This window comes from Novacetimonas cocois (genome assembly GCF_003311635.1).
Lineage (GTDB): Bacteria > Pseudomonadota > Alphaproteobacteria > Acetobacterales > Acetobacteraceae > Novacetimonas > Novacetimonas cocois.
The window spans coordinates 109385-164594 of sequence record NZ_QEXL01000007.1; the positions used below are offsets into that span (position 1 = coordinate 109385).

Consider the following 55210-nt stretch of genomic DNA (forward strand, 5'->3'; position numbering starts at 1 on the left):
CTCTATACCCCCGGGCTGAGCGCCTGGGAACAGGGCGCGCGCGGCCGGATGCGTCTGCTGTCAACCAGTTACGCGGAATATGAGCGCATCATCCGCACCCAGATGGCCGCGATGTTCGCCGAGGTCGGGTTCGACCCCGCGCGCGACATCGACGGCATCATCCTCAATCGCTGGGGCCATGCGCGGGTGATCCAGACGCCGGGATTCTATTACGGCCTCGACGGGCGGCCCCCGGGGCGCGAGGTCGTGGCAAGGGGCTTTGGCCGCATCGCCATCGCCCATGCCGAACTCAACGGCGCACAGAACTATACCGGCGCGTTCCAGCACGGAATCCGCGCCGGCCGGGAGGTCGCATCATGGCAGTAAATGACATTCCCCCCGTCACCCGGCGCCACGTGCTGCTGGCTGGCGGGGCGGCGGGGCTGCTGCTGCGCCCGTCCACTGGCCGGGGCGCATCCGCACCGCCTGCGTCCGCGGCGCGCCCGGTCCTGCTCCATATCGCGCCCGCCACGGTTGAACTGGCCCCGGGCATCACCCGGCGCGTGCTGGCCTATAACGGGCAGGTCCCCGGCCCGGTGCTGCGCCTGCCGGAGGGACAGACAGCGCGGATCCGCGTTACGAACGGCAGCGACGCGCCGGAACTGGTCCACTGGCACGGGGTGGATGTCGGCAGCATCCCCGATGGCGCGGCCGAGGAAGGATCGGCCACCATCGCGCCGGGCGGCACGCTGGATTACAGCTTCGTGCCCACGCATGCCGGCACGCGGTGGTATCATACGCACACCATGGCGATGATGGATTTTTCGCGTGCCCTGTATGGCGGGCAGTTCGGTTTCCTGATCGTCGAGCCCCGGCGCGATCCCGGCCGCCATGACCGCGAGGTGCTGCTGGCGGTCCATCACTGGGATGCCAGCCTGCCTGACGTGCCGAAATCGCCCGAATACTGCGCCATGCCGCGTTATCGTTACGCCACGTTCAACGGCCGGCTGATGCAGGCGGCCGAGCCGGTGCGCGTGCGGCAGGGCGAGCGCGTGCTGTTCCGCTTCCTCAATGCCAGCGCGACCGAGACCGTTTCCCTGACCCTGCCGGGCCATGTCTTCACCGTGGTCGCGCTGGATGGCAACCCGGTCGCCAGTCCCGCGCCGGTATCGGTCATCACCCTGGGCGTGGCCGAACGGGTGGACGCCATCGTCCACATGAACCGCCCGGGCCGCTGGGTGCTTGGCCCGACCGACCGCGCGTCCCTCGCCGCCGGTCTGGGGCGGGTGATCGAATATGCCGGCAGCAGCGGATCGCCCGTCTGGACCGCGCCCCCGGCATCCGACTGGGACTATGCCCTGTTCGGTGGCGCCGCCGCGCCCCCGGTGGAGGACCTGCGGCTGGATGGCGTCTTTCCGATGCTGTTCGAACGGCGGCTGGCGCCCGATGGCATGGAGGGCTGGACCATCAATGGCCGCCCCTTTGCCGAGCTGCCGCCGCTTCATGTCCGTGCCGGCGGGCGCTACCTGTTCCGCTGGACCAACCTCAGCGGCTGCGCGCATCCCCTCCACCTGCACCGGCATAACTTTACGGTCCTGCGCCGGGGCATGCGCCGGATTGGCCCGATCGAAAAGGATACGGTCCAGATCGGACGGTTCGACACGATCGACGCCCTGTTCACCGCCGACAATCCGGGGGATACGCTGTTCCACTGCCATCACCAGATGCACATGGATTATGGCTTCATGCAGATGATCCGCTACGTCTGAGCAATGGTCCGGGGCATGCCAGGCGATCAGGATTCCCCCGGGTCCGGGCCACCATACCGCGGGGGAAAAATACGGCCCGGATGGATGGCAGGCGCGCCAGGGGCCGCAGGGTCACTTTTCCTCGATCATTTCTGGTCCCGTCAGCAGATATGGCATTTTCAATGCATTGCGCACCGTATTGCGCACCGGGCGGTTCGCGCCGGGCATGCGTGCCGCCACACGGTCCGGGCGGGGGCATGCGCGTCCGGGCCGGGCCGCCCGGTACACCATTTGCGTTACCGGCGATCTTCCGTTCATAGTTCATAACAGTTTCAGAACGGGAGCGAGACATTGGGTGTGGCGACCACCGGTCCGGGGCGGGTCATGCTGGTGGCAGGGGCCTGTATCGGCAATTTCCTGGAATTCTACAGTTTCCTTGCCTACGCCTATTTCGCGCCGATGATCGGGGATGCCTTCTTTCCGGACAGCAGCGGCGGCCTGAACAGCCTGCTGCGCGCGATGCTGGTGTTTGCGGCCGGCTTTGTCGCCCGTCCGCTGGGGGCGGTCGCCATCGGGCGCTATGCCGCGCGGCACGGCCGCCAGCAGGCGATGATGCTGTCCTTCCTGCTGATGGCATCGGGGCTGGCGCTGCTGGCCGCCACGCCGCCCGCGCGGATGATCGGGGCGTGGGCGCCGCTGCTGATCCTGCTGGCCCGCATCGTGCAGGGCTTTTCCGAAGGGGGCGAGATCGGGCCGGTCACGGCGCTCCTGTTCGATGCCGCGCCACCTGGCCAGGGCGGGCTTTACGGTTCGCTGCAATATCTGACGCAGCTGCTCGGCTCGCTCGCGGCCGTGAGTGTGGGGCTGGTGCTGTCGCTGGCGCTGTCGCATGCGCAGCTTTACGCATGGGGCTGGCGCGTACCCTTTGCACTGGGCCTTGTGATCATCCCGGCGGGCTTTGCCCTGCGCCGGATCGCCACTGCCCTGCCACACGCATCCCCGGCCGCGGGCGCCGCGCGACCGCATGCGATGGCGGTCGCGCTGATCGCGCTGACGGTCGCAGGGGGCACCATTTCCACCTATCTGCGCCATTTCGGGGTCAGCTACGCCATCTCCGTGCTGCATCTGTCATCGCGCGTCGGCATGCTGGCGAACGTGGCTGGCATGCTGGCGGGGCTGGCGACGGTGCCTCTGGGATGGTGGGTCGGGCTGCGATCGCATCACCTGCGTGGCGTGATCGGCACGCTGATGGTGCTGACGGGCATCCTGAGCGTGCCGCTTTACCGCTTCGCCATCGCCCAGCCCGGCCTGCCCAGCCAGCTGCTGCTGAACTGCAGCCTGTTCGCCCTTTCGAGCCTGACGCTGGTGCCGCTGTGGCAGGCCATGCTGGAATCCCTGCCCTCCGCCAGCCGGGTGCTGCTGTTCGGCTTCGTCTATGCCACCACGGTGTCGCTGTTCGGCGGGTTTACGCCCTCGCTGGTCACGTGGCTGATCCAGCATACCGGCGATGCGATGATGGCGGGCTATCTGATGGCCCTCGCCTATGGCGTGCAGGCGGCGGCGTGGTACGGGCTCAGCCGTTTCGACTGCCGCCGCCATGCCTGACCCCCTGCCGGAGGCCGCCATGCACGCCAATACCGACCGCCTGTGGGATCTGGTGGAGGCCCACGCCCCGCAGGCCATCGCGCTGTCCGATGCCGTGTGGGCCGTCCCTGAACTGAATTTTGCCGAAACCAGATCCTGCGCCCTGCATGACCGGGCCCTGCGCGATGCCGGTTTCCATGTGACCCCCGGCATCGCCAGCCTGCCCACCGCCCTGCTGGGCGAGGCAGGGCGCGACGGGCCGACCATCGCCTTTCTGGGCGAATATGACGCGCTGCCGGGCCTGAGCCAGCAGGCGGGCGCGACGACGCACCGTCCCCTGCCGGGGGACGGGAACGGCCATGGCTGCGGGCATAACCTGCTGGGGGCGGCATCGCTGCTGGCGGCGACGGCGCTGAAGGCGTGGCTGGCCGAAACCGGCCTGCCGGGGCGGGTGCGCTATTACGGCTGCCCGGCGGAGGAAGGCGGGGCGGGCAAGGCCATCATGGTGCGCGCCGGTGTCTTCGCGGGGGCTGATGCCGCCATCACCTGGCATCCGGGTTCGTTCGCCATGGTGCTTCCCCCCGTCTCGCTGGCAAGCCTGCGGGTGGATTTCATCTTTGCCGGCCGGTCGGCCCATGCCGCCGCCGCCCCGCATCTGGGCCGTTCGGCGCTGGATGCGGCGGAACTCATGAATATCGGGGTCAATTACCTGCGTGAACACATGCCGCCAGCCGCGCGGGTCCATTATGCCTATCTGGATGCCGGTGGAAGTGCCCCCAACGTGGTGCCGGCACGCACGACGGTGGCCTATTCCCTCCGCGCGCCCAACCTGGCGGAGATGCACGCCCTGGCCGGGCGTGTGCGCCGGATTGCCGAGGGCGCTGCAATGATGACCGAAACCACGATGACCTGCGCGGTGGTCAGCAGCATGGCGAACCTGCTGGGCAACCGCCCGCTGGAGGAGGCGATGCAGGCCCAGTTCGAACGGCTGGGCCCGCCGCCCTTCACCACCGCCGACCGCGCCTTTGCCACCGCGATGCGCGCGACGCTGGATACCCAGCAGATCGCGACCGTCTTTCGCGCGCTGAACCTGCCTGTCAGGCCCGACATGGCCGTATGCGACACGGTCATCGCCCATGTGCCGGAGCGGGGCCGGGCGATGATGGGATCGACCGACGTGGGCGACGTCAGCTGGGTCGTGCCGACGGTGCAGGCGCTTGGCGCGACCAGCGCCGTCGGGACGCCGCTGCATTCGTGGCAGATGACGGCGCAGGGATGCTCGGCGCTGGCACATACCGGCATGGTCCATGTCGCCAAGGTCATGGCGGCGACCGGGGCGGAACTGATACGCAACGCGGCACTTCTGGAACGCGTGCGGGCGACGCATGCGCGCCAGATCGCACGGCATCCCCATATAAGCCCCATGCCATCCGGCCTTCCCTGACGGCGCGCCCCATGCCCACGCCCCGAAGCGGCAGCCATGCCCTGTCATTGCGACCGCCCGTTCCGACCTGTGACCGCCCTGCCCCAAACAGCCGGGACGCCTGCGGGAAATCCACAAGGACAAGCCTGCCTGCTGCGGTGGTGTGTCCGAATGGTGCCAGCCAGCACGCACCGGAAGGACGTGGATGCGGCGACGGCCGTGGCATGGAACAGGTCGCGCGGCCGGATATCGCGGCGCGATGGACAGGAAACTTGACAGGCTGATGGGCCGGGGATTGAGGATGTGTTCCAGCCATCACCATTCGGGACAGGAAGACCGCCATGAGCCCCCGCACCACGCCGCCGGCGACCGGGACCGCCCGGCTGGCATCCCCGCCATCGGCATCGCCGGCCCACGGCAATATCTCGGTCATGGCTGAAGGCACGGGGCCGGACATCATCCTGGTCCCCGGACTGGCGTCCTCACGCGATGTATGGGCCGGCCTTGCCGCCAGGTTGCGGGGGAATTACCGCCTTCACCTCGTTCAGGTGGCGGGGTTTGCCGGCATGCCCCCCGTGCCCGGTCCGGACCGTCAGGTGGCGGCCCCCACGGCGGAGGCGATTGCCGGGTATATCCGGCGCGAACATATCGCGGCCCCCATCGTCATCGGCCATTCGCTGGGGGGTGCGGTGGCGCTGATGCTGGGCGCGCGGCATCCCGACCTGGTTGGCGGGCTGGTGACTGTCGATGCGCTGCCATTGTACGGCCTGCTGTTCAATCCAGCGGCCACCAGCGAAACGGCCCGACCGCAGGCAGCCGGGTTCCGCGATGCCGTGCTGGCGGCATCCGACGCACAGGCACAGGCCATGCAGCAGGCGTCCATCGCCCGCCTTGCCCGGACCGAAAGCGTCCGGCCCGCACTGGTCGCGGCGGGGCTGGGGTCGGATCGCAGGACCGTGGCCGATGCCGCCTATGAACTGATGACCACCGACCTGCGTCCCGAACTGGGACGCATCACCGCGCCGGTAGCGGTCATCTATGCCTATGACCCTGCCTATGGCGTCGCGGCCCCGCATATCGATGCGATATTCCAAAATGCCTATGCCACGACCCGCAATGTCAGCTTCCGGCGCATCGATGACAGCTTTCACTTTGTCATGCTGGACCAGCCGGAGGCGTTCCTGCGCGCTGTCCTTGACTTTCTGGACCACGGGACGCTGCGGGAAACGTGAAAGGTTTAAACGTGAAAGGCTTTTGCAAAATGCTTCGGAAGACGCAGCCTTTCCCGATAAAAGGCGGCACCCGGAAACTTTCATCATTTTCAGGACTGCCACATGGAGGATGTCTTGCCTGACACTGTAAGGACCCTGACCGCGACGGACCCGTCGATCGGCGACCTCCTCACGCTGAACAACGACCATGAGACCGAGCTTTCGCGGCTGGATGCGGATCGTTTCAGGCATCTGCTGCAAACATCCTTCCTCGCCCGGCATATCGGCGGGGCGGCATTCGTGCTGGCGTTCGATCAGGACGCCGGTTACGACAGCCCCAACTTCCTGTGGTTTCGCGAACGTTTCGCCCGCTTCGTCTATGTTGACCGGATTGTCGTGTCACCGCACGCGCGCGGACGCGGTTACGCACGCAGGCTGTACATGGACCTGTTCGCCCATGCCGCGCGCGCCGGGCACAGCCATGTCGTGTGCGAGGTCAACCTCAACCCGCCCAACCCGGCATCCGACGCCTTCCACGCGGCACTGGGGTTCAGGGAGGTCGGATGCGGCGTCATCCACGGCGGGGCAAAGACTGTCCGCTACCTCTGCATGGAAATCGGCGGCCAGTGCATCATGTCCCGCACGGCTGAAAAGATCGCACACGAAACATAAGAAGTTTCTGGTGAAGCCTTTTGCAAAAAGCTTCGAAAGAATGCCGCCTTTTCAGATGAAAGACGACACCCGAAAACCTTTATCGCCTACTTTCACCCCTGCTGCCGCAGGCCGCCATCCGTCAGGTGCCGGACATCAGGTACCGGGCATCAGGTACCGGGCATCTGGGCAAGGGCATCGTTCGCATGGCGGCTGCTGTCGGCCGTCGTGTCCTCCGCCATGCGGATCGCGGCCTGCAGTTTCGGAACGGTGTCCTGGAACGTGTCGTTGCGTTCCATGATGTTGGCGATCGTCTGGCGGTTCGCCAGCGATTCCTTCCATGCCTCGACCGTCGCGCGTTCCCCGTCATCGTCGAGTTCCACGATCTGCATCAGCTGACGGACGACCTCGTCACGGCCCTCGATATCGGTGATGACGTATTTCCGGATGGTCTCGCGTCCCGCGACATCCTGCCATGTCCCCTGCATTCCCTCCACCTCCTGCTTCCATATCTGTACCGAATGGAACAGGGCCTGAAGGTCGTCATGCGCTTCGCGCGTCCGCCTGCGCAGAAGGTCCAGACTGTCGGGAAGGGTCCCTCTTGTGGTGGTCATGGCGTTTTTTCCCCTGTGGCAGGATTCAGGTCGCGGCGTTGAAGGCAAGCAGAAGCTGGACCTGTTCCGTCAGCTTGCTGTCCATCATGCGCGCGTACTGGGCATTTTCGTCCCCCACCCTCTGGCAGGTGCCGAACTGCGTCATGGCGCTGTCGCCGCGCGCGGTGGCATGGCTGGCGCGCACCATGCACCTTTCGGCCGCGTCCTGCGCCACCTTCGCCAGCGCATGCATCCGGTCCACCAGCGGCTGCGTCGCCTCGACCCGTTCGATCGCATGGGATGCCTCGTTCACCGCGCGTTCGCCAAGGGTGCAGGCCGTCCTGGCGGTATCAAGGGCGCGGCCGGCCTGCGCAACGCAGGCGCGGCAGTGGTTTTCATGCGCGATCGCCGCGTTCAGGCGGCCCTGTGCCGCAGACAGGTCCGCGTTCGCCCGCCCCAGGGCCGCGGCGGCGGCATTGCGTTCCCCACTGGCCCGCCCGACGGCCGCCGCATGCGCGGAACAGTCATAGCGGATATGGTTCCCCTCGGAATCGATGTAGTAGGAGCTTTCGCAGCTGCTCAGCCTTGACTGGGCGTCGGCAAGCTCGCTTTCCGCCCGGCTGAGGCTTGCCTCCGCGCTACGCACCCGGGCCTCGGCCGCCGTGACGTCGTTCTGTGCCGCGATCCGGACGGAGATGGCGCTGCTCAGGCGGTCCTCCCACAGGTCCAGCCGGTTCTGCGTCGCCTGACGCGCGTCGCGCGCGTTACCAAGCTGCACGCTGGCGCGGCCATGGGCGGCCTTTGCCCCGGAACGCTGGCGTTCCAGCGTGGTGGCGCAGGTCTCGACCTGCGTGCGTGCGACACGCGTCGCCTCGGCAACGCGCCGGGCCTCCCGCACGGCCTTTTCGGCCTCGTCACGCAGGCTCGCCTGCGTCCTGCCGAACGTCGCGATGGCGCCAAGCGTCCTCTGTTGCGGCAGGACGTGATTCTGCAGGATGGATTCCAGCAGAAGGACCAGGACGCGCGGATCACTCGATTCCATCGTGCTCAGGCCCCGCCCGGGGTATCAAGCTGCCGCAGGTATTCCAGGCGCTCCTTCAGCTTGTGCTGGATCAGGTTCATCATCGCGCTGCATTCCTGCATCTTTCGCATGCTGCCCCCGAACATGGTGGCGAACTGTTCCGCCCCGTTGCCGTGATACACCATCGAAAGCGCGCGCCAGCTGCGCTCCAGCTCGCCAAAGGACTGTTCCATCGCGCCATTGTTGCGCGACAGCGCGGTGATGTACCCCTCCAGCGCGGAGACGAGTTGCGTCGTGTCGGTCATCGTCCACTCTCCAGGAACTGGCGCAGGATATGGCGTTTCTGGTTGATGAACCCCAGATAGGCCGGCGCGTCGCCCTGGCTCCATTTCATCAGCGCGTCGCTCAGCTCTTCCCACGACCGGTTATAGGCCACGGCGCTGCGGTCATTGCCCCACACCGCCATCGCCTGTTCGTGCTGCCGCGTCAGGTCAACCAGCGAACGGGCCAGAACCTCGCTGAACTCAGCCAGTTTCTGTTCGAAATCGCCCATCTGCACATATGTATCGTCCAGGGATGACATGCCTATTCTCCAAACACCGTAACCACGGTTTCCTTGTCCGACCGGCCCAGCAGGATGGCGGTCGTATCCCTGTCCTTGCCGGGGCGGGTGCCGCCGCCCGCGCGCGACAGCGGCTGGATCAGCCGCAGCGCCGCACGCAGGTCGTCATCAACCCGTTCGACCAGCACCCAGCGGAGCAGCTGCGACAGGCCACCGCCCACCGTCTCGTTCACGACGACCTTGTACAGCCGCTGCAGCGAACTGGTGAAGATGATGGTGTGCTGCCCCATGTCCGGCCCCTGCTTGAGGCGCTCCATCAGCGGGAAGGTGCTGAAACGCGCCGTCTCCGGCGGTCCGACCAGCAGCGGGGACGCGCGTTCGGGATCGATGAGGATCAGGATGTCGGCCGTCCCCGGCGGCGCCACGGCACCGATAAGGCCGACCGCGTCGTCGGGGCTGGTCGAAACCGTGATGTTCGCGGGCTGCGGCAGCCCCGCCGCGGCAAGGCCGGCCGCAATCGCATCGCCGTAATCGAAATCGTCGGGCACCAGCTTCGCCGGGGCGAGGTTGAGGATGCGCACCGATCCCACCACGTCGGGCGACAGCGCGGCGAGCGAGGCGACGACCGTCGCCACCACGTCCATCTGCAGCCGCGCGGCCTTCATCTCCATCACGCACAGCAGGTTTTCACCCCCCTCGCGCACCAGCGGCACGCAGGCCTGTCCGTTCAGGGTGGAATCACGGCCCAGCATCAGCGGCACCGGCAGGAAGCGCGAATCGATGCCCAGTTCCTGCAGCCCCCCGGCGGAGGCCGGCCTGCCGCCCATTTCCAGCAGCTGCGTCAGCCTGATCGCGCCATGCGTGCGCAGGGCCTCACGCACCAGGAAGTTCTGCTTCAGCCCCGGACGGACCTGCCCGGTCAGCACCTGCGTCGTCGGCCATGCCGCGCGCTTTTCGGCGGGCCATTTCTGTTTCATCGCCTCGAACCGCGCGAACAGAGGCGCAAGGCGCACCGCCGCCTTTTCACGTTCCGACGGCGTCGTGCGCTGCGCCGGCGGACGCCCGTCCAGCACCCCGACCTTGCCCGCATGGTTGAAGCCGTCCGCGCCGCCGTGGTCGTTGATCAGGATCCGTCCCGATTCCTGCAGGCCGCGCAGGATCTGCCGGCCCTCGGTCCCGAATTCGAACATCGAATCAACCTCGTCGGCCGCCATCTGCAGCGACATGCGCAGGGTGATCATGCTCATGATATGCTGCGAACGCGACATGCCCGAAGGCACCATCTTCTGCGAGCTCAGCAGCACATGCACGCCCGCAGCGCGCCCCTTGCTGACGATTTCCTTGAGGTGGTTCGCAGCCTCGTCCTGGCTCTGCTCCTCATCGAACAGGGTCTGGTACTCGTCGATCACGATCAGGATGCGCGGCGCGGGACCGCGCGGCTGGCCCGCCGCGTGATACTGCTGCAGGTCGCTGAACTCCCCCTTGCCGTCGTCGCGGTCCAGGAACAGGTCGTACCGCCGGTCCATTTCCCCGCGCATGTTGCGCAGGAAGCCGATCATGGCCCCCGGCACCGCGTTCGAGGCGATGACCGCCGCATGCGGCAGCCTGGCATAGGCCTGGAATTCCACCCCGCCCTTGAGGTCGAGCAGGTGGAACTGCAGCTCTTCAGGCGGGTAGCGCATCGCAAGGCCCATGATGATGAGCGCCAGCACGTTGGACTTGCCCGACCCCGGTATGCCCGACAGCACGCCGGCCGTAATGGAGCGGGTGCTGCGCCCGCCGGTTTCCTGCCCGAACAGGACGCCAAGCCCGTCATCGCTGTCGGTAAGGGAGGTGCCGACGCATTCCTGCGACGTCTTCGTCCACCACCTGTCGGGAATGACCTTCAGCTCGGTATCGACCATGGCCTCGGCAAGGCGGCTGAGGATATGCCTGTGCAGGGCCCCGTCCGGCGGGCGGTCCACGCATCCGGCGTCGCATTCGCGCAGGTCGATCACGTGGGCGTCGTCCATGATGGCCTTCAGGTCGAACCCGTGCGGCTGCGGCTTGTCCATGTTGACATGCAAAAGCAGGTAACGCCCCGCAAGCGGCCCCGTGCGCGCAAGGTCCGTCAGCTGCGTCGTCATGGGGTTGTACTTGGCCGTATCGCCCATATCCAGCGCGCAGACGACCTCGTACCCGCCGGCATCCTTCTGGTCGCGGCGGTCCCATTTGTGGAAATCCTGCGCCCGCGTGCCATCAAGCATCGTGGCCGTCACCTTCGCCAGCCTGTCCATGACAAGGCCCAGCGTTTCCGCCGGGACGGCGTTGTTGGCCGGCAGGTGCGACGGCAGCAGCCCCTGCTGCGGAAAGGTGGTGCCCCCGCCATTGGGGTCCAGCAGGACAAAGCGCACGTCATTGCCCATCATGCACGCAAGGCGCAGCACCAGCGCGCGGATCAGCCCGACAGCGCTCTCCCTCGTCCTGTCGTCCGACAGGATTACCCATGACCTGCGCCCCCCGATCAGCGGAAGGTAGCGGATGGCGCCATACGGATCCGCATCGCGGCCCCAGCGCAGCAGGCAGCCGTCCTGATCCGCACGGGTCAGCCCGACATGTTCCCCCTGCTTGAGCCACTGCACCCACGCGGGCGCCCATTCGGCATGCAGCCCGGCGCAGTCATCCGAAAGGAACGAGGCGTTGAGGTGAAAGACCTCCGGCGCATAGAGCGCCCGGCGCACTGCGGTCCCCTCCGGCCCGACGCTGAGTTCGCACACCCCGGCCGACTGCTCGCGGCCGGGCCTGGCCCGTGTCGCGTACTCGGCGCGCCACGCGGCGTCGAGGGCCAGCGCGTCATCGATCGCGACGGGCCGCACCAGCGGGCGCGCGGGCCGGCCGGCGGATGGCGCGGCAGACGGCGCGGCCTCCTGCGCGGGGGCGTCGGGGGCGGGGGTCAGGCCCAGAAGGTCGTCGAGGTCCGATGCGGTTCCACTCATGAAACGGGTTCTCCGCCTTGGGATTGAAAGGATGTCATGGCAACGGGACAGCAGGTCATGCGCATCAGCCCGTCAACTTTTTCGCGGGAAGGGCATCAGGACGCCGCTGAACATCGCAATATCTTTCTTTGTGTCCAACGTGTCAGGCTGGAACGGCACGAAAAAGAACGGCAGCGTGCCACCATGGAAATACTGCTGGACATGGGGAAAGAAGATGCCGGTGGGATCGGCGCCATACAGCCGGTATGCTTCGTGAGGGAGCCAGTAATCCGGAGCCTGCTTGTACTGCTGGTACATGGTTACGGCGTCGCGGGCATCGAGGTCGCCAAAAGTGGTGTTATCGCCCCACGTGTTGTTGGCCGCCTCGCGCATGAGTTCATCGGCCTTCCTGGTGTTGCTGAACAGCGGGCCCAGAAGGCCCTTTTTCTGGCCGCCCAGGTACATCGCCTCCCCGAAATATCCCCAGTGCCCGGTCACTTTCTGCAGTTTCTGGAACAGGCCTAGCGCGTTGCGGTAATTGCGGGGCGCGCCGATCCCAAGGCAGTGGCAGTACGCCAGCCGCAATATGCCCCACGCATCGCCGCGACTGGCGGCCTGTTCGGCCCAGAAAAACGCTTTCCCCGCATTCGACAGCGGGTTCTCGCCATAGACATTATGGGCAAAGGACAGGAACTGCATCGCGCGTACATTCCCGTCACGCGCGAGCTTTTCCAGCCATTCCATGGCGCTGTCGCGCAATTTCCCGTCCATGTAATTTCCACAGGCATACCGCAGGAACATCAACGTATCGGTGCGGACGCCGCCGCCCGCCGCGACCGACTTCTCGGCATAGGTCGTGGCCAGCTGCGTCAGGATGGGACGCGCATGCAGCGGAAACCAGATGATATTATTTTGGGGAGTATCGTGCTTGATGCCCGCATAAAGATCCAGAATGCCGCCACGGCAGCTGATGCGGGAAAGGGCCGACAGGCAGACACTGACGATTTTTTCAGGCGTGAGGACGCCTGCATCCACCAGACGGGGCAGGCATTCGATGGCCTCGCGCATGTACTGATCGGCTGCCTTGTCCTTTTCCCCCGGCCAGACATTCTCGAACATCCATGCCTGCGCCTTCAGGCTTCCCGCGCGGGAGGCCGCCCCGTAGCGGGCGACGGTGGTGGCGTCGCGGGCATCGCCGCCTGCCAGCGCGATGGCCTCAAGTCCCGCGACATCATTGGCATCCGGCGTCCCGATCAGTTCCATGCCACGTTTTATGTCACGCGGCATCATTTCCCCACGCAGGAGCAGCTCGCCCAGAAGCTGGCGTGCGACCGGAGATCCCTCCTCGCACCGTGATCCCTTTGCAGCCCATAGTTCCAGTGTATAGCGCGCCGCGTTATGCACGACGGTGACCACCTGCGGGTCCAGCTTCGCGCGCCGCGCCCATTTCACGAAACGCAGGCTGAAATCGAGGTCCCTCTTATAATCCCCCGCCCACCGGCAATAGATCTCCACCTGCGTGCGCAGGCTGTCCTTGCGCTTCGCGTCGGTCGCCTGGAGGTAGAGCTGCCATGTCAGGGCGAACGCCTCTTCCTGCGCCGCGACGACGCGCGGAAGGTCGAAGTAAAAGTAATCGTGCCGGCGCATCGTCGCTTCCGGCAGGTACAGGCTCTGGCGCAGCGCCTCGGCCCGGGCGGGATCCGTCGCCCCCGAGCGCGGATCGAAAAGGATTTTGATCAGTTCCACGCGGGCGGGGATGTTGCCCTGTTCCGTGGCCTTTTCATACCATTCGGTGGCGGCGGGCAGGTTACGCTGCACGCCCGTCCCGTCACGCAGGCAGTCGGCATAGCGCAACATCGCGGAGGCACGTCCCAGCAGGGCGGCCTTCTCGTACATCTGCGCGGCCCCTGGCAGGTCGACCTCGTACGGGGTGATCCCCGACAGGCTCCCCCACCGTGGCCGGGGGGCGGAGGCCAGCACGCCACGCATTTCCAGCACATAGGCGTAATTGCGCCTGAAATCCTCCGCCGTCGTCCGGGCGACATTGCGAATCAGGTCGTCCCCGCCCCTGTCTATCTGGTCGTATATGGACAGCAGGCCTTCAAAAAACTCCTTATACTTCGACCTGCTTTCCGGGTTGTCCGTCCGCAGCATAGAGTCGACGCAGTAATCAGCCCTGCCCGTGGTGATGACCTTTGTCCGGCTTGCCTTTTCCAGCCATTCGCGCAGGTATTTGTACTCAGACTGCGCCCGTGGGCCGGGGTAACGCAGCACGTAATTGCCTACGGCGGCCATGGCGGCCGCATTCCCCTGCTCCGCCGCCGCTTTGTAACAGGACGCCGGGGCTTTGTTCTGTTCCGTCGGGAAGATCATCGCAATGTCGCCGAGCAGCTTGATCGCCGCACTCTGCAGGGCCAGGGGTGCATGAACCTCGTCGCGCGTGACCCCTTTTCCCTCCTTGATAAGGCTGTTTACGATCCTCTCGCTCTCGTTTTTGCGGGCCTCGTGCTCGGCGGCGCTCAGCAGGGGGCCGCGCGGCATCTGCGCCAGGTCCAGCCGCGCAAGGGCGTATTCGCACCACAGGTCGCCGCATGCCACACCTATGTCCAGCCACTTGCGGGTTGCGGCCAGGTCATTCACGAACTGCGCCACCATCGCGGCGATCTGCGCCAGGCGCCCCCGCAGGAAAGGCGGCGCGGCGGTCATCCGGGCGCCCGTGGCGTCCAGAACCTCGGGCATCGTCGTGGGCCATACGTTAGCGTTGAACCTGCGGGCTATCATGGCGGTCATGGCATAGGGATCGCGCTTGACGACCGCCGCCAGCAGCCAGTCCATCAGGTCCGGCTGCTCGTAATCGCCAAGCCTGGGCGTGGCATAGGCGCCATATTCGACCCTGAACAGCTCGGGATAGCCCATGAGGTCCGAAAGCAGGGCCGCAGCGCCGGGCACGCCCTTTCGCGCGCAGTTTTCGAGCCACGCGACGTCGGGGATGGTGGAACTGTCCGCGCGCGCCGCCGCGATGACGGCGGCGGTGGCGTCGTCATCATCGCAATTGACCATGTCGAAATACGACGACAGCAGCCCGTCGGTGGTCGCGGGCCGCCACAGGCGTTCGGGATCGAAGGGCAGTTCGTCCAGCCCGATTCCTTCCGCCTCGGCCGCCTTGGTGTAACAGATGACCGCCCGTTCATAGAACTGCGCCGTGGCGGGCCGCGCCTCCCCGCCCAGGGCGCACCAGTCGCCCAGCGCGACCAGCCCCTCGGCCGATCCCTGCTTGGCCGCGGCGGCGCACCACCTGTAAATCGCCCGGCGATAGGCGACGGGATCTGCGGGATCGACGCCCTGCGTGCGCGCCGAATGGATACGGGCCATCACCATGATGGAGGACAGGTCGCCCTCTTCCGCCTGCCTGCGCAGCTGTGTGGTATCCACTCGGCCCTATCCCCCGCGTACGATTTAATTTAACCGACCGGTTTATAGCAGGGTGACAAGTTATGCGTCGATACGATATCTGAAACAAATACAGGGCGGGCGGTTAAGGTCTCATGACAATGTTTCGTGGCGGCAAGAACGCGTCCTGTCGCGACGAAACGGAAACCCTGCGGATGACATTACCGACATGACGACTTCGGATTTTTCATTTAATTCATTTTCGACATCTGGTTATTCATTACTTGAGCGTATGTTTTCGACCGCCCGCCGCCCGCTTCTTTTCGGCGCGGGCGTCATGGCGTGCATCGCGCTGTCATCGCCCACCCGCGCGCAGGTGGTGGCGCCCGACACCCCGCGCGAAAGCCTGATGTACGAAGGCAGCCAGATCGCGCTGGAAACCGATGCGCAGGGCCATGATTACATGGCGGTCGTGGGCCATGACGCCAGGGCGCCGCTGGACATCCACGATACCTTTGTCCTGGAGGCCGCACAGCTGCAAAACGAGACCGTCATGATCCTGCGCGGGCGCGACAGCACGTGCGACCGCCGTTACGCGGTCGTCTCGCTGTGGGGTGGCAGGAACATGCGCGTCAACATGCTGGACGGTCCGTGCCAGCCGACATTATGGTTCGCTCCGATCTATACGGGGATGGTCATCTTTCATGCCCCCATCGGCAAGAGCCTGACCTACGTTTACCAGAACAACACGGTACGCTCCTACGTCGTGTCGCCGATGTTCCGGCGGATCAGGGAGCGCCCGACCATCCTGCCCGTCATCCGCGCGGATCAGTCCGCATCCATGACCCTGGACAACAACGACGCCAGGGCGAAGATAGACCAGAGGGCGCTTGACGACAGGCTGCTGGCCGAGGCCGCGGCGGCGAGGAAAGCCGCCGCGAGGTCAGCGTCGTCGTCCCCCGCCGCCCCTGTCGCCCCGGCCCGGCCGGCGCCGGTCCACATGAAGAAAATACAGGTCGGCAGCATGCATGCCGATGAAACCGACACGTCCAAGGACGTCAGCCTGGACCTGACAAAGTGAAGATCCCGTTCATCAACTTTTCCAACGCCACCAGCCCGCGTGCCTATGCCCCGGTCATGCTGGTCCTGACGGCGGGCTACCTCATCTTCGAACTCGGGTTCAATGCCCGGCTGCTCGACATTACGGGCGGCATCGCGACGCGGCACGACATTACCGCGATCGAACATTATGGCCGCCTGATTTCGGGGGTGGCGCTGACGATCGCGATATGGGGGCCGATCCTGCGCCTGTCCAACGAAACCTACCAGCGCGGGCGCTGGGTGCTGCTGCTGCTGATCTGCAGCGCCATGGCGCTGATGCCCGCGGCCTATTACGGGGAAAAGGCGCTGGTGGAAAAGATCGTCGATCATTCCACCGGGGAACAGCGGCGCAACGCGCTTTTGCTGCAGTACGTCAACCGCGACCTCATCAGCGGCCTTATCAAGGCGGAGGCGATCAGGCTTGACGACCATGCCCGCCATTCCCCGCCGGGCAAGGCGTTCCTGTCGATCCTGCCGCTGATGGGCATGTCGGTACAGCATGTCGACCAGAAGGTGCTCGACGACGTGAAGCAGGTGATGGCGCGGTCCGTGCGCCACGATACCGGCGGTTCGGACGGGTATGTCTATAACCACGGCTATGCCACCGTGCAGCAGGAAATACAGAAGGAATACAACGTCTATACCGACCTGTCCTATGCCTATGCCCGCAGCAGCCAGACGGGCCTCGCGCGGCTGACTTATGAAAGCGCGCTCATGCGGCTGACGCACCATCCGGGCCTCATCCCGCCGCAGCTCGACTTCCACACCTTTGCCCGGCAGCCGCCGATCGTCGCACAGCTGCGCGAGGCGCTGCATATCCCCGACGACATTGCCGTCAATGCCGACATGACGCCCGATGAATACACGACGCGCGTGCGCGACGTCATGGTGGAACGTGAGGTCAACAGGAAGATCCGGGAACTGGATTACGCCCCCGACACCTTCCTTGACGGGGCGGCGCATGCCCATATCGGCCGCGAGGCGATGGAGGCGGTGATCGCGCCGGCCCTCGCCCTTGTCTTTTCCGCCATGGGGGCGCTGGTGCATATGTACAAAAGCATGTTCTACCTGCTTTATACCGCGCGGATGCAGCCAAAGCCGGTCCACATCATCGTGGCGGGCGTGCTGTTCGTGTGCGTCACGATCATCTGGCTTTCGTCCAATGACGTCACCAGTTCCGCGCTGTTCCAGTATCTGGCCCGGCAGATGCGGGAATCCGGCGGGATCAGTGGCGGGCTGGCCTGTGGCGCGATCCGGTGGATGATCCAGGCGCAGACCTATTTCTATCCCGTCAGCGAAATGATCCGCAGCACCCTTGGCTTTACCTACGGCACGACGGACATGTGACGCTCATGCGCCTGCGGTCCTGATACCGACACAGGGAACGGCATCGCCAGTGACATGGCGGTGCCGTTTTTCATTGCGGGCGCCGATCCCTCACAAAGAGTTGGATTCCGGTTCCCCGCGCATGGGCCGAGACTGCATGCCCGTCACAGGACGCATGGCATCATGACGGGCGGGGCGCAGCCTTCGGACAGGTGGCCGCGCGTCGCGCGCCTGCGCCCTGCCGTTTCGTGCCCACCCGCGACATCGCGCCTCCGTCGAAAGGAAATTCCCATGCCCACACGACGTCTCCGGCTTTCCGGCCTGTTTTCCCTCGGCCTGCTTTCCCTTGCCTGCGGTTACGCGGCATTCGCCACCCCCGCCCGGGCGGCCGATACGGCATCGGGCACCCTGATGGGCACGGACGGCACGGCGCGGGGGTCGATCCATGTGACGGCAGCGCCCAAGGGGGTGCTGCTGCGTATCGAGGCCACCGGGCTGATCCCCGGATGGCATGGCGTGCATTTCCATGAAAAGGGCACCTGCGGCCCGCCGAAATTCACCGACGCGGGCGCGCATGTCCATGCTGCGACGCCGGTGGTCCACGGCCTGCTGAACGTCAATGCGAACGATGCGGGGGACCTGCCGAACATCTTCGTCGGACAGGACGGCAACGCGACGGTCGAACTGTATTCGACGCTGGTGACCCTTAACGGCACGGACGGCCATCCGGGGCTGCTCGATTCCGATGGGTCCGCCCTTGTCATCCACGCCAACCCCGACGATTACCGCACGCAGCCGATTGGCGGGGCGGGCGACCGCGTGGCCTGCGCCGTCATCCATTAGGATTGCCCGAAAACAGCCTGCCGACAGAAATGGCAAAGATTTCCGGGTGCTGACTTTTTAAAAATCGTTGTCCCTTCGAAGCTTTTTGCAAAAATCTTCACCAGGAACCCCTGTCATGATTGCAGGCTGTTTTCCGGGCGGTTTCCGAAACGATCCCTAAGCCATATTTTAATATGCCGCGCCCCGCCGTCCGTGACATGTTTTGTCATGATTTATCCGCCATGGAATGGAATCGCGGCATGACCCACAATTCGGCAAAAGCAGATCCCGCCCCGCTGGGGCTGATGGGGTTTGGCATGACGACCGTCCTGCTCAACCTGCATAACGCGCACCTTGTCCCGATGGGGGGCGCCATCCTTGCAATGGGGCTGGTGTTCGGGGGCGCGACGCAGTTTGTCGCCGGGCTGCTTGAATATGCCAACGGCAATACGTTCGGCATGACGGCATTCATGTCGTATGGCGCGTTCTGGCTGTCGCTTGTCATGCTGCTGTTCCTGCCGCACTGGGGGCTGGCGCCGGCGTCATCGCCCGCCCTGATGGGCAGTTACCTGCTGATGTGGGGTCTGTTCACCGCCATCATGACGGTCGGTACACTGCGGGCATCGCGTATGCACCAGGTGGTGTTCGCCAGCCTGACGGTGCTGTTTGTCCTGCTTGGCACTGCCGAGCTTCTTGAACAGCCGGTGCTGACGCTCATCGCGGGGTATGAGGGGATGTTCTGCGGCTTCAGCGCCATCTACCTCGCGGCGGTGGAACTGCTTGCGGGGCAGGTCGGCCACGCGGTCGCGCCTGTCGACGTGGCCCCCATGCCGATCGAGGTCCCCGCCTGAAGGCTGTCACCCCTGCCCCCCGATACACCGGACAATCGTAATAAAAGTTTTTGGTGAAGCTTTTTGCAAAAAGCTTCGAAAGAACGCCGCCTTTTTAGATGAAAGGCGGCACCCGAAAACTTTCACGACTTTTCACCGACCATCATGACGCCCCCGGACGGCACCCCACGCCGGGGGCAGCCTGCGTCATCGTCCGGGTCCGTACCGGACGAAGCACGCCCCCAAACGGGCAAGTGGCCCCCTTTCATGTCGCGGCATGAACGGCGACCCCATTAATCACCATTTAAAATTGTAAAATATGCCTTTTCCTTCCCCCGCCCGGGACAGGAGAGGCGCATATGGAAAAATCGCTGCATTCCCGCCACCCACGCAGGATTCGGGGACGGGCATCCTCATGCCTTCCCTCCCCATGACGGGACGGTGATCTCCTGCGAATCCGGCCCCCCTGCCGGGAAAACTCCCAAAAACACACGCGGAAACAGATTGATAATCACAATAAACGTTTTTTGTTGTGGTTTTCTTGACTGCGCATGATCCGTGTGTTTTTATGCTGGCAGACGGAAGCCCCCCATGACGGGACGGACAGGGCGCCGCGCAATGAAACAGGATTTGCGGGGGAACAGGCGATGGCATTATTCGCTGGGCACAGGGCGCCGGATTTCACGGCGCGGACCACCATCGGCCGCATCCGTTTTCACGAATGGCTGGGCCAGTCATGGGGCATGCTGGTGACGCACCCCGGCGATTTCCATCCCATGACATTTCCCCATGGCCATCTGGACCGTTCGGTAAAGATCCTTTTCCTGCCCCATCATGCCGGGGCGGGTGGCGGCGTCTGCGCTGTCCCCGTCCCGCCGCCGGGCGGCGTCGCGGTGTGCGACACGGGCGACGGGGCGGCCATAGCGCGGCTGTATTCGGGGGCGGAGTTCGAAGACACGCCCGCCCCCGGCATGGTGGCGGAACATGTCGTCTTCCTCATCGCGCCGGACAGGACGATCCGCACCACCGTGTCCCATCCGCCCGCGCAATCCCGTGCCGGCAGCCGGGATTTCCGCGAGGTGCTGCACCTGCTTGACACGTTGCGGGCCGTGGCCGGGCCGGGGGCGGCGCCGTCCGCCCCGCCGCGCCGGGCGGCGGCATAGGCAACGGTGGAGGACACCCATGACGCTGGATCCCTTTGCGCCGGGGACATTCCCCATGACGCCATCAGCGGACGCATCGCCCGTGGGCGCGCCGCCATCGGGCGGGGCCGATTTTTCCCGGACGGAGACGACGCACGACATCGCGGCATCGGCGCGCAACCTGCGCGGGCTGCTGGCGCCCTATGACCTTGTGATCGTGCCGGGGCTGCATGATTCCGGCCCGCGCCACTGGCAGTCGCACTGGCACGCGCTGCTGCCGTCGCGGCGCGTCCGGCAGGCGGACTGGGACCGGCCGCGCTGGGACATGTGGGTGACCGGGCTGGAACGGACGCTGGCCCATTGCCACAGGCCGGTCGTTTTCGTGGCCCACAGCCTTGGCGCGGTCCTTGTCGCGCGATGGGGACAGCAGCAGACGCGCGTGCGCGTGGCCGGTGCGCTGCTGGTCGCGCCCGCCGACCTGCGCGGCCCGCGCGCGCGGCAGGTGCCCGCCCTGCGCGATTTCGCGTTCCCGTCGTCATCGCCCCTGCCCTTTCCCGCCCGCATCATCGCCAGCACCAATGACGAATGGCTGTCGCCGCGCCGCGCCGGGGCGTTCGCCGCCGCGTGGGATGCCCCGCTGATCACGGCGGGGCGGCTGGGGCATATCGGCAATACGTCGCCGGTCGGGACGTGGGCGCAGGGGCTGGACTGGTTCAGGGATTTCCTGGCGACGCTTCCGCCGCCGGGCGACGTGCCCGCGGGCAATGCGCCTGCGGGTGACATCGCCCTGAACGGCATCCCCGCGCGCGGGCGGCATCACGCATAACAGGGACATATCGCATGCAGGGCTTCCGCGACCGCACGGTAACGGCGATTTACATCATGCTCGACGTCGCCTTTCACGGCACGCATGGCAACACCGTCAGCGCCACCGAAATCGCGCAGCGTTCGGGCATGGCGCGACGCGGGATCGAACCCGTGCTGCAGGAACTGTCGCGCTCGGGGCTGCTGTCGGGGGTGCGCGGGCCACGGGGTGGATACCGGCTGGGCCATCCGGCGCGTGAAATCCTGCTGTCGGACATCCACCATGCCATGCGGTGCGATGACAGCCGCCCGGACAAACGCAACGGGCCGCTGTTCAATGCCGTGATCCGCCCGTTCCTTGACCGGATGGGGGGACTGCTGGATCACGAATACCGCAGGATCACGCTTGACGAACTGGTACGCCAGGCCGAAAGCAACGGCCTGTCCCGCCCGAAGGCGGAAGCACCCGTCGCGACATTTTCCATCTGATCAAAAACGACAGAAGATTCCGGGTGACGTCTTCCGAAGCTTTTTCAAAAAAAGCTTCACCAAAAACTTCTTCCTGATTTTCAGGATGTTTCAGGGGCCAGCCCGCCAAAGGCCGCCTCCACACTGTCATGCCGCCCATGATCGCGCAGCAGCCCGAAGGCGAAGCGTAACGCGGCCTCCCGCCGGGTCGCGCGTTCCTCCGGCCGCGCGATCACGTCGAAATCCGCCGTATGGGCGTATCCGATGATGCGGCGGATGATTTCCATCGCGGCATAGCCCACAAGATCGCGCAGCACCCCGTCCATGAATGCCGCGCGCCCCGGCGACGCGGCGGTGGCCGCATCGGGAATGAAAAAGGCACACGGCCCCCGCGTATCGGACGGGGTCGGGTGCGCATCGGCCCACAGGCGGGTGAACTCCTCCACAAAACGGTCGCGGAACCGGACGATATCGCGCACGCAGCGCCGCCCGGCATCCGGCGACAGGTCGGCAAAGCGGCGCAGGACAAGGTTGCCCACGAACATCCCGCAATCGAACCCGATGGGGCCATAGATCGCGAATTCCCCGTCGATCACCCGCGTGTCGGTCGCACTCGCCATGATGGATCCGGTATGCAGGTCCCCATGCAGCAGCGCCTGCGGGCAGGTCAGGAAACGCAGCCGCAGTCCGTCCACCGCCCGCCGCACGGGGGCGGAGGCCCGGATGTCCGCCACGACCGCGTTCAGGCGCGGATCGTCCCAGTGGTTGCGGGGATGGTCGTGATACGGATCGTCCATCACAAGGTCCAGCGTGATGCGCCGCAGCGTCTGGTTGCGGGCATACAGCGCCTGCCGGTCGAACACGCGTTCGAACGGTTCGCACAGGACCGACGTCCCGAACGTCGCGCGCGCGACAAAGGTGGCGATGTCGGGCACCACGCGGGGCCAGTCCGCGCCCGTCATCAGGGCGTTGCGGTACACCTGATGGCCCGACAGGCTTTCGACGATCAGGACAAACAGGTCCGGGTCGAAATGCAGGCATTGCGTCGTCAGGCCGGGGACGAGGGGAAAGACATCGCGCAGGTAGGCGGCCTCGTAAAACGTGCGGTCCAGCGGCATTTTCCATGACGGATCGACCCGCACGTAAGGCAGCGACTGTTTCAGGCACACCCCGCCCGCCGGCCCGTGGATCAGGAAGACATTGTTGAGGTTGCCGTCACTGACCTCCGCAATGCGCCACTGCGCCGCCGTCCTGCCCAGCCGCGCGGCAATGTGCGGCAGGCCCGACAGCAGGGCGCGGATGCCCGCGATGTCCAGCGTGCGATATTGCGTTGCACCTGACTTCATGACGCCCACCTGCCTTTCCCTCCCGTTTCCCTGCGGCGCCCATCTGGCGCGGCGACGACGCTACGCCATTCCCGGCCACGGGAAAACACATCCGCGCGACTGCGGGCGCCGGAAATAACAACGATTCATTATCGTTATTTGATCCCCCGAAAGGGATCCCGCCGCAGTGTTGCACGATTTTCATGCCATATCATGGGTTTTCTGAAAAATCCCGCCGGTTCCTTCCGCATGTTCCCGGCCCCTGCCATGACCCGGACAGGGCGGCATGGCGGGCGGATTTCCTGTCGTCCGCAATATATGCGCACGACGTTCGTCATTTATTTTATTGACTCATATTGTACTGTTGTTAATGTCATTACCACATTAATACGCAATTATGTTCGTTAATTAATGTGCCGCGTTGCCAGAGATCGCCGTGAGAGGTCGCCATGACAGATCCGCCCCGCCACGGGTCCCGTCCCGCCCCGTCGCCCGACAGGGCGGCCCGCGCGCGCAGGTGCCGGTGTCCCGGCCGCACCGCCATCGCGTCCGCCGCCACGACCGTCATCCCCACGTCATTGCCAACATCATCCAGGGTTCCCTGACCATGTCACACACAACCGCCGGGAACATTCCCGACAAGATCCCCGAAAAGATCCCCGAAAAAATCAACGTCCTGTGGTTCCTGCCCACCCATGGCGACACCCGCTATCTCGGCACGCAGAAGGGCGCGCGCCCGGTGGACCTGCCGTATCTGCAGCAGGTGGCAAGGGCCGCCGACACGCTGGGCTATTACGGGGTGCTGATCCCCACCGGCCGCAGCTGCGAGGACAGCTGGGTCGTGGCCTCCGCCCTTGCCCCGATGACCGAACGCCTGCGCTACCTCATCGCGCTGCGTCCGGGGCTGCTGTCGCCCACGCTTGCGGCGCGCATGACCGCGACGCTGGACCGTTTTTCGAACGGGCGGCTGCTCATCAACATCGTGACGGGGGGCGATCCCACGGAAAATGCGGGCGACGGGCTGTTCGCCGACCATGCCACCCGGTACGAAATCACGGATGAATTCCTCGACATCTATCGCGCGCTGCTGCGGGGCGAACATGTCGGGTTCGAGGGGAAGCATTTCCACATCCGCGACGGCCACCTGCTGTTCCCCACGCTGCAGAAGGACGGGCCGCCGATCTATTTCGGCGGCTCGTCCGAGACCGCGTCGTACGTGGCGGCAAAATCGGTGGACAAATACCTGACATGGGGCGAACCCCCGGCGCAGGTGGCCGAAAAGATCGCCCATATCCGCAGGCTGGCGCATGAACGCGGGCGGGAGGTGTCGTTCGGCATCCGCCTGCATGTCATCGTGCGCGAAACCAGCGCGCAGGCATGGGCGGCGGCAGACAGCCTGATCAGCCACCTTGACGACGCGACGATCGCAAAGGCGCAGAAGGTCTTTGCCCGGATGGATTCCGTGGGGCAGTCACGCATGAACGCCCTGCACGGCGGACAGCGCGACCGGCTGGAGATCAGCCCCAACCTGTGGGCGGGCGTGGGCCTGGTACGTGGCGGCGCGGGCACGGCGCTGGTGGGTGATGCGGACACGGTGGCCGAACGGATCGACGAATACCGCCGCCTGGGCATCGATACGTTCATCTTCTCCGGCTATCCGCATCTGGAGGAGGCCTACCGCTTTGGCGAACTGGTGCTGCCGCGACTGCCGACGGCGCATCCCCGGCACGCGGGCGGCGCGCAGGGCACAATGGGACCGTTTGGCGAAACCATCGCGAACGACCACCGCCCCACCCGCGCGGCCTGACGGCGGGACGCGGCATGGCCGGCCCCACCGTGACCACCCTTCCCCCGGCGGCGGAGGCACCCGTCACCGCCGCCGCCTTTCGCGACGGCATGGCGGCGCTGGCCTGCGCGGTCAGCATCGTCACCACCGACGGCGCGCGCGGCGCCCATGGCTTTACCGCCTCGGCGGTCTGCAGCGTGTCGGACGCGCCGCCGACGCTGCTGGTGTGCATCAACCGCGCCACCAGCGCGCACCCGCACGTGCTGGACCACGGCGTTATGGCCGTCAATGTCCTGCACCGGGGGCAGGCGGCGCTGTCGGATGCCTTTGCCAGCCGTTCCCGCCCGATGGCCGAACGCTTCGCCGCCGCGACATGGCGGCGGGGCCGCACGGGCGCGCCGCTGCTTGACGGTGCGCTCGTCAGTTTCGACTGCCGCGTCAGCGAGGTGCGCGATGTCGCCACCCACACCATCGTCATCGCCCGCGTGATCGACATGGTCGTGCGCCATGACGGCGCGCGGCCCGGCCTGATCTGGTTCAACCGCGCCTATGGCCATCCCGTCACGTCATAGGCGGTGGCCGGGCCGCCTTCGCTCCGTCCGGGCAGTCATCCACGACAGATACCGGCGAACCCAAGGCAAGGCCGTGCGGGTCTTGCCTTGCGCGGTGGCGATTGACGCCGCCTCTTTGAAAAAAGGCGGCACGGGGCGGGAGGCTTCACACAATGCGGAGAATCGGGCCGCGATGCTTTTCGGACTTGAAATCATGATCCGCCGCGCATAGAAGAAACGCCAGCATCAGGAGTTGGGACGACGCCCAACGCCAACCTGCCGTTCCGGGCAAGGTGGCGCTTCCGCAAGGAAGGATGTGGCCGGACCCGGCAACCAAACGGATCAAGCCACTGCGTCTGTCCCAGCCAGGTAGTTGGAGAACAGACGTAAAATGCCAATCAAGATTCCGGACGACCTGCCCGCCCGCGACACGCTGGAGGCCGAAGGCGTCATGGTCATGGGCGAGGCCGATGCCATCCGGCAGGACGTGCGTCCCCTGCGGATCGGGCTGCTGAACCTGATGCCCAACAAGATCTGCACCGAAACGCAGATCGCCCGCCTGATTGGCGCGACCCCGCTGCAGGTCGAACTGACGCTGGTGCGCATCAGCGACCATGTCCCCCGCCATACCCCGGTCGATCACATGACCTCGTTCTATCGCGCGTGGCAGGACGTGCGGGCGGAACGTTTCGACGGGTTCATCATTACCGGCGCCCCGGTGGAGCGGCTATCCTTCAGCGATGTCACGTACTGGGACGAACTGCGCCGGGTTTTTGACTGGACCCAGACGAACGTGCACCGATGTCTCAACATCTGCTGGGCGGCGCAGGCGGCGGTCCATCATTTCCACGGCATGCCAAAGCACTGCCTGCCGCGAAAGGCGTTCGGGGTGTACGACCACCGGGTGCTGGTCCCGGCCTCGCCCTACCTTGTCGGGTTTTCCGATGACGTCTGCATCCCCGTCTCCCGCTGGACCGAGGTGCGCCGCGCCGACATTCCCGCCCACAGCGGCCTGACGGTACTGGCGGAAAGCGAGCAGACGGGCCTGTGCCTGGTGGATGACCCGTCGCATCATTCGCTGCACATGTTCAACCATCTGGAATACGATTCCACCTCGCTGGCGGATGAATATTTCCGCGATGTCGCCAATGGCGTGGACATTGGCGTGCCCCACAACTATTTCCCCGACGACGATCCCACCCGCGCGCCCGTCAACCGCTGGCGCAGCCACGCGCACCTGCTGGCGGGGAACTGGATCAACCGCATCTACCAGACGACGCCATTCGACATCACGCGCATCGGCCGCCCCGGCGTCGTGTCCCATCATCCCGCGCCCGCCGGCCGCGTGCGCGAGGCCGTGCCCGCCCACGCGGCGGGACCGGCCTGAAGGGACATAAAGTTTCCGGGTGCCGCATTTTTCGAAAATGCGGCGTCATTCCGGGGCCTTGCTTAAAAACCTGCGTCCGCAATCCCCTTCGGGAACCGTCCGCGCCCTTCATGGCCGGCGCCTGGTCCCGACCGCCGGCACGGATGGCCATGCGGGCTGGCAACCGTGCCCGTCATGGCGCGTTCGCCTGTAACACGACCTGCGCGGCGCGGCATTTTCCCATGCCATCTTCGCGTGCCATGCGGGTTGTCCGTTTTCGCGTCACCCACGCACTGTTCCCCGCGCCACGCGGGCGACAGCGGACAAGGAATACGCAGCCATGACCAGACCGATGCCCATGACGACGTCCAAGGTGCTGATGAAGGGAATGGCGGGCGCGATCCCCCTCCTTCTGCTGGGACTGTCATCCGCCCCGCCCGCGCTTGCCCACGGACAGGCGCAGGACACGACGACCCCCGGCATGACGGACCCCGCCCTGCCGGACAAGGCCACGTCGGACCGCACGGGCGCGACCTCCAGCAATACCCATGCCGAACGGCCGGGGAACAAGCCCGCGTCGGATTACAACAACGCGCCCTACCTGCAGGACCAGCAGGCGCTGGGCCGCAAGGCGCAGAAGTCGCGCCTGTCGCATGGCAAGTCCCCCACGCGGGAGGAATCCATCCCGCCGGGAATGAACGCCCCGAACGTCCAGCGCGACCCGGCGCAGCCGCCCGACTGATCCCGGCGCCGATCATCCTCCCCTGTTTTGATCACCCTTGCGTTGATCACCCCTGCGCCGACCATCCCTGCGCCGATGCCCGACCTTACTGATGCCCGGCGGCCTTTCCGCGATCACTGTTCGCGTTCGGGCCACGCGCACTATCAGGAAACATGGCAATGGATACGCCAAGACTTATCGAGGCCTATGCCGACCTGATCCGGCAGGTCGATGCAAGCTCCGCCGCCACGATCACGCTGGGGGAGCAGCTGCGCGAACGCGCGCGCCACAACGATCCCACGGCGCGGGAGGCACTGCGCCAGGTGCAGTCCGTCGCCCGCTCCTATCAGGAGGAGCGCCTGCGCCTTGCCGCCCTGTGGCGGGCCATCAGCGCGGCGCATCCCGAACTGCCGCGCTATCCCATGGATGACGCGGACGGCGTGGCGGTGGACGACGCGCCCAGACCGCGGGAGGAAGGACGCCTGACCGCGCTGCTGCGCCGCCTGCTGATGGATATTGGCGTGCCCTGAGGCGCGCCGCCCCCTGCTATTTGCTGAGCACGAGGTCGAACTGCCGTTGCGCCTGCGCCAGCAGTGGGGCATGGCGCATGTCGAAATCCCGCAGGTCCCCCCTGCGGTCCATGATCTGGATGCGCAGGCCGTGGTCGTGGAATTCCTGCAGGAAGCCGACCACGTCCATCCCCTGATGGCGATAGCTGATGGGCGAGAATTCGGTCACGATGCGGATATGGCGCACCTCGCGCACCATGTCGCGCATGCCGCACCAGATGCGGTATTCGGACCCTTCGGCATCCATCTTTATCAGGTCGGGCACCACCTTGCGGCCGATCGCATCCGACAGCCGCGCCAGCGCGCTGTCGAGGCGGTCGATGGGGACGTCCTCATGCTCGACGATCTGCTGGTTGGGCAGCAGCGAGGCGGAACCGGACAGATACGCCATCTTGCCCAGCCGCACCGAACCGGCGGCATCGCCCAGCGCCTGCTGCCGGATGAACAGGCGGCCGGCCATCACGTTGGCATGCAGGCTGCGCTGCATCAGGGCGCACAGCCGCGCCTGCGGTTCAAAGGCGACGACGCATCCGCCCGGCCCCACCCGCTTTGCCGCCAGCAGGGAGTGAAAGCCGTTGTTCGCGCCGATATCGACGAACGTGTCCCCCGGCGCCAGGGTGGCGTCGATATAGCGCGAGATCCCCGCCTCCCACACGCCATTGTTGATGATGTGCGGCGTCAGGCTGTCATCGCGCCCGTCAAGGTAGATGTAAAAGCCATAGGGCGTGTAGAACAGGAGCGTGTCATCACCCAGATAGACCGGCGGCCGGTCCCTGATCCGGTTGAGAAGGAAATTGATTTTTCCGACAATCCGCGCCTTGTCGATCTTCATCCGTTACCGTTTCCCGCTGCACGCATCCTCCCTGTGGACAGACACGGCGTTGTGCACGGGGCAGGCGGTTGTGTGCGCGTCCTTGTCATGAAAGATGGAGACCTTGCTGTTTGCATGATGTTAGCCGCTTATGACGCGGATGGATAGCCCGCGGCCCCGGCAGGCGGGCGCGGGTCCCTTGCCCCCGGACGCCAGTTTCCGGACGCCAGTTTCCGGGGGACATCGGCCGGGAAGCATCAGTCAGAGATCATCGACCGGGGATCATCGGCCGGGGAACATCAGCCGGGCGGCGGCGGGCCCAGCCGTTCCTCGATCGCGCGCCGCCGGTCGCGCCGCAGCATCAGCACCCCCACCGTGGCAAGGACCTGCCCCAGAAGCGCCCCCGCCACGAAGGCGATGGCGAGGAGGCCCGGATGCGCCCCGGAATGCGTCCCGAAATACGCCACGGGATGGGCCGTGGCGCAGGTCGCGGCGGGGATCACGACGCCTGTATGGCGGCATTGTCCGCCCTGCATCTGGCGTAAATCGCCTCCACCTGCGCCACGCTGGGGCCGGTGCCGCTGGTGGTGGTCTCCACCGCCTCCCTGATGGTCTCCCACGCTTCGGGGCCGTATTTTTCGATCAGGGCCAGCACCGCGCTGGCCGCACTGGCGATCGCGCCGATTTCTTCCGCGTCCATGTCTCAGTTCCCCGTGGTTGTGGTGGTCGTGGTGGTTGCGGCGGCGGCGCAGGCCGTGGGCTGCTGCCCCGCCTTCATGCCGGTCCAGCATGCCTCGAACGAGGCGAAGTCCGTCTCCAGCGCGGAGACGGCGGCGGACGTGACGGATTTCCCACCCTCGATGGAGGTTTCCAGCGACGTGATCTCGTTGAACACGCTCTGGCTGGCGGTTTTCACCAGCGCCTTCTGCGCGTCCGTCAGCGTAACGCCCGGCAGCCCGCCCGCCATCACGTCGGGCATGGGCGCCGCGATGACGTGATACGCGCTGTCGATGTCATAGACCGACTGTTTCAGCTTCCCCTGCCCGCTGCTGGCGCAGGCGCCAAGCCCCGCGAGGAGGGCCATGCCCCCGCACACGGCGCGGCAATTCGAAATGCGCATGCAATGCTCCCGTCAGAAATGAAAAAAGCCGCCCACCGGGCGGCCGGACATGTTCAGGATGCCGGGGGTTCGGGCCTGCCCCTGCGATCAAGCACCGCGATCCCCGCATCCGCGACGGCCTGTTTCGCCGCGGGCTTGTCCGGCAGCGGCACGCGCACCCCCGACTGTCCCGGCTTGAAGTGGTTTTCGGCCCATCCGACATTCAGCCCGATGGCCGCCATGACCTGATAGGCCACGGCCCACCGGCTGCCCGCGTGGGGCGGCGGGATCATGGCCGACGCCGCCCCGCAGGCAAGGACGAAGACGGAGACATAGAGCGCGTACTGCCCCGGCACTTCGGCCAGCAGCAGCGCGATGACGGCCCCCAGGCCGCCGAGCTTTGCCGTGGTGTTCATGTTCATACCTCGATCGCCTGCCGGAACAGGGCGATATGCGCGGCGTCCGCCGCCCCTGCCCCCAGCGAGGTGTTGTAGTTGGATTTCCAGTACCGGCACTGCCCCGCCGCATCATCTGCATCCGGCAGCGGCCCCGGCGCGCGGTAGTATTTCAGCCGCGCCATGGCGCAGGCATAGGGCAGGTTCCCAGGCAGCTGCGCCACCCGCGCGGGCCATCGGGACGCAAGGTCCAGCACCGCCCCGCGCAGGGACGCCAGCCGCGCATCCGACAGGAACGTGGCCCAGAGGTCGTCATGCGTCGCGGGTTCCATCTGCCACAGGCCGCTTTCGATCAGTGCGGTGCCCGTCATCAGGCCGACCGCCGCATCCCCGCCCAGCCCGAGATGGGACAGCGTCGGGGCGACGATTTCACGCCGGAACTGCGCGATGCACAGGCCGCTCATGGCCCGTATCCCAGCGCGCGCCTGCACAACGACCATACGGCATCGCCCACCTGCCCCCAGCCCAGCAGCCCGGTCGCCAGCACGATGAAGGTCATGCTGACCCATGAGGTCAGTTTCAGCCCGCCCTCGATCCGCGCCAGCCGGGCGGAGATTTCGGTGTCGCGCGCCGTCGCCGTATCCGTCAGGTCGTCCACGCGGCCCATGATCTCGCGCCGGGTCTGCGCCGCGTTGTCGGCCACCGCCCGCGTCAGGTCGCGCCGCAGGTCGGCGAACTGCACCGACAGGGTGTTCAGCCCGTCGCGCAGGTTGTCATGCCCGCCCTCCACCTTCGCCAGGCGTTCGCGCACGCGGGCAAGGTCCTCCACCGTGGCGCAGCGCACGGGCGTGTCCCCCGGCCCGACAGGCGCCGGCGGCATCGTTTGTGTGTTCATCCGTGTTCCAGACAATAAAAAACCGCCCAGAAAGGCGGTTCATAAGGCGGCCCATAAGGCGGCATGGCGGGCATGCGGCGTGACGGCGGATCAGGAGGATGCCGTCGTCGCGGGCGGCGTATAGATGCTGCCAAGCGGATAGGCACCGGCCGCATCCAGCGCATAGGCAAACCCGTCCGGGGTGGTGACGCCCGTCAGGCCCGTCAGCTGCTGCGTGGCGACGACGCTGCCGACCGCGCCGGCGACCGTGGCCGCAGGCGGGACCGGCGTTTCACCGGACAGGTAGCTGTAGGCAGGCTGGAACATCAGCGCCCTGGTGCGATAGAGGATGTAGTTCTGCGCCACGGGGGTGGTGGTCGTATCGGTCATGTCTCAATATCCTTTCTGGTGAAACCGGGTGGGTCAGATCGTTCCCGAAGCCCTGACCACAAGGGTTGGCGCGGACGTGCTGCTGCCGTTGGCGTTGTTGTGGATCTGCACGGTGCATCCGGTGGCGGTCGCCGATATCAGCGAACAGCTCAGATTGTCGCCGTTCGCCTCCAGCGATGGCTGGAAAAACACGTTCGGCGTCTGCGAAAATGCCATCGGGAACTCAATGGTCGACTGGTCTGCGACATCGGACACGCTGAACGTCAGTTCCATGACGTCGTTGATGACCGTATAGACCCCGCCGGACACCGTCCCGGAACGCACGCTTCCGGCCACGGGAAGGCCCAGCGACACCGTGCCGGTCGGCCCGCCCACGCCGAATATCGGGGTGGCTGCGTCATAGATGACAAAATTGCCATCCGTCTGGAGGGCAACCCGGTACCCACCGCCGTTGCCATAGGTGACGTTCTTTCCGTTCGCCGACAGCGGAAGGTAATTCGCAAAGTTCGCCTGCAACGCGGCATCCGCGTTCGCGCGCGTCGTCTGCTCCGACGTCAGGTTGGTCTGGACCACCTGCACGTCATAAAGCAGCGCGCCCGTATAATACGCCGCGTTCGACGCCACCCCGCGATAGGACAGCCGCGTATCGGTCCCGAGCGAGATATCGCCAATCTGCGCGAATGATGCCCCCGGACCGCCGGTTTCGGGGCCATAGCTGGATATCAGGTAGCCGCAGCTGACATTCCCNGGCAGCCCCGCCATAGGAATANGCGCAGCCCGGCGAACGTGCTGTCACGGCCCAGCAGCACCTTGTCCGATGCCTGATCAAGGCCGCCGCCCTGCTGCACCGGGGTAAAGCCGAGGGCATCCTGTTTCGCGGCCTGCAACGCCGCATCCGCGTTCGCGCGCGCCGTGGCCTCGGCCGTGACGTTGGCCTGCACGCCCTGCACGTCGGCATAGGTGCCGATCTGCGACCACGTCACGCCTGCCGATCCCCAGCCGGCCATGGGCCGCCCCGCGGCGGTCCAGTGGATGCCCCATACCGGCGAATCCCCGGACGTCAGGACGGCCCCGAACTGCCCCGAGACCAGCGGACCGGTATCGTTTCCGTTGACGGAGGCACGCAGCACCGACGGGTTTGCCGCGGATGACCCGATATTGACCCGACCCGTGACCTGATCGGGGCCACCGCCCTGCTGGACGGGGGTGAAGCCAAGGTTATCCTGCTTTGATGCCTGCAACGCGGCATCCGCGTTCGCGCGCGCCGTCTGCTCCGACGTCAGGCTGGTCTGGACGACCTGCACATCATAAAGCAGCGCGCCCGTATAATACGCCGCGTTCGACGCCAGCCCGCGATAGGACAGCCGCGTATCGGTCCCGAGCGAGATATCACCGATCTGCGCGAATGATGCCCCCGGCCCGCCGGTTTCGGGGCCATAGCTGGATATCAGGTAGCCGCAGCTGACATTCCCNGGCAGCCCCGCCATAGGAATANACGCAGACCGGCGAACGTGCTGTCGCGGCCCAGCAGTACCTTGTCCGATGCCTGATCAAGGCCGCCACCCTGCTGCACCGGGGTGAAGCCAAGGGCGGACTGCAGCCCGGTAAACAGCGACTGCCACGACGCGCCGGCAGCGCCCGGCGTGGTCACGTTGTCATCGGCGGTGGACACGTAATACGTGCCCGCGGTCGCGCCCGACACGATGGCGTTCATCGGATAACCGCCGATATTTCCCGCGAATGTCGCATCCCACGGCCCGAAATACCCCGACTGGAACGCGCGCAGGACAGAGGTGACCCAGTTCAGCAGGCCATTCATGTCCTGCCCCGATGGCGGCGTCCCCCCGGCGGAAACCGGGTCGAACGTCACGGGGGGAAACCCGTCCGTCAGGGAGGCCGCGCCGGGCGTGGTCGCGATCTGCGATGCCGTGGGAATGTCCCGGATATAGCCGCTTGCCGCCGCGTTCGCGAACGGGATGGAAAAGCGGGCGGGAAAATCACTCTGTTTCATTCATGATGCCTCCATCCTGTATGCGACCGCGACCCCTGCCGGGCGGGGCAGCACGCCCGAGGCCTCGACAATCGAAATCTCCACCGGGGTCAGCTGGAAATCGAAACTGTAGGTCATGGTCATGTCGCCCCCGTCGGCCACCCACGCATTGCCCCGCCCCGCGAACAGCGTCATCAGGATGGCGTTCAGCCCGATGACCGAACCATCGGTGATGTTCGCCATCGCCCTGGCATAGATCAGCGTGCGGAACGCATCGTCGGTCAGGGCGTAATTCGCGGTGACGACCGATCCGTTATAAAATGGCCCCTGCCCGAACGGCGCGGCGGAGGTGTTTCCGGCCTCCGAAAAACCCCAGAAGAGGTCTTCGGTTATCGTCAGAACCCGGCTGATGCCAACAATGCGCCCCCAGACGTCAAGGCCGTATCCCTGCGCCGTCTGCACGTTCCAGATCAGGGCGTAAAAGGCGTCGATGCCGGCACCGGGGTCGATGCACTGGTTCCATGCGTCGATCAGGGTGCAGATGGCGGGACTGCTGGCGTACTGGCTGATGATGGTCTGCTGCACATTATCCATGTCACACCAGCGTCAGTGTAATGCCGGCGGCGTCGATGGTGGGCACCTGGCTGATGTCCATCTGCATCGTAAAGCCCGTGGGCGCGGCGGCCGGGCCGATCGTGATTTCCACGATCTGCGCCCATGTCCCAAGGGCCGCGACCGCGCCATAGAACCGGCTGGCATACAGTTTCGCGCCGATGCGTGCCCGCGTCCCGCCATCCGTGCCGTCGAACGCCGCCGTTACCGCCGCCTGTATCCGCGTCAGGGCATCGGACGGCACGGCCGCGGAAGAGGCGATGGACACCGCGATGAACACCGGCGTCGGCGTGGCGTAATCGAACGACACGGCATAGGACGGCGCAACGCCATAGGCCGCGTTCGGGTCGCTTACCGTGACCGTCGTCCCCCCGGCATAGCCGCAGCCCGGCGGCTTCTTGCGCAGGATCGCCAGCGCGATGGCCGACGCATCGCCGCCCACCACGCTGACATAGACGCTGTGGGCGGGGATGGCGACGCCGCCGGTCGTGATGGCGGCGGCGGTGGAATTGTCCGTCACGTACGCATCCGTCACGCCGGGCACCGACAGCACGCTGGCCAGGATGGCGGCGTTCGGCCCCACCGAATTGCCCGCGACCGTCAGCTGGCGCCGTGCCTCGAAATCATTGCGGCTTTCGACGTCCGATCCGCTGACGCCCGCCACCGGGTTGGTCACGCTGTTCCATCCCGACACCGCCTGGTAAATCGACAGCGACCCGGCGGGACACGCGACCGGCCCGGTGGTGGTGCACGCGAACTGCAGCGACAGCGTCCCCGTCGCGGGGATCGTGCCCCCCGATGTCGCGGCATAGCGGTACCCCGCCGCGTCCTGCACCAGCGTGCCCGACGGTATGACGGTGCCCGCCGCCCCCGAACACACCCCGGTCACGACCGTCGCGGTGGCGGGATTGCGCGTCATGAAATAGATGCGGCCGATGGCGTCCTGCATCCGTCCCGTGGCGAATGCCGGGTCCACCCCGTTGGCAAGGGCGACGAACGCGTCGTTGCAGTCGCCGATGATGGCGGTCAGGCTGCTGGCCAGCTGTCCCTGCGGGGTGGTGAGGTCGGTATTGAGGCTGCCGCCGAACGCGGCGTTCATGTCCGACATCACCCCCGTCAGGATGTCGCTTTCGGCCGGGGCGGCAAAGCCCCCCGCGCCCAGCGCGGGCGCGGGAACGGATGTGGTGCTAGAAACTGACACTCGTGCTCTCCCCTGTTGTCAGGCCAAGCGCGATATCCCCGCCCAGCACCCGGTCCGCGCCGATGCTGCGCAGGACGCAGCGCGCGTCGGCAACCCCCGGCACCGCGCGGGCCGTGGCCTCCACCTGCGCGCGGAACAGGGCGGGTGACTGCCCCACGCCCAGCACCATGTTGAAATACGCAATGCCCTTTGACGTGTCGTACCAGCATTCCCCGGCGAACGTGCGCACCGCGCACGCCACGTCCTGCGCCACGGCATAGGGATCTGACGCCACGGCAATGTCGCGCCCCGCCGTGACCGACAGGTCCCACGTCGTGCGGTCCAGAAGTAATGAAGTCATGTTCGTTCCCGAAAAAATGCCTGCTTGTCAGGGGCGGCCTGAAAACGGCCCGTTGATGAAAGGATAAAAGTTTTCGGGTGCTGCCCTTTTTTAAAAAGGCGGCGTTTTCCGAAGCTTTTTGCAAAAAGCTTCACCAAAAACTTCTGGAATTTTCAGGATGCTTTTCAGGCAGGCTTCCGGCTATTGCGGGCGGCCGGTCGTGCCGGGGGCGGAGGTCACGGGATGCGCGTGGCCCGACAGCGAAATGCCTTCGCCCGTCACGTCGCCCTGCGCCGTGATCGTTCCCGTCGTGGTCACGTCGCAGTTGATGAGCACGCTGGCGGCATCGATCTGCAGCGTGCCGGACGTGCGGACCCGCACGCCCTCGCCCGTCAGCCAGACATATTCGGTGGGCGCGGCATTGAGGATGGGCGCGACATACACCGCGTCCGCCATGTCATGGATGCGGAAACTGCCCGGCGCGCTGTCGGCACGGTTGGCCTTTACATTGCCGATGTCGCGCCCGCAGACGATCACCGCGCCGATATCGCCCACGCACGGATCACATATCACCGCGCTGGCCCCGCCCTGGATGCGGGCATAGGGCACGTTGCGGATGATACCGTGCGGCAGGGTGCGGCCAAGGCTGTCCTGCATGTGCACCAGCGGCTGCACATCGACAAAGCCGACGGGACTGACCCCCGTGCCATTGACGGCGACGACCCTGACCGGCGTGTCGGCCCCCATCATCGCCAGCATCCGCCGCGCCACCGCCTGCACCGCACTGTAATCGCTGACATGGTCCTGCGCGTCCTGCGTGCCGACATGCACCGTCGCGGATTGTGTTTCGGACATCCTGTTCCCCTTTCACGGGTTTTTGGAAACTCCCCCGGCATGGGCCATGCCCCGCCACACGCTCATGCCGTGGCGGTGGCGCGCACCGCCTGCACGCTGCTGCGCCACATCCCGCCGGGAAGCATGGTGTCGAGTTCATGCGAAATGGCATAGGGCAGCCACATGCCGTTGGCCGCCATGCGCCATCCATCCTGCGTGGCGCCCGATATATTTCCCGCCGCGCCTCCCGTCGCGCCGCTGACGTAATCGGCCTGCAGCGAAACCGGCGTCCACAGCCGCAGGGCGGGGTTGAACAGGGTGTCCACCGTCACGCCATACTGGTTATACGACGGATACCCGATCATCCCCGTCGGGGCGGAAATCACCACGGCATCGCCGGTCGCGACATCCGCGTCGGCGGCGGGCCAGACCGACAGGACATTACCGTCCACCACGATGCGCGCATGCGTCGCGGCGCGGATGCGTTCGATCTGGTCCCGCGCCGATCCGTAATTGTAGTAATCGGTCGCGACATGGTGGAACCCGCCATTGCGAAAGCCAAGGCCGCAGCCCGTGGCGATATCCGCCAGCCTGTCGGCGTAATCGCACGTCCCGGCATGGCTGGTGGCCGGCAGCGGCCACACCTGCAGCAGCGCCAGCGACGTGGCCGACACGATGAACGTGACATCCGGCGCGGCGGAAAAATCGGCATAGGCATCGGCCACCATGCCCGTGAACACGACGCACGTCGCATCCCCGTCGCCCGCCGACAGCGTGACGGTGTTCGGGGCGACGGGCTTTTTCGTCGCGTCCCCCCCGACCGGCAGCGCCGCCAGCAGCGACAGGCGGTTCATCAGGTCCGGCGTCATGCCCGCGATCCGCAGCGACAGGCTGCACCCCGTCGGCAGGGCCGCCGTCACGACATGCGCCTGGCACCGCAACCCCGACAGCGTCACGCTGTCCGCGCCGCCCGCCCCCGCGCCCAGCCCGCCGCTGGCGATGGTAAAGGTGACATCGACGCGCCGGGCGGAAAATCCGGCATCAGCCATCATCCGTCCCCCCACCATCCCACAGCAGCAGGTAACGCGTGCCCAGCCCGTCCCAGGACGGGTCGGACGTGCCCTGCTGGTCCGCGAACATCAGGTCCCCCGGCACGCCGAAATAGGCATCGCGCACCACCGGGTTGCGATCAAGGCACGCCACGGCGCACAGGACCTGCGTCCCGTTGCACCACACATCCATGAACAGGCCGGTGGCGCGCTGGCGCAGGTCAAGGCGGATCAGCTGCTGCGACAGCACGACATTGAGCGACTGCGCCGCCGTCGCGACCAGCGGTATCTGCTGCATCGTCATATCCCCCAGATCGGGAAGTTCCATGCGGAACCGGCCGGTTGATAAAGGTTTCAAAAGTTTTTGGGTGTCGCCTTTTTTCAAAAAGGCGGCGTCTTTCGAAGCTNTTTTGAAAAAAGCTTCACCAAAAACTTCTTCATGATTAAAGGCGGATCCCTACCNCCGCGACATCCACCGCCTGCACCGTGCCCAGCGACATGCCCGCCGCGCCCTGCGGCTGGCGGGTGGTGGCGTACTGCTGCGTCGCGGCGACGCGCACCTCCTGGACCATCACCTGCGCCACCAGCATGCTGACCCCGCCATCGCGGCTTTCGCGGCGATAGCGGTGGCCGATCACATTGACCGAGGGACAGGTGATTTCCGGCGTCACCACCGCATACAGCCCGACATCATCGACCATCGCCTCCAGCGTCGCGAGGAAGGCCGCGCGCGACGCCTGCGCCGTGCCGCCCGACAGGCTGCCGATCACCTGCGTCGGCAGCGCCAGCAGGCCCGCCCCTTCGGCGTCGGAACCATCGCAGACCATCTCCACCATCAGCCGTCGCGGCATGCGCACCTTGTCATAGGACACGAACGCCCCGTTAAGCTGCGGCGCATCGGAAATCTGGCTCATGCTTTCGAAATCGAGCGCGCGGACATGGGCGCAGGTCAGCACCCGGTTGCCCGACGCGTCATACAGCCCCCACTGACTGGCGGCGGCGGCGATGGCGTAATCCTCCAGCACGGTGCCAAGCGTGGTGGAGGCCACGGCCGACACCCCGGCGGACACCGACTGCCCCAGCAGGGCCGGCACGCCCGCGGCCACCGGGATATCCCACAGCGCGGGCAGGACAACAGGCAGGATCGGCATGGTCGTTTCGCTTCCCTGCCGGGATCAGGCGGCTGCCCGATACCGGCGCGTTGGTGAAAATGACAGGAATGTCCGCGATATTCAGTAATGACCCGCATTGGCCATCGCGGGCAGGCTGCGGCTCCACGCCGTGGGCGTCGCGCGCGCGGCGGGCATGCGCGCGGGCATGGCGGACGCGGCCGGGGACGGTGGCGCGGGCATCGGCGGGGCCGGAACCTCGCGCATCGGCGCAGGGCCGCCGGCCTGCTCGACCAGGGCATATTGCGCCTGTAGCGGGGAAAGCAGCGAACGGTCCGCCGCGATGACGCCGCAACCGGGCCACGGCATGGACGCATCGCGTGACAGACCGTTATCCCGCACGCACGCCACATCCCGCGCCGGCGTCCCCGCCGGGCGGGACATGGGATACAGCACCGCGCGCAGCCCCCGCCGTGCGGAACGCGGGACGGACGGCATGGAAACGCCGTCCCCCACGACCTGCGCCGCGACAGGCCCGAATGCGACCCGGACAGGCGATGCGACAGCCCGCGACAGGGGCGATGAAGGCCGATCCGCCACCGATCCGCCAAAGGCCACCGGCCCCGCCATGACCGGCGATCCGGGATGCGCCCCATGACGCAACATCCGACGCAACACCCGATGCAGCACCGGGCGCGGCACCGAACCCGACACTACATCCGACATGGGGCCGGATGCCGGACCGGACGCCCCCTCGCTCAACGGGGCGGATGCCGGGCTTTCTTCCTTTCCGGCGGCGATGGGGACGGCACTGGCATCGCCCGCCCCCCGCGCGGCGGCGACCGGGACCTCCGCGTCCCGCCCCCGCCGTGATGGGGTGGACGGCACGGCAGTCACCCGTTCCATACCATCCGGTACAACGCCGCCCGCAACCACGGCCCGCGCCCCACGCCCGGCGCGAGCCGGAGCGGGCAAGGCCGCCATGTCCCCCCGTGGCGATGACGCGGCATCTCGCACGTCCTCGCCACCGCCCGTCGAGGACAGCGCATGGGACGCGCCCGCCACGGGCCGTGCGTCGCGGGACAACGGTTTGCGGGACCATGACCGCCAGAACCACGGCGCCCCTGCCGCCACGGTAACGGGCGATGCGCCCCGCCCCGGCGGAACATGTCCGCGCGGGGCCGTGCCACCGTCCGGCGTCCCGCCCCCCATGTCCCGGCGCGACGCCCCGGACCGCACCGCGCCACGCGTGCGGGACGCGCCCCCGTCCTGCCGGGCAGGAGAAAGATCGGGCAAGACGGATGCGGGCGCGGACAGGGGCGCGGGCAAAGACAGGGATGGCGGGGCCGGGCAATGGGACGGACGCGGCGGGACGGGCGGGACATCCGCCATTCCCCCGCCCTCGCGCGGCCATGCGACAGGGGATGCGCCACGCGCCCGCCCCGCCATCCGGCGCAGCGCGCGCACCGCCCCGGCCACCGCGCGCAGCACGATCTCCCATGTGGTGGCCGGTCTGCCGGCGCGCGCGTCAACCCCCGGCGACGGCATGGGATCTGGCATCATTGGCGGTACTCTCCTCAACGATCGGGCAGGCGGTTGCATGCCTCCACCGCCGCGACTTCCAGCAGGTCGTACAGCCCCTCGGAATCATAGATGCTCTGCAGTTCATGCAGGCTCGCCAGCCGCGCCTGCATGACGCAGGCCAGCGCGCGACCTATGTTGACGCACCGGGCGGGGCGGCGGGCGCGGCCGTCGTCGCGGCGCGGGGGGAAAACAGGCGTGCCGCGCCCCTGAAAAAACCCACATGCAGGTCGAATGCCTCCGCCTGCAGGGTGCCTACCGTCTCGATCTCCGCGATGTCGGTGGCATGCAGCGCGCGCGTCACACCGGGGCGCGACGGGTCGGGCCGCACCGTCACGCACTGCATCAGCCGGTCCAGCAGCCCGTCCGCCGCCGCCGGGTCGATCGCGCCAAACAGCGCGACCCCCATCCCCGCCAGCCCCGCGATCCCCGCATCCGGAGCGTCGTCGCGCACCGCAAGGTCCGCGCGGATGGCGGCATGCAGCACGTGGCGGCCCCAGCGGTCGGCGTCAAAGGCGCTCATGCGGGTGATGACGAACACCTTGCCACGGTCCTCGCCGGGGTCGGTGATGGTGTATTCGATGGATTTCACCGCCATCACAGCGCGGCGGGCAGCACCCGCTCCCACAGGATGTCAAAACGGCGGGCCTCCAGCACGCGGCCCGCGCTGGGCAGGGGGCTTATGGCCCGCAGCACCCCGCGCAGCAGGGTATAGCGCCGCCCCACCGACGGCAGCTGGATTTCGCCGCCGATGCGATAGATGGTGCGCGCGACATCCTGCGCCGTGACGATGGATTCGAACACGAGGCAGCTGTCCGAACTCGCGGCGAGCGAGATGCTCTGGTGCACCGGCTGGGGCACCCAGCCGGCGGACAGGTAGCCGTCGATGGACATCTGCGTTTCCACCAGTTCGCGCTGGTCGGTGTCGAACGCGCGGTCGGCGCTGTAATTCGACAGCGTCACCGGCGCGTTGAACAGGTTGGCCACCGTGATGGTAAAGACCGAGTTGGCGTCGGAAATGTTATAGTCGCTCATGGATTACTGCACCTCCAGCGAAGACAGGCTGATGGACTGGACCGCGCCGCCATCGGTGTACCAGAACTGGCACGGCGGGCTGGCGCGCGACGCGCGCACGTCTGCCGCGGCGGTGGAGGCACCGGGCAGGAAATACCATCCCCGCGTCGCCAGCGTGTCGGAAATGGTCCGTCCCGCCGCGTTGTTGACCTGCTGCTGCTGTGCCGCCGTCAGGGCGACGCCCGCGCGGATCAGCCCGAACGACAGCGCCTGGTTGATCGTGTCCTGAACGCCGGCGGCAATCAGCACGTCGCCGTCGGAATTGTACGGGATCTGCCCGGTATTGAGCAGCAGGTTCACCAGCGCCGCCTGGAACGAGCCGTTGAGCCACACCTGGCCGATATAGCTGTCGGCCCATGCAAACGGCCCCGAGACCGCGCCATCGGACAGGAACTGGAAATCCGTCCCGCCCCCGGCGTATCCGCCGTAATAGCTGTATCCGTTCGCCGCCAGCGTCGCCGCCGTGACCGCGTCCTGCACGCCGGGCGTCACCAGCGTGTTCTGCCGGAATTTCAGCGTATGGCGCCCCGATGTCGCGGAAAAGTCGAGTGACGCCATCCACCCCAGCGCCAGCGCGGACACCAGCGGGTCGGCATAAATCGCGGTGACGCCCGCAATCGACTGCGCCGCCAGCCACGCGCCGAATGCCTCTGTCGTGCCGGACACCGTCGCCTGCGGGTCGGTATCCCACGGCACGTACCAGAAGCGGTTGCCCTGCGCCGCCGTCCACTGCGCCAGCGCCTGCTTGTCCGACAGGCCGGGTTCGAACGCGGTGGTAAATCCGGTCCAGCCGGTGCTGGCCGCCACCACCGCGTCCATCGCGGCCCCCGGTGTCACGCCGCCCGTCACGCCGCCCGTCGCGGGCGCGGACAGGGTCACGGTCGGGGCGGAGGTGTATCCGCTGCCGCCCTGCGTCACGGTGATGGCGCTGACCACGCCGTCCTCCACGGTGGCGGTGGCCACGGCCCCCGTGCCGCCGCCGCCCGAAATGGTGACACTGGGCGCTGCGTCATACCCGCCGCCACCGGAGACGAGCGCGACCGACTGCACCGCGCCCCCCGCCGATAGCGTGGCCGTGGCGATGGCGGTGCTGGCAGCGTCGGCGAAAACCGGGCACGCGGCCATCAGCAGGGTCGCGGGCGTCTGCGTCGCGTTGGTAAAGCCGGTGAAATAGACCTGCGCCATCTGGTATTCGACGCTGGTTTCACCGCACAGGGCCGCGACATCGGCGGCGGAGGTGAACGTCGTCACCCCCGACGCGGGCAGCGCCGCGTTGCGCGACAGGATCAGCCCGTTCAGGAACGCGACCCCGCCGCCCGCGGCCAGGACGCCGGGCGTGACCCGGACGATGGAAGAAACAGGAATGCCGGCCATATCTTACTCCGGTGGAAAGGTTGCGTCGGTTTCGAAAATCCCGACGGAAAGTGTGTTCGCGAAATCCTGCGGGAACGTCGCGGTGGAATTGACCTGCAGCGACAGCGTGACGTGCCATGCGTCCTCGTACTGCGCCGCGTCGGAGACAAAGGCCTGCTGCTGCGCCGTGGTGGCGTAAAGCGGCGCGATGCCGCCCGTGACGCCGCCCGCGCCTGTGTTCATGCCCGCGAAAAACGCGGCGCAGGCCGGGTCGCGGAACAGCAGCGCGATCCGCCCCGCCCCGTCGCCCGCACCGGGACCGTGCAGGTCCACGCGCACGTCGACCTGCTGCTGCATCCACACGATGCGGCACCCTTGAGCATAGGTGGTGCGGTTGGTGGCAACCCGCGCGCGGCCCGCCACCGTCATGATGACGAACAGGCCGACCGGCGCGGCCACGCGGTTGACCTGCCCCACCATGACGGACGCTGCCGGCAGGGGAACGGTGGCGCACAGCCATTGCCCCAGCGCGGTCAGGACCGTGCCCTCGGTCACGTCGCCGGGGACTGCCTGCGTACCATCAGTTTCGACCATGCCGTCCCCCACTGCTCCATCTGGCGCACCACCAGCCAGTCCGCGCCGTCAAAGTTCACCATGTCCCCGCCCGTGCCCGCCGCGCGGTCCATGCCCCCCACGACGCCCGCGACATACACGATGCGCAGGTCGCCCTGCTGGCTCAGATCCCCCACATGCGCCAGTTCGTCCGACGACAGGGCCTGCACCCGGATCGTGGCCGGGACCTCGCGATACAGCGGCGTGCGGGTGAAATCCGCATTGCCCGCGCTGCCGCTCGACAGCTTCAGCGTGGCCGCGATGCCCGGCCCCACGGCCCCCGTCACGGCACAGGCCGCGCCAAAAAGGTTCATGTCGGCTGGTCCTTTCGTTGTCAGGGCGGATACCCCCTCAGGGGCTTTGCCCCCGAACCCCCACCAAAGGGCATTGCCCTTTGGAAACCTTGACCTTTAAGTCCCTGGGTGCAGGGAGCGCGCTCCCTGCCGGGTCCGGGCAGCGCCCGGGTGTTCCCTCCCGCGTTCAGGGCCACACAAGCGCCGGCTGCGGCCGCCCGGGGACATAGCGGGCAAGGCGCATGCGGCGCGACATGGCCCAGAACTGCGCCCCGTACGGGGTCTGGCTGAACCATGCGGCGGACGCTCCCTCCCCCTCCATCTGGGCGCGGACGGTGATGCTGCCCTGTGTCGCGTCGCTGATGCGCCCGACAAGGGTATTGCCCTGGGCCACCTGCTGGTCCAGCTGCGCGATATGCGCCACCAGCAGGTTCAGCAGCATCCTGCGCCGCGCCGCGTCACGCGGGCTGCGGGCGCGAGGGGAGAGGAGGAGCGTGGCCTCGGAAAAATACGCCGCCGCCTGCGTCGCGTCCGCCTGCGCCGCCAGCGCGGGGAAACGCTGCGCCCATGCCGCGTAATCGAACGCCACGCCGCCGCTCATGCCGCGTCGCGACGGGTGACGCCCACCACCGGCAACGCGTCGGGGTCCAGCGGTTCCAGACCCGTGCGCGTGCCGCCATGTTCACGCAGCCACGAGGCCGCGCGCTCCGCCGTGCGTTCGGCGGCGATCAGGCCGTGGCGCAGCGGCGCGAAATCCGGGTTCTGCGCACACCACGCGGCCCAGAAATCGGCCGGGACCTCCGTCCGGCCCGCCATGCCCAGCAGCCGGTTGTCGCGCGGGTGGTAACGCGGGTCGCGCCGCGCGCCCGCCAGGCGCACCGACGCGCGGGGCACGGGGGCCGCCATCGCGCCGTGGCCGCGCCGTGCGTCCGCCGCGCGGGCGGCGAGTGCCGTTTCGTCATACAGGTCCAGCACCAGCCCCGAGGGCATGCGGCACAGGACCGTAACCGTATTGTTCGATGTCGCCATGTCCATCAGATCCCCGTCATGGTGGCGCACGCCTGCGGATAGAACCACAGCGTCCCCCACGTACCCTGCGATTTTTTCTGCCGCACGGAGGTGGAGTGACGCTCCACCGCGTGGGCGCGCATCTTTTCCGTAAAGCCGGTGGAAACGCTGGCCTGTCCCTCCACCTCGTTGACGAAAAGCTGCATCAGCGTGGTGGCAACCATCCCGCCACCCAGCGCGGTCCCGGCCTCCGGCAGGGTTTCGATGCGCAGGTTCGGCAGGCTTTCGGACAGAAGCTCCCGCAGCTTTACATTGTACTGGTTGGCATACAGCAGGCACTGCTGGCGTTCGGTCGGGATCACCAGCGTCATCGGCGTCTCCAGCGTCAGGTTGCCGCCCATCTGGGTGACAAGCTGCGCATACAGCCGCAGCACGTCGTCAAAGCACTGCAGCGGGTCCGACATCGCAAGCCAGTCGGCCGAACCCGTGGCCGTGCCGTTGGCCGCGACCTTCGGCAGCGGCTGGATCGCGGGCGGCAGCTGCGGGTCATTGAGCGCGCCGTAACATTCCAGCCCCGCCACCCCGAACAGGTAGGTCAGGTTCTGCTGCTTGCCCAGCACCGAGATGGAGGCAAGGTTGCGCTGGTTCACCAGGTCGATGCGCGCCGCCCCCATGCGCGCGACCTCGCGCTCGCCCCAGCGGGTCCAGGTCTGGTAATGAAAGGACTGGCGGCTGATCCAGTTGGCGTTGGCGTCCACCTCGCCATCGGCGCTGTAATCGCCATAGGCCGCCGTGCGCCCCGACAGTTCGACCACGGGGAACATCGCCGTGTCGGTGACCCAGTCACCCTTGCGCACCTCGCCATAAATCTGCGCCGCGCGGGTGGGCGCGACCAGCGCGCGGATCACCACCGGGTCGGTATAGGTGGTGAAGATGGCCGGAATGCCCGAATTGGCCGCCGTCACCGCGCCATCGGCATCCATCGCCAGGCCGCCTGCGGGGAAATAGTCGCGCACGCCCTCAAGATGAATGCCATACTGCCGCGCCAGCACGGGCGCGTCGTTGCGAAACAGGGGTGTATTCATCAGGAAGCATCTTTCGTAATGGCGATCAGGCCGCCGGTTGCGGCAGGCAGGGCGACGCGCCAGCCGGTCGCGACATACCCGTCCGGCGCGTCCGTCCCCGGCGCGACGGCGGTGATGCCGCCATCCGTGACGGAGGCACAGACCACGTCGCCGCGCGCGGCGTCACTGGCGCAGGCGCAGAACACGTCGCCGCCATCGGCCAGCGTGACCATGAAGCCCTGCGGGATGGTCATCGTCGCTTCCTGCAGGTACTGCGTCATCAGCCCCTGCTGTTCACGCACGACAAACCCGTCCGGGGCGGCGGGCGTCGCCACGGGGGCCGACAGCGTGATTGTGGGCGCGGTGGTGTATCCCGTGCCGGGGGCCGTCACAGTGATGCCCGTCACCACGCCGTTGCCAATCGTGGCCGTGGCCTGCGCCCCGGTACCGCCGCCGCCCGACAGTGTGACGGTCGGTACGGCGCCATACCCCGACCCGCCGGACGTCACCGTGATGGCGGACACGCCGCCTGCCGCGACACCCGCGCTGGCGGTGGCCGTCGCCGCAGCATCGGACGGCGGCGTGTTCAGCACCGACGCCCCGTCCGCCTGCACCCATGCAAAGGCCGCGACACTTACGCCGCCCGTGCCCGCCCGCAGGCCATTGGCCCACGCCAGCACCGACCGGCGCGGGTTTTCCGACGCCCACGCACCCGGAAAGGATACGGGCCAGTTGTAATTGACCGTATTGGGAAAAGGCATGCATAGCCTCCATGTTTTTTAAGTAAAACCGCGCGTGAGCCCCGAGCCCCCTGCAGACCACGACTTTCAGGTATCAGGGTGCAGGGAGCCGCGCTCCCTGCCGGGTCCGGGCGGCGCCCGGATGTTGCATGTATCGATGACCCTGCATTCAGGGGCGTTGCCCCCGAACCCCCACCAAAGGTTGCGGACCTTTGGAAACCATGACTTTCAGGTGTCGGGATGCAGGGATCGCGATCCCGCCAGAAGCCTACAGCACGCGCGGCGCGCGGGTGACGCCGAACCGGGTATTGAAATCCGGCGCGGCGTCGGCGGCGACAACCGCACCCGCCGCCGCGCCCTGCGTCCCGACCACCATATCGAGCATCGGGCGCAGGGCGGACGGATGCACGCCCGCAACATCATGTCCCGCCTGCGCCAGGGCATAGCGGTAGATGGCATCCGCGCTGTCCATGCCGATCACGTCGCCCACCAGCGGGCGGACGGCGCGGCGCGCGTCCTCCATCGCGCGGGCGCGGGCGCGTTCGGCGTCCAGCGCACGGGCCACCGCGTCACGCACGGCGGCATCCGACGCCAGTTCCGCAGGCGTATCCGATGGCACGTCCGATGGCGTGCCCGGTGTTACGGACGGGGCCGCCGGGATGGCGGGCGTGGGGCTGGCTTCGTCCATTTCCGCCCTTGCGGCATGCAGCGCGCGGGCCAGCGCGTCGGGCGCGGTATCAGGCGTCAGCGCGCCGGTGCGCAGGGCGTGGCCGATCACCTGCACGCTGAAGGTGGCGTCGGGCATGGGGGCCGGTGTGGGGGCCATATTGCTCTCCTGTATTGCGGAATCGGCAACCAGCACGTCCGGCCCCGCGCGTCCGGCGGGGACGAGTGCGACATGGTTGCCGCGAATGTTGCGCATCACCCCGTCATAGGGCTGTCCCCGCCAGCGCCCCGGCGTCATGTCCGCGTCATAGCGGTAGGCACAGGACAGTTCGCGCCGCCCGCCATCGCGGATCATCGCGATCGCGTCGGCATCCCAGATCGCCAGCGCGTTATCAAGGTACGGGTCGTCAAAGGCGCAGTCGGTGCCGGTCGCGCCCACGGTGATGTCGCGGCGCGGATTGTCCGCCGACACGTGCGCATGGTCGGCCAGGACGGGAATGGCGTTGAAGGTCGGGGCCGCGCGCGCCAGTTCGTCGGGCGCGCGTAACAGGCGGTACATCGCATCCGCCCGCAGGCCCAGCGCCGCGTGGCCGGGGATTTCCGACCCCCGGTAGGCATTGACGCAGGCCTTGGAAATATGGGTCCGCGCGACATACAGCCGCCCGTCCTCGTCCGTGACGCGGACCGAACCGATGCGGTCGTGGGCAAGGATGCCGGTCATGATTTTCCTTTCGCCGCGCCCATCGCGGCGCGGATGGCGTCGATGCGGGCGCGGGCCTGTTCGATTTCGGCCTGCTGCGCGTCGTCCATCTGCCACAGCGGCACGAACGCGAAATCCAGGCGCGGGTCTTCCTCCCCCCACAGGTGGATCTGCACCATGCGGAAGATACGATCGAGCACCGGGGCCACGTGTGCCTCCTGAAAAGCCGCGATCTCGTCATAGAAAACGCGGATTTCCCCGTCCGACGACGCATTCAGCCCCGCCGGCTGGATCCCGAACAGCTTGACCAGCGGGATGCCGGGGATGGAGGCCATGAACTCCTGCGACTGGGCCTGCAGGTCGCTCAGCCCCGACAGCGGGGTGGCGACGATGGCGAAATCCTCGTGCGTGCGGTCGATGACGAACGTGCCGTGGTTCGACTGGTACGCATTCATCGCCGCGACCCGGCCCGTCAGGCTGTCGGTATCGACCTGCGCATGACCCGCCTCATCCCCGTCACCCATCGCGCCGGCCATGTCGGTCTTGAGCACCTTTGTCGCGAAGTTGCTGACAAGGTCGGACACGGACTGGCGCGTGCGCAGGAAATTGTGGACATAGGTGCGCAGCATCTGTGTCAGGCTGGGGCCGCCGAAATTGAACGCGGGCTTGAAAATGTCCGAGACCTCGAACGGCACCATCGAAAACATCCGGCTGGCGTCCACCAGCGTCCCCTGCACCCACCACGCGCGTGGGCGGAAGTAATCGGGGCGCAGCGGCATGTCGGCGTTATAGCTGTCGGGCGTGGTCCACAACGGCTCCACATTCAGGAAACGCCTGATCGCGCCACGGGCGATGCCGTTCGGCCCGATCACCAGCGGCGCATCCTGTCCCGCGCTGCTCAGCGGCTGTCCCAGGTCGGGCCAGACATGCCCCAGGCCAAAGCCCAGCGCATGGACGATCTGCCGGCGCACCACCTCGCGCACGCGCAGGCGCCGCATCTCGGCCCGCAACTGCGTCGCGCGCGCTGACAGGGCGGCATCGGGCGCGTCGGTGCCGGGGGTGGTGATGCGCACCCATTCGCGCGTTGCCTCCCGCGCGATGACCTCGACAGGCTTGCGGAACTCCGCGCGCTGCATCATCTGCGCCAGCATGGGATAGCCGAGGAAGCCGATCGCGTCCCCCGCCGGGTCGGCCGCGTCATACAGCCCGTCCCCGGCCCAGTCATGCACCCCCGACAGCGCCCGGTCCATCGCCAGCGCCCCGGCCCCGCGCACCCCCGGCGGCGGGACATAGGGACGCAGGGCATCCCGCGCGTCGGGCGGCGCGGCGGTCGTGGCACGGCCAAAGCGCGGCATGGCGCCGTCACGCGGCACGACGCGCGGTTCACGCCGCACGCGCGATGGCGTGGGCGCGCGGTGGAACCAGTGTTTCATTGTCGTCCTGTCCGTTTTGGGGCAATGCACCGCCGTCGCGGGCGTGAAACATCCGGGCGCCGCCCGGACCCGGCAGGGAGCGCGCTCCCTGCACCCTGATCCATTAAAAGTCATGGTTTCCAAAGGTCTGCGACCTTTGGTGGGGGTTCGGGGGCAAAGCCCCTGAGACACGCCGCCCTGCCCTTCAGATCCTGCGTAGGGCCGCAGGCGTAAAGGCGGGCATGCGGCGGCGGTTGCGGATGACGCCGTCAAGGGCATAGCGCAGGGCGTCGATCCCGTGGTCCCACCCATCGGCCAGCACCGGCAGCACGTCACCCGTCAGCCGGTCCACCCGCCATGAATACAGCCGCAGTTCGCGGGCGATGTTTTCGCATCGCGGATGGACCCGGATGCGCCGGAACGCCCGCAGCCGCGCGATGCCGTCCTGCACCGATCCCGGCCATTTCGCCGCCGCCGTGATGCGGAAACCGAAACGCGTGGCGAGGTAGCTGATCGTCTCAGGCCGTGATGCATCGGCGCGGACCGGCCATTCGCGCGATCCCGGCACATGGTCGAACAGGGTGGCCAGGTCGTCCATTTCCACCCCCGTTGCAAAGACCTCGTGATCGACATGCACGATGTCACCGGCGATGAAACAACGCACCATGACCGTGGGATCGCGGGCAAAGCCCCAGTCCACGCCGAAATACAGCCGCGCGTCGGGCGGGGTGTCGAACGCCGCGACCTCCACATGGCCGCCGAACACCACGGCGTCGCTGCGGGTGCGGCATTCGCCCCCCCATACATGGTCATAGGCGTCGGGATCGTGGCGCAGCATGCGGCGGCGTTCGGCGTCCAGTTCGGGCGGAAACCACGGATTGTCGCGCCATCCCACCCGGCGCACGATGGCGTCGGGATCGTCACGCAGGGCGCGCATCATCTGGTGCATCGGCGCGTCCTCGCGCTCGGGGTTATAGGTGAACCAGAGTTCCGAGCCAGGCGCGCGGATGGTCGGCAGCAGGATGTCGAGGCTGGCGCGGCTGAGGGCCTGTGCCTCCTCCACCCAGCAGATATCGACCTTTTCGGTGGATTTTATCGCATCAATATTACGGCCAAGGCCACGGAACAGGATTTCCGAACCAGCGGTCGTCGTAATCAGGTTTTCACGAATGCAAAACCATGCCCCCAGCCCCAGCGCCGCGATCTGGTCCGACAGCAGCCTGCGGACCGAATCGGCCATGGAGCTGTGATATTCCCGGCAGCACAGGATACGCAGCGGACGCGCGGCGGCCATCGCCACCAGCACCCGCGCCACCGTCCAGCTCTTGCCGCTGCCGCGCCCGCCATACAGGATCTTGTACCGCGCGGGACGCACGATATCGGCACAGGCGGGCGGGATTTCCACGCGCACCATGTTCATGCGTCCTGCCCCGCATCATCCGCCCCACCCGACAGCAGCGCGGGCGCGATGACCAGCGTGGGCGCCGCAGCAATGCTTGTGGCGTCCGCGCCGCCGGGCGCGACCCTGCCCCAGCCCCGGTCAAGCATTTCACGCAGGGCGGCAAGGCGCGTCGCCTCGCTCGATGCATGACAGGCAAGGTCCAGCAGCGCGGCCACCACCACGTCGCGATGGGCGCGCAACTGCGCCTCCAGCGCGTGCTGGGGGGATGCGCCGTCGCTGTGTGCGGACATCGGCGGTGGTTCCTGTAACGATCGCAAAAGGAAATCGCGCCCGATATGCAAAAGGGGCCGCGCCAGTCCCATGATGGATCGGCGCGGCCCCCTGTGTACCGGTACGGATGATGCGGCCCGGCGTGGGACGCACCGATAACCGATTAAGCGCAATATGTCGCGGAACCTGACATCCCTCAAGAAAATATCGCAGGGCCCTGAAAAAATCGGGAAAGGACACCGCCATGACAGGCCGCCCGCGCCATTGGCGGCCCGGCTGAAAACCGGGCATGCGCCAGATCGGGCATACGTCAGACCGGACATGCGCCGGAGAGCAGGCGGGGTAACGCACAAAGGAACCGCACCAGAAACCGGGCGTCAGGAACTGCCTGGAAACAACAGAGGTTTCCGGATGCCGCCTTTTTCAGACAGGCGATGCCTCATGATGCTTTCCAAAAAGCCTCACCAGAAACTGTCATGATTTCAGGACATGATTTGCCCCACGGTTTCAGACAGCCCCGTCAGGGACGAACGCCGGCGGCCAGACACCAGCAGCCGGACATCAACGGGCGGGCGTCAGTCCCACTGCAACGCCGCGGCCTCATGCACCATTACCCATTTCTGAAAATCGTTGAGGGTTTCATAAACAACACCAGCGGACGGTGGCTGCAGATCGGTCACGAACCCCACCCGGCCGGGGGGACAGTCCAGAACGATCCGCTTTTCCACGCCGCGCGACAGGGGGGTCCATATCTGCCCACCGGCAATCATGAAGTGATTATGCGCCATGACCTGCATCTTTTCCTCCGTTACGGGGATCGTCTTTCCTTACATATACCAAAAAAAGTTAATGCACACTTTATAAAACATGTATTTACAGCATTATAAAGTGGAATATGAAATCAATGATTTTTTTCGCGTGGCAAGACTAAGTGAATCCATATACGATTACCTGATATGAACAGTATTCATATGATGTAATGGTGATTTCTGGCACTGATTTTGATAATCATTACCATCTCAGAACTTTCCAGACCGCCCGGAACCCCCGTGCCGACATGCCATCCGCCCGGCATGGGGATATGTCCACCCGTCCATGCGGGTGATGCGTTTGCATTTCATGGCTGCCGGGTGTGGAACGCATGGGGGCCTGTTCCGTTGGGGCTGCGATATTGTAATATGCCCGCCGCGCCAGACACGCCCAACGGACAAGGACACCCATGACCAGCCCGCTTTCCGACCATGAGGAGACCGTCACCCGCATCGGGGAACTGTTTCGCGTTCACGGATATTCCGGCACATCGCTGTCCCAGATCACAGAGGCGACCGGCAAGGGTAAGGGAAGCCTGTATCATTTCTTTCCCGGCGGCAAGCACGACATGGCCGAACAGGTGCTGGCGCAGGTCGATGCGTGGTTTTCGCAACATGTGTTCGACGTGCTGAACCATGCCGCCCCGCCGCGTGACGCCATCCGGCGGATGTTCGCGGCGGTAAACGAATATTACCGCGCCGGGCGGCGGGTGTGCCTGATGGGGTCCTTTGCACAGGAAAGCGCGACGCGCGAACAGTTCGCCCGCCGCATCAACGTGTTTTTCCGCCGCTGGATCATCGCGCTGCGCGACATGCTGCGCCGCACGGGGATAGAGGGCGGGCGCGCCACCTATCTGGCGGAGGACACGGTGGCCGCCATCCAGGGCGCGCTGGTGGTGTCGCAGGCGCTGGAGACGCCGCGCCTGTTCGGGCGGATGATGGAACGCGCGGCCGCCACCCTGCTGGACGCGCTGCCGGATTAAGGGGGCCGGATCGGGGGAGCGCCCTTGTCCCGATGACGATGTCCCCGGAAGCCTTTTTGAAAAAGCCGCGTCATAAACCTCACGGACAACCTTACGGAAAACATCCCGGAAATATCCTTAGGAATATCCTTATATATACAGGGTATATATACAGGATGTCGCATGGCCGGGTTTTCAGGCGGCCCCGTTCCTTGAATGATGATACGTCACGTTGTATGTGGCAAAGTCCTGCACGCACCCCGGATTCAGATGGACACATGCGTGTTATCCACGGGGATGGATAATAAAGGCCCGTCGCGGAACAACAGGGTAACGGATCAAGATGCCAGATGAAAATTCGGGGGACAGGCTGAAGGACATCAGGGTTGCCGTCCTGATTCCCTGTTATAATGAAGAGATTTCCATTGGCAGGGTTGTAAGGGATTTTTCAGAATTGCTGCCGCAGGCGGATATTTTCGTCTATGACAACAATTCGGACGACCGGACACGCGAAATCGCCGCCGGATGCGGGGCCATCGTGCGTCAGGAAATGATGCAGGGCAAGGGACACGTCGTCCGCAGGATGTTTTCGGATATCGAGGCGGATTATTACATCCTTGTCGATGGCGACGCGACCTATGACGCCTCCGCCGCCCCGAAAATGCTGGCGGAGGCCGCGACAAAAGGCGTCGACATGGTCAATGGCGCGCGCATCACCGATCAGGCGGCGGCCTATCGCCGCGGGCATGTGTTGGGCAACAAGGTCCTGACCGGCCTGGTGATGTCCATTTTCGGTCATCGCATGGCCGACATGCTTTCGGGATATCGCGTTTTCTCAAGACGGTTTGTCAAATCCTTTCCCATCAGCGCATCGGGATTCGAAATCGAGACGGAACTGACGGTCCATGCCCTGGAACTGGACATGCCGATTTCGGAAATCACGACCAGCTATTTCCAGAGGATCGACGGTTCGACGTCAAAGCTGCGGACATATCATGACGGGCTGCGGATACTGAAAACCATATTCTCCCTTATCCAGAGGGAAAAACCGCTGCCCTTCTACCTGTTCTTCTGTTCGGTGTTCGCCCTGTCCGGTCTGCTGATCGGAAATACGGTCGTCATGGATTACATCCGCACGGGGCTTGTTCCCAGACTTCCGTCCGCGGTCCTTGCCACCGGGCTGATGCTGCTGTCGGGCCTGTGCCTGCTGTGCGGCATCATCCTGAACGCGATCAAGCATGCCCGGCTGGAAATCAAGAAACTCGCCTACCTGTCATATGCCATCAGGATCGCGAAATAGGGGTTTTCCCTTGCGTCAGAATCCGGTGTTCGCGTTCCGCGTCATGCAGATCGCGGGATTGTGGCGTTTTCGTCCCCTTTCGGGTTGATCCCGCACCTATGGGTCAGAAGACCGCCTGAAAACGGCAGAAGTTTCCGGGTGTTGCCTTTTTTCAAAAAGGCAACGCCTTCCGAAGCTTTTTGCAAAAAGCTTCACCAAAAACCCTTATGACTTCAGCATATTATCGGGGCATCACCCAGCCCCCGGACGCCTTGCCAGTCATGGTTTCCAAAGGTCCGCGACCTTTGGTGGGGGCACGGGGGCAACGCCCCCGACGGGACGTATTCCACAGATTCTGGGGAAGGAGTCACGCACAATCCTGTGGAAAACAGGTGCATGCCCCGTGAAAGACGGGAAAGATCCCGCCTTCATCCCCCCGCCCACGCCCGCCCGTCCCGCGCGGCGTCGGCGGCGGTGGCGGCGCGGTCCTCCGCCGCCTCATGCTGGCGTTGCGTGATTTCCGCCTCCACCCCCGCCAGCGTCGCGCGCACCGTGTCGCATTCATCGTCGAGATAGCCGATCAGGTCCGCACCGTCATACGCGCCCTCGAACCTTGCCGCCGACAGCTCGGCCCGCAGTTCCGCCAGTCGCGCCAGACGCGCCCGCAGCTGCGCCACATAGCGCACCGCCCAGCGTGGATAATCGCCACACAGGAAATCCGGATCACACATGCAAAGCCCCCGTCCCATATGAAGGCCGGCATTGTGCATTTATATCGCACAAGGACGCAAGCCCCACAGGCAGGATGCTGCCAGAGTTATAAAAGTTTTTGGGTGTCGCCTTTTTTCAAAAAGGTGGCGTCTCATGAAGCTTTTTGAAAAAAGCTTCACCAAAAACTTCTTTTGAATACAGTGATTTTTCCACGAACCGCCGTACCGTCCCAACATCCGCCGGGGACAGCCGGGCACCCCGGCCGCTGCCATGCGCCCTCTCGGCTGTGCAAAAATTTCGCTTGCATTTTGTGCTTTTTGTTCGCACAACCATCCGTATGAAGAAAATGCACACACAGCCGGGCAGGAGTCCGGCCCCCCGCGTCCGTCCCGCGACATCGCGCCGTGACGCCCCCCGCCGCACCCGTCCGCCGCGCATCGACTGGACGGTGCTGGACCCCCATGTCGCGCGCCTGCGTGCCGAGGGGCTGAGCAACCGTGAAACCGCGCGTCGGCTGAACCTGAATGTCAAGACGATGGAAAGCCGCCTGCGCCACCTGCGCGCCCATCGCGTTGACGACGGCACGGCGCTTGGCCCGGACGAGGTCCGGCGCACCTGCCTGAACTGCGACGGGGTTTTCATTGCCGATGGCCGTTTCCTGCGG

59 protein-coding genes and 1 riboswitch (2 of these 60 cut by a window edge) are annotated in these 55210 nt (G+C 66.2%); of the genes, 21 read left to right on the forward strand and 38 right to left on the reverse strand.

Annotated elements, in window-relative coordinates; all coding sequences use genetic code 11:
• The 6 genes from NJLHNGOC_RS06755 to NJLHNGOC_RS06780 all read left to right on the forward strand — a co-directional run.
• Nucleotides 1-366 carry the 3' portion of an NAD(P)-binding protein gene (locus NJLHNGOC_RS06755; RefSeq protein WP_113595685.1) on the forward strand. 1509 nt of this gene lie to the left of the window's left edge, so 366 of the gene's 1875 nt are visible here — the last part of the coding sequence; its start codon lies beyond the left edge, outside the window; the stop codon is at nt 364-366.
• Nucleotides 357-1748, forward strand: coding sequence for a multicopper oxidase family protein (locus NJLHNGOC_RS06760; protein WP_113595686.1), 1392 nt, complete (start codon nt 357-359; stop codon nt 1746-1748). Before NJLHNGOC_RS06755 ends, NJLHNGOC_RS06760 begins: the two co-directional genes overlap by 10 nt.
• 336 nt (nt 1749-2084) lie before the next feature.
• The gene (locus tag NJLHNGOC_RS06765) at nt 2085-3332 is read left to right on the forward strand and encodes an MFS transporter (protein ID WP_133258684.1); all 1248 of its coding nucleotides are present in this window, start codon (nt 2085-2087) and stop codon (nt 3330-3332) included.
• Nucleotides 3325-4755 carry an amidohydrolase gene (locus NJLHNGOC_RS06770; protein ID WP_239021380.1) on the forward strand — a complete coding sequence of 477 codons (1431 nt, stop codon included), beginning with the start codon at nt 3325-3327 and terminating at the stop codon, nt 4753-4755. Before NJLHNGOC_RS06765 ends, NJLHNGOC_RS06770 begins: the two co-directional genes overlap by 8 nt.
• A 320-nt stretch (nt 4756-5075) precedes the next feature.
• Entirely contained in the window at nt 5076-5966 is an 891-nt protein-coding gene (locus NJLHNGOC_RS06775; protein ID WP_113595688.1) for an alpha/beta fold hydrolase, read from the forward strand.
• A 114-nt stretch (nt 5967-6080) separates the two neighbouring features.
• Entirely contained in the window at nt 6081-6617 is a 537-nt protein-coding gene (locus tag NJLHNGOC_RS06780) for a GNAT family N-acetyltransferase (protein WP_206059730.1), read from the forward strand.
• Between the two features lie 149 nt (nt 6618-6766).
• Here NJLHNGOC_RS06780 and NJLHNGOC_RS06785 read toward each other — a convergent pair whose 3' ends face one another.
• The 6 genes from NJLHNGOC_RS06785 to NJLHNGOC_RS06810 all read right to left on the reverse strand — a co-directional run bounded on the left by NJLHNGOC_RS06785 (nt 6767) and on the right by NJLHNGOC_RS06810 (nt 15158).
• Complete coding sequence (locus NJLHNGOC_RS06785) at nt 6767-7210, reverse strand: hypothetical protein (RefSeq protein WP_113595690.1); 444 nt, start codon at nt 7208-7210, stop codon at nt 6767-6769.
• 25 nt (nt 7211-7235) lie between these two features.
• Nucleotides 7236-8231, reverse strand: a complete 996-nt coding sequence (locus tag NJLHNGOC_RS06790) for a coiled-coil domain-containing protein (protein WP_113595691.1) — start codon at nt 8229-8231, stop codon at nt 7236-7238.
• Nucleotides 8232-8236: 5 nt separating this feature from the next.
• Nucleotides 8237-8515: a WXG100 family type VII secretion target gene (locus tag NJLHNGOC_RS06795; RefSeq protein ID WP_110531045.1), complete on the reverse strand. Its 279-nt coding sequence runs from the start codon at nt 8513-8515 to the stop codon at nt 8237-8239.
• The gene (locus NJLHNGOC_RS06800; protein ID WP_113595692.1) at nt 8512-8793 is read right to left on the reverse strand and encodes a hypothetical protein; all 282 of its coding nucleotides are present in this window, start codon (nt 8791-8793) and stop codon (nt 8512-8514) included. Before NJLHNGOC_RS06800 ends, NJLHNGOC_RS06795 begins: the two co-directional genes overlap by 4 nt.
• A gap of 2 nt (nt 8794-8795) precedes the next feature.
• A complete protein-coding gene (locus tag NJLHNGOC_RS06805; RefSeq protein ID WP_113595693.1) occupies nt 8796-11747 on the reverse strand; it encodes an FtsK/SpoIIIE domain-containing protein in 2952 nt (983 codons plus the stop codon).
• Between the two features lie 72 nt (nt 11748-11819).
• Complete coding sequence (locus NJLHNGOC_RS06810) at nt 11820-15158, reverse strand: tetratricopeptide repeat protein (protein ID WP_113595694.1); 3339 nt, start codon at nt 15156-15158, stop codon at nt 11820-11822.
• Between the two features lie 250 nt (nt 15159-15408).
• On the opposite strand from NJLHNGOC_RS06810, the gene NJLHNGOC_RS15885 reads away from it, so the two are divergent.
• From NJLHNGOC_RS15885 to NJLHNGOC_RS06845, 7 genes are all read left to right on the forward strand, one after another.
• A complete protein-coding gene (locus tag NJLHNGOC_RS15885) occupies nt 15409-16197 on the forward strand; it encodes a hypothetical protein (RefSeq protein ID WP_165837862.1) in 789 nt (262 codons plus the stop codon).
• On the forward strand, nt 16194-17564 hold the full coding sequence (locus tag NJLHNGOC_RS06820; protein WP_113595695.1) for a hypothetical protein: 1371 nt from the start codon (nt 16194-16196) through the stop codon (nt 17562-17564). The genes NJLHNGOC_RS15885 and NJLHNGOC_RS06820 overlap by 4 nt, the downstream gene beginning before the upstream one ends.
• A 270-nt stretch (nt 17565-17834) precedes the next feature.
• Nucleotides 17835-18386: a superoxide dismutase[Cu-Zn] gene (gene sodC / locus NJLHNGOC_RS06825; RefSeq protein WP_113595755.1), complete on the forward strand. Its 552-nt coding sequence runs from the start codon at nt 17835-17837 to the stop codon at nt 18384-18386.
• A gap of 221 nt (nt 18387-18607) precedes the next feature.
• Nucleotides 18608-19216, forward strand: a complete 609-nt coding sequence (locus NJLHNGOC_RS06830) for an acetate uptake transporter (RefSeq protein ID WP_113595696.1) — start codon at nt 18608-18610, stop codon at nt 19214-19216.
• A gap of 626 nt (nt 19217-19842) precedes the next feature.
• A complete protein-coding gene (locus tag NJLHNGOC_RS06835) occupies nt 19843-20358 on the forward strand; it encodes a thioredoxin domain-containing protein (protein WP_133258685.1) in 516 nt (171 codons plus the stop codon).
• Nucleotides 20359-20377: 19 nt separating this feature from the next.
• Nucleotides 20378-21163 (forward strand): RBBP9/YdeN family alpha/beta hydrolase, encoded by a 786-nt coding sequence (locus tag NJLHNGOC_RS06840; RefSeq protein ID WP_239021381.1) that lies wholly within the window; start codon nt 20378-20380, stop codon nt 21161-21163.
• A gap of 14 nt (nt 21164-21177) precedes the next feature.
• Nucleotides 21178-21630 carry an RrF2 family transcriptional regulator gene (locus NJLHNGOC_RS06845; protein WP_113595698.1) on the forward strand — a complete coding sequence of 151 codons (453 nt, stop codon included), beginning with the start codon at nt 21178-21180 and terminating at the stop codon, nt 21628-21630.
• Between the two features lie 80 nt (nt 21631-21710).
• On the opposite strand, the gene mtnK is transcribed toward NJLHNGOC_RS06845, so the two are convergent.
• Nucleotides 21711-22955: an S-methyl-5-thioribose kinase gene (mtnK, locus tag NJLHNGOC_RS06850; RefSeq protein ID WP_113595699.1), complete on the reverse strand. Its 1245-nt coding sequence runs from the start codon at nt 22953-22955 to the stop codon at nt 21711-21713.
• A 355-nt stretch (nt 22956-23310) separates the two neighbouring features.
• Complete coding sequence (locus NJLHNGOC_RS15635; RefSeq protein ID WP_165837863.1) at nt 23311-23502, reverse strand: hypothetical protein; 192 nt, start codon at nt 23500-23502, stop codon at nt 23311-23313.
• Between the two features lie 39 nt (nt 23503-23541).
• Between NJLHNGOC_RS15635 and ssuD the strand changes: the two genes are divergently transcribed.
• The 5 genes from ssuD (at nt 23542) to NJLHNGOC_RS06875 (ending at nt 27888) form a co-directional block, all read left to right on the forward strand.
• Nucleotides 23542-24741 (forward strand): FMNH2-dependent alkanesulfonate monooxygenase, encoded by a 1200-nt coding sequence (gene ssuD, locus NJLHNGOC_RS06855; protein ID WP_408890651.1) that lies wholly within the window; start codon nt 23542-23544, stop codon nt 24739-24741.
• Nucleotides 24742-24755: 14 nt separating this feature from the next.
• Nucleotides 24756-25292 (forward strand): flavin reductase, encoded by a 537-nt coding sequence (locus tag NJLHNGOC_RS06860; RefSeq protein ID WP_113595700.1) that lies wholly within the window; start codon nt 24756-24758, stop codon nt 25290-25292.
• Between the two features lie 217 nt (nt 25293-25509).
• A riboswitch (SAM-I-IV-variant riboswitch) is annotated at nt 25510-25618 on the forward strand.
• A gap of 44 nt (nt 25619-25662) precedes the next feature.
• Nucleotides 25663-26658, forward strand: a complete 996-nt coding sequence (locus NJLHNGOC_RS06865; protein WP_113595701.1) for a homoserine O-succinyltransferase — start codon at nt 25663-25665, stop codon at nt 26656-26658.
• A 319-nt stretch (nt 26659-26977) separates the two neighbouring features.
• On the forward strand, nt 26978-27379 hold the full coding sequence (locus NJLHNGOC_RS06870; protein ID WP_133258687.1) for a hypothetical protein: 402 nt from the start codon (nt 26978-26980) through the stop codon (nt 27377-27379).
• Nucleotides 27380-27537: 158 nt separating this feature from the next.
• Nucleotides 27538-27888, forward strand: coding sequence for a hypothetical protein (locus NJLHNGOC_RS06875; RefSeq protein ID WP_113595703.1), 351 nt, complete (start codon nt 27538-27540; stop codon nt 27886-27888).
• A 16-nt stretch (nt 27889-27904) separates the two neighbouring features.
• On the opposite strand, the gene NJLHNGOC_RS06880 is transcribed toward NJLHNGOC_RS06875, so the two are convergent.
• From NJLHNGOC_RS06880 to NJLHNGOC_RS07040, 29 genes are all read right to left on the reverse strand, one after another.
• Entirely contained in the window at nt 27905-28759 is an 855-nt protein-coding gene (locus tag NJLHNGOC_RS06880) for an FkbM family methyltransferase (protein ID WP_113595704.1), read from the reverse strand.
• A gap of 278 nt (nt 28760-29037) precedes the next feature.
• Entirely contained in the window at nt 29038-29274 is a 237-nt protein-coding gene (locus NJLHNGOC_RS06885) for a LapA family protein (RefSeq protein WP_165837864.1), read from the reverse strand.
• Complete coding sequence (locus tag NJLHNGOC_RS06890; protein WP_113595706.1) at nt 29238-29438, reverse strand: hypothetical protein; 201 nt, start codon at nt 29436-29438, stop codon at nt 29238-29240. The genes NJLHNGOC_RS06885 and NJLHNGOC_RS06890 overlap by 37 nt, the downstream gene beginning before the upstream one ends.
• A 3-nt stretch (nt 29439-29441) precedes the next feature.
• On the reverse strand, nt 29442-29858 hold the full coding sequence (locus NJLHNGOC_RS06895; RefSeq protein ID WP_239021382.1) for a hypothetical protein: 417 nt from the start codon (nt 29856-29858) through the stop codon (nt 29442-29444).
• Between the two features lie 53 nt (nt 29859-29911).
• Complete coding sequence (locus NJLHNGOC_RS06900; RefSeq protein WP_113595758.1) at nt 29912-30253, reverse strand: hypothetical protein; 342 nt, start codon at nt 30251-30253, stop codon at nt 29912-29914.
• Nucleotides 30254-30255: 2 nt separating this feature from the next.
• On the reverse strand, nt 30256-30696 hold the full coding sequence (locus NJLHNGOC_RS06905) for a hypothetical protein (RefSeq protein ID WP_113595708.1): 441 nt from the start codon (nt 30694-30696) through the stop codon (nt 30256-30258).
• The gene (locus NJLHNGOC_RS06910) at nt 30693-31127 is read right to left on the reverse strand and encodes a hypothetical protein (RefSeq protein ID WP_239021383.1); all 435 of its coding nucleotides are present in this window, start codon (nt 31125-31127) and stop codon (nt 30693-30695) included. Before NJLHNGOC_RS06910 ends, NJLHNGOC_RS06905 begins: the two co-directional genes overlap by 4 nt.
• Before the next feature lie 90 nt (nt 31128-31217).
• Nucleotides 31218-31496, reverse strand: a complete 279-nt coding sequence (locus NJLHNGOC_RS06915; protein ID WP_113595710.1) for a hypothetical protein — start codon at nt 31494-31496, stop codon at nt 31218-31220.
• Between the two features lie 2011 nt (nt 31497-33507).
• Nucleotides 33508-34080: a DUF2612 domain-containing protein gene (locus NJLHNGOC_RS06935; protein WP_113595714.1), complete on the reverse strand. Its 573-nt coding sequence runs from the start codon at nt 34078-34080 to the stop codon at nt 33508-33510.
• Nucleotide 34081: 1 nt separating this feature from the next.
• Nucleotides 34082-35299: a baseplate J/gp47 family protein gene (locus NJLHNGOC_RS06940; protein WP_239021384.1), complete on the reverse strand. Its 1218-nt coding sequence runs from the start codon at nt 35297-35299 to the stop codon at nt 34082-34084.
• Nucleotides 35286-35639, reverse strand: a complete 354-nt coding sequence (locus NJLHNGOC_RS06945) for a hypothetical protein (protein WP_113595715.1) — start codon at nt 35637-35639, stop codon at nt 35286-35288. Before NJLHNGOC_RS06945 ends, NJLHNGOC_RS06940 begins: the two co-directional genes overlap by 14 nt.
• Before the next feature lie 180 nt (nt 35640-35819).
• The gene (locus NJLHNGOC_RS06950) at nt 35820-36473 is read right to left on the reverse strand and encodes a Gp138 family membrane-puncturing spike protein (RefSeq protein ID WP_165837865.1); all 654 of its coding nucleotides are present in this window, start codon (nt 36471-36473) and stop codon (nt 35820-35822) included.
• Between the two features lie 62 nt (nt 36474-36535).
• Complete coding sequence (locus tag NJLHNGOC_RS06955; RefSeq protein ID WP_133258688.1) at nt 36536-37504, reverse strand: baseplate hub protein; 969 nt, start codon at nt 37502-37504, stop codon at nt 36536-36538.
• Nucleotides 37494-37829 carry a phage baseplate plug family protein gene (locus NJLHNGOC_RS06960; RefSeq protein WP_113595761.1) on the reverse strand — a complete coding sequence of 112 codons (336 nt, stop codon included), beginning with the start codon at nt 37827-37829 and terminating at the stop codon, nt 37494-37496. Before NJLHNGOC_RS06960 ends, NJLHNGOC_RS06955 begins: the two co-directional genes overlap by 11 nt.
• Nucleotides 37830-38733: 904 nt before the next feature.
• Complete coding sequence (locus NJLHNGOC_RS06970; protein WP_133258689.1) at nt 38734-40173, reverse strand: hypothetical protein; 1440 nt, start codon at nt 40171-40173, stop codon at nt 38734-38736.
• A 151-nt stretch (nt 40174-40324) separates the two neighbouring features.
• Nucleotides 40325-40789: a hypothetical protein gene (locus tag NJLHNGOC_RS06975; protein ID WP_113595719.1), complete on the reverse strand. Its 465-nt coding sequence runs from the start codon at nt 40787-40789 to the stop codon at nt 40325-40327.
• On the reverse strand, nt 40789-41226 hold the full coding sequence (locus tag NJLHNGOC_RS06980; RefSeq protein ID WP_113595720.1) for a phage tail fiber protein: 438 nt from the start codon (nt 41224-41226) through the stop codon (nt 40789-40791). The genes NJLHNGOC_RS06975 and NJLHNGOC_RS06980 overlap by 1 nt, the downstream gene beginning before the upstream one ends.
• Before the next feature lie 3 nt (nt 41227-41229).
• Nucleotides 41230-42639, reverse strand: a complete 1410-nt coding sequence (locus tag NJLHNGOC_RS06985) for a DUF3383 domain-containing protein (protein WP_113595721.1) — start codon at nt 42637-42639, stop codon at nt 41230-41232.
• Nucleotides 42640-42642: 3 nt separating this feature from the next.
• Complete coding sequence (locus NJLHNGOC_RS06990; RefSeq protein ID WP_133258691.1) at nt 42643-43212, reverse strand: phage neck terminator protein; 570 nt, start codon at nt 43210-43212, stop codon at nt 42643-42645.
• Complete coding sequence (locus NJLHNGOC_RS06995) at nt 43170-43544, reverse strand: hypothetical protein (RefSeq protein WP_113595723.1); 375 nt, start codon at nt 43542-43544, stop codon at nt 43170-43172. The genes NJLHNGOC_RS06990 and NJLHNGOC_RS06995 overlap by 43 nt, the downstream gene beginning before the upstream one ends.
• Nucleotides 43545-43710: 166 nt before the next feature.
• Nucleotides 43711-44112 (reverse strand): DUF4054 domain-containing protein, encoded by a 402-nt coding sequence (locus NJLHNGOC_RS07000; RefSeq protein ID WP_165837866.1) that lies wholly within the window; start codon nt 44110-44112, stop codon nt 43711-43713.
• 8 nt (nt 44113-44120) lie between these two features.
• Nucleotides 44121-44552, reverse strand: a complete 432-nt coding sequence (locus tag NJLHNGOC_RS07005) for a hypothetical protein (protein WP_113595762.1) — start codon at nt 44550-44552, stop codon at nt 44121-44123.
• Between the two features lie 5 nt (nt 44553-44557).
• Nucleotides 44558-45616, reverse strand: coding sequence for a DUF2184 domain-containing protein (locus NJLHNGOC_RS07010; protein ID WP_110531409.1), 1059 nt, complete (start codon nt 45614-45616; stop codon nt 44558-44560).
• Entirely contained in the window at nt 45616-46356 is a 741-nt protein-coding gene (locus NJLHNGOC_RS07015; RefSeq protein WP_113595725.1) for a structural cement protein Gp24, read from the reverse strand. Before NJLHNGOC_RS07015 ends, NJLHNGOC_RS07010 begins: the two co-directional genes overlap by 1 nt.
• A gap of 247 nt (nt 46357-46603) precedes the next feature.
• Nucleotides 46604-47722: a DUF2213 domain-containing protein gene (locus tag NJLHNGOC_RS07020; protein ID WP_113595726.1), complete on the reverse strand. Its 1119-nt coding sequence runs from the start codon at nt 47720-47722 to the stop codon at nt 46604-46606.
• Nucleotides 47719-49134 carry a phage portal protein gene (locus tag NJLHNGOC_RS07025; RefSeq protein WP_165837867.1) on the reverse strand — a complete coding sequence of 472 codons (1416 nt, stop codon included), beginning with the start codon at nt 49132-49134 and terminating at the stop codon, nt 47719-47721. Before NJLHNGOC_RS07025 ends, NJLHNGOC_RS07020 begins: the two co-directional genes overlap by 4 nt.
• A 184-nt stretch (nt 49135-49318) precedes the next feature.
• Nucleotides 49319-50533, reverse strand: coding sequence for a PBSX family phage terminase large subunit (locus NJLHNGOC_RS07030; RefSeq protein ID WP_113595728.1), 1215 nt, complete (start codon nt 50531-50533; stop codon nt 49319-49321).
• A complete protein-coding gene (locus NJLHNGOC_RS07035; protein WP_113595729.1) occupies nt 50530-50805 on the reverse strand; it encodes a hypothetical protein in 276 nt (91 codons plus the stop codon). The genes NJLHNGOC_RS07030 and NJLHNGOC_RS07035 overlap by 4 nt, the downstream gene beginning before the upstream one ends.
• A 555-nt stretch (nt 50806-51360) precedes the next feature.
• The gene (locus tag NJLHNGOC_RS07040; RefSeq protein WP_133258692.1) at nt 51361-51573 is read right to left on the reverse strand and encodes a hypothetical protein; all 213 of its coding nucleotides are present in this window, start codon (nt 51571-51573) and stop codon (nt 51361-51363) included.
• A gap of 431 nt (nt 51574-52004) precedes the next feature.
• Here NJLHNGOC_RS07040 and NJLHNGOC_RS07045 point away from each other — a divergent pair, with 431 nt between their 5' ends.
• Nucleotides 52005-52577 carry a TetR/AcrR family transcriptional regulator gene (locus NJLHNGOC_RS07045; RefSeq protein ID WP_113595731.1) on the forward strand — a complete coding sequence of 191 codons (573 nt, stop codon included), beginning with the start codon at nt 52005-52007 and terminating at the stop codon, nt 52575-52577.
• Nucleotides 52578-52899: 322 nt separating this feature from the next.
• A complete protein-coding gene (locus NJLHNGOC_RS07050; protein ID WP_113595732.1) occupies nt 52900-53856 on the forward strand; it encodes a glycosyltransferase family 2 protein in 957 nt (318 codons plus the stop codon).
• Between the two features lie 407 nt (nt 53857-54263).
• Here NJLHNGOC_RS07050 and NJLHNGOC_RS07055 read toward each other — a convergent pair whose 3' ends face one another.
• Nucleotides 54264-54566: a hypothetical protein gene (locus NJLHNGOC_RS07055; RefSeq protein ID WP_133258693.1), complete on the reverse strand. Its 303-nt coding sequence runs from the start codon at nt 54564-54566 to the stop codon at nt 54264-54266.
• Nucleotides 54567-54892: 326 nt separating this feature from the next.
• Here NJLHNGOC_RS07055 and NJLHNGOC_RS07060 point away from each other — a divergent pair, with 326 nt between their 5' ends.
• Nucleotides 54893-55210, forward strand: partial view of a helix-turn-helix domain-containing protein gene (locus NJLHNGOC_RS07060; RefSeq protein ID WP_113595763.1) — the 5' portion only. It continues 33 nt past the right edge of the window; the window shows 318 of its 351 coding nt (coding positions 1-318); its start codon is at nt 54893-54895; the stop codon falls past the right edge of the window.

Excerpts from the sequence above, each read along its gene's own strand:
- NJLHNGOC_RS06775 (WP_113595688.1), top strand. The coding sequence starts at position 5,076 with ATGAGCCCCCGCACCACGCCGCCGGCGACCGGGACCGCCCGGCTGGCA.
- NJLHNGOC_RS06980 (WP_113595720.1), bottom strand. The coding sequence starts at position 41,226 with ATGAGCGACTATAACATTTCCGACGCCAACTCGGTCTTTACCATCACG.
- NJLHNGOC_RS06945 (WP_113595715.1), bottom strand. The coding sequence starts at position 35,639 with ATGACTTCATTACTTCTGGACCGCACGACGTGGGACCTGTCGGTCACG.
- NJLHNGOC_RS06880 (WP_113595704.1), bottom strand. The coding sequence starts at position 28,759 with ATGAAGATCGACAAGGCGCGGATTGTCGGAAAAATCAATTTCCTTCTC.
- NJLHNGOC_RS07025 (WP_165837867.1), bottom strand. The coding sequence starts at position 49,134 with ATGAAACACTGGTTCCACCGCGCGCCCACGCCATCGCGCGTGCGGCGT.
- NJLHNGOC_RS07030 (WP_113595728.1), bottom strand. The coding sequence starts at position 50,533 with ATGAACATGGTGCGCGTGGAAATCCCGCCCGCCTGTGCCGATATCGTG.
- NJLHNGOC_RS07050 (WP_113595732.1), top strand. The coding sequence starts at position 52,900 with ATGCCAGATGAAAATTCGGGGGACAGGCTGAAGGACATCAGGGTTGCC.
- NJLHNGOC_RS06770 (WP_239021380.1), top strand. The coding sequence starts at position 3,325 with ATGCCTGACCCCCTGCCGGAGGCCGCCATGCACGCCAATACCGACCGC.
- NJLHNGOC_RS06995 (WP_113595723.1), bottom strand. The coding sequence starts at position 43,544 with ATGAACCTTTTTGGCGCGGCCTGTGCCGTGACGGGGGCCGTGGGGCCG.
- NJLHNGOC_RS06915 (WP_113595710.1), bottom strand. The coding sequence starts at position 31,496 with ATGACCGATACGACCACCACCCCCGTGGCGCAGAACTACATCCTCTAT.
- NJLHNGOC_RS06970 (WP_133258689.1), bottom strand. The coding sequence starts at position 40,173 with ATGATGCCAGATCCCATGCCGTCGCCGGGGGTTGACGCGCGCGCCGGC.
- NJLHNGOC_RS07035 (WP_113595729.1), bottom strand. The coding sequence starts at position 50,805 with ATGTCCGCACACAGCGACGGCGCATCCCCCCAGCACGCGCTGGAGGCG.
- NJLHNGOC_RS06885 (WP_165837864.1), bottom strand. The coding sequence starts at position 29,274 with ATGCAGGGCGGACAATGCCGCCATACAGGCGTCGTGATCCCCGCCGCG.
- NJLHNGOC_RS06895 (WP_239021382.1), bottom strand. The coding sequence starts at position 29,858 with ATGCGCATTTCGAATTGCCGCGCCGTGTGCGGGGGCATGGCCCTCCTC.
- sodC (WP_113595755.1), top strand. The coding sequence starts at position 17,835 with ATGCCCACACGACGTCTCCGGCTTTCCGGCCTGTTTTCCCTCGGCCTG.
- NJLHNGOC_RS07010 (WP_110531409.1), bottom strand. The coding sequence starts at position 45,616 with ATGAATACACCCCTGTTTCGCAACGACGCGCCCGTGCTGGCGCGGCAG.
- NJLHNGOC_RS06950 (WP_165837865.1), bottom strand. The coding sequence starts at position 36,473 with ATGTCCGAAACACAATCCGCGACGGTGCATGTCGGCACGCAGGACGCG.
- NJLHNGOC_RS06960 (WP_113595761.1), bottom strand. The coding sequence starts at position 37,829 with ATGGAACTTCCCGATCTGGGGGATATGACGATGCAGCAGATACCGCTG.
- NJLHNGOC_RS06835 (WP_133258685.1), top strand. The coding sequence starts at position 19,843 with ATGGCATTATTCGCTGGGCACAGGGCGCCGGATTTCACGGCGCGGACC.
- NJLHNGOC_RS06790 (WP_113595691.1), bottom strand. The coding sequence starts at position 8,231 with ATGGAATCGAGTGATCCGCGCGTCCTGGTCCTTCTGCTGGAATCCATC.
- NJLHNGOC_RS07055 (WP_133258693.1), bottom strand. The coding sequence starts at position 54,566 with ATGTGTGATCCGGATTTCCTGTGTGGCGATTATCCACGCTGGGCGGTG.
- NJLHNGOC_RS06870 (WP_133258687.1), top strand. The coding sequence starts at position 26,978 with ATGACCAGACCGATGCCCATGACGACGTCCAAGGTGCTGATGAAGGGA.
- NJLHNGOC_RS06845 (WP_113595698.1), top strand. The coding sequence starts at position 21,178 with ATGCAGGGCTTCCGCGACCGCACGGTAACGGCGATTTACATCATGCTC.
- NJLHNGOC_RS06910 (WP_239021383.1), bottom strand. The coding sequence starts at position 31,127 with ATGAACACACAAACGATGCCGCCGGCGCCTGTCGGGCCGGGGGACACG.
- NJLHNGOC_RS06985 (WP_113595721.1), bottom strand. The coding sequence starts at position 42,639 with ATGGCCGGCATTCCTGTTTCTTCCATCGTCCGGGTCACGCCCGGCGTC.
- NJLHNGOC_RS06785 (WP_113595690.1), bottom strand. The coding sequence starts at position 7,210 with ATGACCACCACAAGAGGGACCCTTCCCGACAGTCTGGACCTTCTGCGC.
- NJLHNGOC_RS07005 (WP_113595762.1), bottom strand. The coding sequence starts at position 44,552 with ATGGCGACATCGAACAATACGGTTACGGTCCTGTGCCGCATGCCCTCG.
- NJLHNGOC_RS07040 (WP_133258692.1), bottom strand. The coding sequence starts at position 51,573 with ATGGCGCATAATCACTTCATGATTGCCGGTGGGCAGATATGGACCCCC.
- NJLHNGOC_RS06830 (WP_113595696.1), top strand. The coding sequence starts at position 18,608 with ATGGAATGGAATCGCGGCATGACCCACAATTCGGCAAAAGCAGATCCC.
- NJLHNGOC_RS15885 (WP_165837862.1), top strand. The coding sequence starts at position 15,409 with ATGTTTTCGACCGCCCGCCGCCCGCTTCTTTTCGGCGCGGGCGTCATG.
- NJLHNGOC_RS06890 (WP_113595706.1), bottom strand. The coding sequence starts at position 29,438 with ATGGACGCGGAAGAAATCGGCGCGATCGCCAGTGCGGCCAGCGCGGTG.
- NJLHNGOC_RS07045 (WP_113595731.1), top strand. The coding sequence starts at position 52,005 with ATGACCAGCCCGCTTTCCGACCATGAGGAGACCGTCACCCGCATCGGG.
- NJLHNGOC_RS07020 (WP_113595726.1), bottom strand. The coding sequence starts at position 47,722 with ATGACCGGCATCCTTGCCCACGACCGCATCGGTTCGGTCCGCGTCACG.
- NJLHNGOC_RS06800 (WP_113595692.1), bottom strand. The coding sequence starts at position 8,793 with ATGTCATCCCTGGACGATACATATGTGCAGATGGGCGATTTCGAACAG.
- NJLHNGOC_RS06760 (WP_113595686.1), top strand. The coding sequence starts at position 357 with ATGGCAGTAAATGACATTCCCCCCGTCACCCGGCGCCACGTGCTGCTG.
- NJLHNGOC_RS06955 (WP_133258688.1), bottom strand. The coding sequence starts at position 37,504 with ATGATGGCTGATGCCGGATTTTCCGCCCGGCGCGTCGATGTCACCTTT.
- NJLHNGOC_RS06990 (WP_133258691.1), bottom strand. The coding sequence starts at position 43,212 with ATGGTCGAAACTGATGGTACGCAGGCAGTCCCCGGCGACGTGACCGAG.
- NJLHNGOC_RS06875 (WP_113595703.1), top strand. The coding sequence starts at position 27,538 with ATGGATACGCCAAGACTTATCGAGGCCTATGCCGACCTGATCCGGCAG.
- NJLHNGOC_RS07015 (WP_113595725.1), bottom strand. The coding sequence starts at position 46,356 with ATGCCTTTTCCCAATACGGTCAATTACAACTGGCCCGTATCCTTTCCG.
- NJLHNGOC_RS06860 (WP_113595700.1), top strand. The coding sequence starts at position 24,756 with ATGGCCGGCCCCACCGTGACCACCCTTCCCCCGGCGGCGGAGGCACCC.
- NJLHNGOC_RS06840 (WP_239021381.1), top strand. The coding sequence starts at position 20,378 with ATGACGCTGGATCCCTTTGCGCCGGGGACATTCCCCATGACGCCATCA.
- NJLHNGOC_RS15635 (WP_165837863.1), bottom strand. The coding sequence starts at position 23,502 with ATGACGGTCGTGGCGGCGGACGCGATGGCGGTGCGGCCGGGACACCGG.
- NJLHNGOC_RS06805 (WP_113595693.1), bottom strand. The coding sequence starts at position 11,747 with ATGAGTGGAACCGCATCGGACCTCGACGACCTTCTGGGCCTGACCCCC.
- NJLHNGOC_RS06795 (WP_110531045.1), bottom strand. The coding sequence starts at position 8,515 with ATGACCGACACGACGCAACTCGTCTCCGCGCTGGAGGGGTACATCACC.
- NJLHNGOC_RS06865 (WP_113595701.1), top strand. The coding sequence starts at position 25,663 with ATGCCAATCAAGATTCCGGACGACCTGCCCGCCCGCGACACGCTGGAG.
- ssuD (WP_408890651.1), top strand. The coding sequence starts at position 23,542 with ATGTCACACACAACCGCCGGGAACATTCCCGACAAGATCCCCGAAAAG.
- NJLHNGOC_RS06935 (WP_113595714.1), bottom strand. The coding sequence starts at position 34,080 with ATGGATAATGTGCAGCAGACCATCATCAGCCAGTACGCCAGCAGTCCC.
- NJLHNGOC_RS06905 (WP_113595708.1), bottom strand. The coding sequence starts at position 30,696 with ATGAGCGGCCTGTGCATCGCGCAGTTCCGGCGTGAAATCGTCGCCCCG.
- NJLHNGOC_RS06900 (WP_113595758.1), bottom strand. The coding sequence starts at position 30,253 with ATGAACACCACGGCAAAGCTCGGCGGCCTGGGGGCCGTCATCGCGCTG.
- mtnK (WP_113595699.1), bottom strand. The coding sequence starts at position 22,955 with ATGAAGTCAGGTGCAACGCAATATCGCACGCTGGACATCGCGGGCATC.
- NJLHNGOC_RS06975 (WP_113595719.1), bottom strand. The coding sequence starts at position 40,789 with ATGGCGGTGAAATCCATCGAATACACCATCACCGACCCCGGCGAGGAC.